The organism is Salinisphaera sp., assembly GCF_035690525.1.
In the GTDB taxonomy this organism is placed as follows: domain Bacteria; phylum Pseudomonadota; class Gammaproteobacteria; order Nevskiales; family Salinisphaeraceae; genus Salinisphaera.
This window is the reverse complement of the sequence record NZ_DASSKM010000044.1, coordinates 1-43,358: the sequence shown is the minus strand read 5'-3', so window position 1 is coordinate 43,358 and position 43,358 is coordinate 1. Positions and strand designations below refer to the sequence as shown.

At 62.8% G+C, this 43,358-nt stretch carries 35 protein-coding genes and 1 pseudogene; 26 read left to right on the top strand and 10 right to left on the bottom strand.

Annotated features, from left to right (window positions below):
- The 3 genes and pseudogenes from VFJ08_RS03440 to VFJ08_RS03430 all read left to right on the top strand — a co-directional run.
- Positions 1–633: pseudogene (locus VFJ08_RS03440) on the top strand (methyl-accepting chemotaxis protein); the annotation flags it as partial.
- Between the two features lie 287 nt (positions 634–920).
- Positions 921–2,024 carry a GGDEF domain-containing protein gene (locus VFJ08_RS03435; protein WP_324995189.1) on the top strand — a complete coding sequence of 368 codons (1,104 nt, stop codon included), beginning with the start codon at positions 921–923 and terminating at the stop codon, positions 2,022–2,024.
- Positions 2,025–2,373: 349 nt separating this feature from the next.
- Positions 2,374–3,870, top strand: coding sequence for an MFS transporter (locus VFJ08_RS03430; protein WP_324995187.1), 1,497 nt, complete (start codon positions 2,374–2,376; stop codon positions 3,868–3,870).
- Between the two features lie 284 nt (positions 3,871–4,154).
- Here VFJ08_RS03430 and VFJ08_RS03425 read toward each other — a convergent pair whose 3' ends face one another.
- Positions 4,155–4,949 (bottom strand): PEP-CTERM sorting domain-containing protein, encoded by a 795-nt coding sequence (locus VFJ08_RS03425; protein ID WP_324995185.1) that lies wholly within the window; start codon positions 4,947–4,949, stop codon positions 4,155–4,157.
- 684 nt (positions 4,950–5,633) lie between these two features.
- Here VFJ08_RS03425 and VFJ08_RS03420 point away from each other — a divergent pair.
- Together VFJ08_RS03420 and VFJ08_RS03415 are read left to right on the top strand one after the other, a co-directional pair.
- A complete protein-coding gene (locus VFJ08_RS03420) occupies positions 5,634–6,395 on the top strand; it encodes a PEP-CTERM/exosortase system-associated acyltransferase (RefSeq protein WP_324995183.1) in 762 nt (253 codons plus the stop codon).
- Between the two features lie 171 nt (positions 6,396–6,566).
- Entirely contained in the window at positions 6,567–6,953 is a 387-nt protein-coding gene (locus tag VFJ08_RS03415) for a DUF2267 domain-containing protein (RefSeq protein WP_324995181.1), read from the top strand.
- A 10-nt stretch (positions 6,954–6,963) separates the two neighbouring features.
- Here VFJ08_RS03415 and VFJ08_RS03410 read toward each other — a convergent pair whose 3' ends face one another.
- The gene (locus VFJ08_RS03410) at positions 6,964–8,046 is read right to left on the bottom strand and encodes a low specificity L-threonine aldolase (protein WP_324995179.1); all 1,083 of its coding nucleotides are present in this window, start codon (positions 8,044–8,046) and stop codon (positions 6,964–6,966) included.
- 391 nt (positions 8,047–8,437) lie between these two features.
- Here VFJ08_RS03410 and VFJ08_RS03405 point away from each other — a divergent pair, with 391 nt between their 5' ends.
- Positions 8,438–8,998, top strand: a complete 561-nt coding sequence (locus VFJ08_RS03405; RefSeq protein ID WP_324995177.1) for a hypothetical protein — start codon at positions 8,438–8,440, stop codon at positions 8,996–8,998.
- 377 nt (positions 8,999–9,375) lie between these two features.
- On the opposite strand, the gene VFJ08_RS03400 is transcribed toward VFJ08_RS03405, so the two are convergent.
- Both VFJ08_RS03400 and asd read right to left on the bottom strand, forming a co-directional pair.
- Positions 9,376–10,113, bottom strand: coding sequence for a formate/nitrite transporter family protein (locus VFJ08_RS03400; protein WP_324995176.1), 738 nt, complete (start codon positions 10,111–10,113; stop codon positions 9,376–9,378).
- 163 nt (positions 10,114–10,276) lie between these two features.
- Positions 10,277–11,395 carry an aspartate-semialdehyde dehydrogenase gene (gene asd, locus VFJ08_RS03395; protein ID WP_324995174.1) on the bottom strand — a complete coding sequence of 373 codons (1,119 nt, stop codon included), beginning with the start codon at positions 11,393–11,395 and terminating at the stop codon, positions 10,277–10,279.
- Between the two features lie 114 nt (positions 11,396–11,509).
- On the opposite strand from asd, the gene VFJ08_RS03390 reads away from it, so the two are divergent.
- The 4 genes from VFJ08_RS03390 to VFJ08_RS03375 all read left to right on the top strand — a co-directional run bounded on the left by VFJ08_RS03390 (position 11,510) and on the right by VFJ08_RS03375 (position 16,288).
- Positions 11,510–12,388: a glycine betaine ABC transporter substrate-binding protein gene (locus VFJ08_RS03390; protein WP_324995172.1), complete on the top strand. Its 879-nt coding sequence runs from the start codon at positions 11,510–11,512 to the stop codon at positions 12,386–12,388.
- Between the two features lie 157 nt (positions 12,389–12,545).
- Positions 12,546–12,797 carry a hypothetical protein gene (locus VFJ08_RS03385; RefSeq protein ID WP_324995170.1) on the top strand — a complete coding sequence of 84 codons (252 nt, stop codon included), beginning with the start codon at positions 12,546–12,548 and terminating at the stop codon, positions 12,795–12,797.
- 123 nt (positions 12,798–12,920) lie between these two features.
- The gene (locus VFJ08_RS03380; RefSeq protein ID WP_324995168.1) at positions 12,921–14,873 is read left to right on the top strand and encodes an OPT family oligopeptide transporter; all 1,953 of its coding nucleotides are present in this window, start codon (positions 12,921–12,923) and stop codon (positions 14,871–14,873) included.
- Between the two features lie 110 nt (positions 14,874–14,983).
- Entirely contained in the window at positions 14,984–16,288 is a 1,305-nt protein-coding gene (locus VFJ08_RS03375) for an NAD(P)/FAD-dependent oxidoreductase (protein WP_324995166.1), read from the top strand.
- A 30-nt stretch (positions 16,289–16,318) separates the two neighbouring features.
- Here VFJ08_RS03375 and VFJ08_RS03370 read toward each other — a convergent pair whose 3' ends face one another.
- Positions 16,319–17,353: an NAD(P)/FAD-dependent oxidoreductase gene (locus VFJ08_RS03370; RefSeq protein ID WP_324995165.1), complete on the bottom strand. Its 1,035-nt coding sequence runs from the start codon at positions 17,351–17,353 to the stop codon at positions 16,319–16,321.
- 82 nt (positions 17,354–17,435) lie between these two features.
- Between VFJ08_RS03370 and VFJ08_RS03365 the strand changes: the two genes are divergently transcribed.
- Both VFJ08_RS03365 and VFJ08_RS03360 read left to right on the top strand, forming a co-directional pair.
- Complete coding sequence (locus tag VFJ08_RS03365) at positions 17,436–18,794, top strand: hypothetical protein (protein WP_324995163.1); 1,359 nt, start codon at positions 17,436–17,438, stop codon at positions 18,792–18,794.
- Positions 18,791–19,555: an MlaA family lipoprotein gene (locus VFJ08_RS03360; protein ID WP_324995161.1), complete on the top strand. Its 765-nt coding sequence runs from the start codon at positions 18,791–18,793 to the stop codon at positions 19,553–19,555. The genes VFJ08_RS03365 and VFJ08_RS03360 overlap by 4 nt, the downstream gene beginning before the upstream one ends.
- 6 nt (positions 19,556–19,561) lie before the next feature.
- Here the strand turns inward: VFJ08_RS03360 and corA are convergent, their stop codons facing one another.
- The gene (corA, locus tag VFJ08_RS03355) at positions 19,562–20,515 is read right to left on the bottom strand and encodes a magnesium/cobalt transporter CorA (protein ID WP_324995159.1); all 954 of its coding nucleotides are present in this window, start codon (positions 20,513–20,515) and stop codon (positions 19,562–19,564) included.
- Positions 20,516–20,599: 84 nt separating this feature from the next.
- A complete protein-coding gene (locus VFJ08_RS03350; protein ID WP_324995157.1) occupies positions 20,600–21,724 on the bottom strand; it encodes a glycerate kinase in 1,125 nt (374 codons plus the stop codon).
- Between the two features lie 94 nt (positions 21,725–21,818).
- Between VFJ08_RS03350 and VFJ08_RS03345 the strand changes: the two genes are divergently transcribed.
- The gene (locus tag VFJ08_RS03345) at positions 21,819–22,340 is read left to right on the top strand and encodes a gamma-glutamylcyclotransferase family protein (RefSeq protein WP_324995155.1); all 522 of its coding nucleotides are present in this window, start codon (positions 21,819–21,821) and stop codon (positions 22,338–22,340) included.
- Here VFJ08_RS03345 and VFJ08_RS03340 read toward each other — a convergent pair.
- The 3 genes from VFJ08_RS03340 to VFJ08_RS03330 form a co-directional block, all read right to left on the bottom strand.
- A complete protein-coding gene (locus VFJ08_RS03340; protein WP_324995152.1) occupies positions 22,321–23,337 on the bottom strand; it encodes a glycosyltransferase family 9 protein in 1,017 nt (338 codons plus the stop codon). The genes VFJ08_RS03345 and VFJ08_RS03340 overlap by 20 nt on opposite strands.
- Before the next feature lie 241 nt (positions 23,338–23,578).
- Positions 23,579–24,892: a HAMP domain-containing sensor histidine kinase gene (locus VFJ08_RS03335; RefSeq protein ID WP_324995150.1), complete on the bottom strand. Its 1,314-nt coding sequence runs from the start codon at positions 24,890–24,892 to the stop codon at positions 23,579–23,581.
- Positions 24,882–25,562 (bottom strand): response regulator transcription factor, encoded by a 681-nt coding sequence (locus VFJ08_RS03330; RefSeq protein WP_324995148.1) that lies wholly within the window; start codon positions 25,560–25,562, stop codon positions 24,882–24,884. The genes VFJ08_RS03335 and VFJ08_RS03330 overlap by 11 nt, the downstream gene beginning before the upstream one ends.
- 222 nt (positions 25,563–25,784) lie before the next feature.
- Between VFJ08_RS03330 and VFJ08_RS03325 the strand changes: the two genes are divergently transcribed.
- The 13 genes from VFJ08_RS03325 to VFJ08_RS03265 all read left to right on the top strand — a co-directional run bounded on the left by VFJ08_RS03325 (position 25,785) and on the right by VFJ08_RS03265 (position 43,255).
- The gene (locus VFJ08_RS03325; protein ID WP_324995146.1) at positions 25,785–27,170 is read left to right on the top strand and encodes a DUF945 family protein; all 1,386 of its coding nucleotides are present in this window, start codon (positions 25,785–25,787) and stop codon (positions 27,168–27,170) included.
- A 139-nt stretch (positions 27,171–27,309) separates the two neighbouring features.
- On the top strand, positions 27,310–29,226 hold the full coding sequence (gene mnmG / locus VFJ08_RS03320) for a tRNA uridine-5-carboxymethylaminomethyl(34) synthesis enzyme MnmG (RefSeq protein WP_324995144.1): 1,917 nt from the start codon (positions 27,310–27,312) through the stop codon (positions 29,224–29,226).
- A 106-nt stretch (positions 29,227–29,332) separates the two neighbouring features.
- Positions 29,333–30,979, top strand: a complete 1,647-nt coding sequence (locus VFJ08_RS03315) for a peptide ABC transporter substrate-binding protein (protein ID WP_324995143.1) — start codon at positions 29,333–29,335, stop codon at positions 30,977–30,979.
- On the top strand, positions 30,980–31,894 hold the full coding sequence (locus VFJ08_RS03310; protein ID WP_324995141.1) for an ABC transporter permease subunit: 915 nt from the start codon (positions 30,980–30,982) through the stop codon (positions 31,892–31,894). It abuts the gene before it with no gap.
- Positions 31,894–32,841, top strand: a complete 948-nt coding sequence (locus VFJ08_RS03305) for an ABC transporter permease subunit (RefSeq protein WP_324995138.1) — start codon at positions 31,894–31,896, stop codon at positions 32,839–32,841. Before VFJ08_RS03310 ends, VFJ08_RS03305 begins: the two co-directional genes overlap by 1 nt.
- Entirely contained in the window at positions 32,841–33,692 is an 852-nt protein-coding gene (locus tag VFJ08_RS03300) for an ABC transporter ATP-binding protein (protein WP_324995136.1), read from the top strand. The genes VFJ08_RS03305 and VFJ08_RS03300 overlap by 1 nt, the downstream gene beginning before the upstream one ends.
- A gap of 130 nt (positions 33,693–33,822) precedes the next feature.
- The gene (locus VFJ08_RS03295; RefSeq protein WP_324995134.1) at positions 33,823–35,271 is read left to right on the top strand and encodes a phospholipase D-like domain-containing protein; all 1,449 of its coding nucleotides are present in this window, start codon (positions 33,823–33,825) and stop codon (positions 35,269–35,271) included.
- A 151-nt stretch (positions 35,272–35,422) separates the two neighbouring features.
- Positions 35,423–36,445 (top strand): glycosyltransferase family 2 protein, encoded by a 1,023-nt coding sequence (locus tag VFJ08_RS03290; protein ID WP_324995132.1) that lies wholly within the window; start codon positions 35,423–35,425, stop codon positions 36,443–36,445.
- A gap of 107 nt (positions 36,446–36,552) precedes the next feature.
- Positions 36,553–37,563 (top strand): UDP-glucuronic acid decarboxylase family protein, encoded by a 1,011-nt coding sequence (locus VFJ08_RS03285; protein WP_324995130.1) that lies wholly within the window; start codon positions 36,553–36,555, stop codon positions 37,561–37,563.
- A 4-nt stretch (positions 37,564–37,567) separates the two neighbouring features.
- A complete protein-coding gene (locus VFJ08_RS03280) occupies positions 37,568–38,557 on the top strand; it encodes a glycosyltransferase family 2 protein (RefSeq protein ID WP_324995128.1) in 990 nt (329 codons plus the stop codon).
- A 4-nt stretch (positions 38,558–38,561) separates the two neighbouring features.
- Positions 38,562–39,605: a glycosyltransferase gene (locus tag VFJ08_RS03275; RefSeq protein WP_324995126.1), complete on the top strand. Its 1,044-nt coding sequence runs from the start codon at positions 38,562–38,564 to the stop codon at positions 39,603–39,605.
- 130 nt (positions 39,606–39,735) lie between these two features.
- The gene (locus VFJ08_RS03270) at positions 39,736–41,646 is read left to right on the top strand and encodes a hypothetical protein (RefSeq protein ID WP_324995124.1); all 1,911 of its coding nucleotides are present in this window, start codon (positions 39,736–39,738) and stop codon (positions 41,644–41,646) included.
- 76 nt (positions 41,647–41,722) lie between these two features.
- A complete protein-coding gene (locus VFJ08_RS03265) occupies positions 41,723–43,255 on the top strand; it encodes a DUF1593 domain-containing protein (RefSeq protein ID WP_324995122.1) in 1,533 nt (510 codons plus the stop codon).
- Positions 43,256–43,358: the final 103 nt, after the last annotated feature.

Below are 43,358 nucleotides of genomic sequence, written 5' to 3'. Positions count from 1 at the left end.
CATGGAGACCACCAGTCCGGATTATTCCAGCGCGTCGGAAAGAGCGGCCGCGAGGTCTGGATTCAGGCATCCTACAACCCGATTTACGATAAGAGTGGACGTCTCTTCAAAATCGTCAAGTACGCCACGGACGTCACCGAGCGCACGCGCGCCACCCATATGCTTCATCAATCGCTTGCATCGCTTTCGGATACGGTTCCGGCCATTGCCGGACAGGCCAAGGATGCCAACCAGCTTTCTCGCAATGCCAGCGGCAGCGCCAGTTCGGGAAGCGATCTGGTTGCTCAGCTCGTGGAAAACATAGCGGCCATCAATGACCGCTCACGCAGCATGGCCGAGGTTGTCGGGCTGATGAATTCCATCGCTTTTCAGACCAATATTCTGGCGCTTAACGCGTCTGTCGAGGCAGCGCGTGCCGGTGAACAGGGCAGGGGTTTTGCCGTGGTTGCGCAGGAAGTACGGGCGCTGGCACAGCGAAGCGCCAAATCCGCCCAGGATATTGCAGACCTGATCGGCGAGGTGAATGAATCCCTAGGCCAGTGCACGGAGCGGGCCGATGCGGCAGGCAGCGCCATGCGTGCGATTGTCGATGCAACCGCGCAGGTCAACGAACGTATCCGTCAGATAGCGGAAGCCGCCGATTCACAGGCGGATGGCGTCGAACAGCTCACCCACACCATCCAGAACATGCACGAAGAGGGCACGACGCACCGAGCCGCTGCGTAATATTAACCTGTAAAATCGATGATTAAAAAACAAGACTAAAACAGTTCGCAAATGAACGAGAGGTTCCAAGGCTCAAGCGCAAAAAGTTTTCCTAATGGGCCGTTCACACTTTTAGACGTATCCAACGGCGCGTAGGCCGTGGCCGGGCGCCGGCGGCCCGCCAAACTGCGCCGGGGGATTTGATCAGATCACTTGTGACGCCCTCTTCAAAAACGACCGAGACCGTTGCAGCGGCCAGCGAGCGGCGTTTCTGGCAGGGCCAGCTATACGCCGCGCTGGCCGGGTACGCGACCGTGATCGCCACCGCGCTCGGCTACATCACGTTGACTTGGTCGCAGCCGCACCGGCCCGGGATTCTGGCGCTTACCGTCGCCGCCGGGGTAGTCGGCCTGGGCTGCTACGGCGCCCGGAAGCCCATTGTCGCGTCGCGCCGGCGCGTGCTGTTCTTCGCCGCCTGGAACATCATGTCGTTCTTGATGACCGAGGTGATCTGCGTGTTGGACGGGGGCGTGTCCAGCCCGCTGGTCTATCTGCTGGTGCTGCCGATGGTGTATCTGGCGGTCGGTTATCCGATGTGGGCCGCCGTGGCTTGCGGCGCCGCTGGGTTGATCGGCTTTGGTGGGCTGGTGCTTTTCACGTCACACGACATCGACGCGCCGGTCGTGCTGATCCAGGGCATGGTCCTGGTGATCGGCTGGCTGCTGGCGTTGCTCGGCGCCGCAATTCGAGAGCGCCAAGCCGAGGCGCTGGCCGCGCTCCATCGACAGTTGGAAACAGATGCGGCCACCGACGCGCTGACCGGCTGTCTGAATCAGCGCGCATTTACTGAAGCAATCGGAGAGATGCTCGAGCACTGCGCGCGCTATCGGCGGCCGCTGGCGCTGCTGTTGATCGATATCGACCACTTCAAGCATATCAACGACATGCACGGCCATTTGATGGGCGATGCCGTGCTGCGTCATCTGGGCACGAAACTCCGAGCGACCGCGCGGGTAGCCGATCATGTCGGTCGGCCGGGCGGCGACGAATTTGCGCTGCTGGCGCCGGAAACGGATATCGACGCCGCCCGGGCTCTAGCCGAGCGCCTGCGCGCCGCGATGGCCCCGCGCGCGCTGCCGGTCGACATCACGCTGAGCATCGGTGTGTGCGCGATCGTGCCGAACGGCGAATCGTCGGCCACGCTGTTTCGGCGCGCCGATCAGGCGCTCTACGCCGCCAAGCGCGGCGGCCGCGACCGCGTGGCGGCCTGCGCCGACGAAGTCGATGAGCCCCCGATCGCCGCCGCGCACAATATTTAATACAGCAGGGCGGTGTTGCGCCATCGCAGCCGAATATCGCCTACATAGGCGAACGCTTACGGCCGGGGCGCGCCGCATCGGCCATGCTGGCTTTCTCTATCGATAGCCGTAACGGTTCCGGCCTCTCCAAATGCGGGGTTTTCTCAGGGGTATTGCCGATGGCACCCACAATACAACCCAGCCAGGCTAGCCCCTCGACATTGTTTTCGCCGCCTGCGTCCCCTGAAATGACCGCCTCTTTCAATGGTCGAAACGGCGGCCGGCGGTTTCGCCGTACCCAGTTCCGCATGCTCGGAGCTTGTGACGCCGACACTTCGACCGAGTCGGTCATCTACAGGATTCGGATGCCATGGATGTCGTCGGCAGCACCCGCCTCGCCCAATGGATTGGTGGCCGCCAGCGGCTGCAAGTCATTGTTTTACTGGCTAGCGTACTCGCGTTGGACGGCGCCGACAAGGCAACAGTCGGTGCGATCGCGGCGCCGCTCAAAAGCGCGCTGCATATCGGCAATATTCAGATCGGTCTGTTGGTGACCGCCTCGACCGCGGTGGGCGCCGTCACCACGCTGCCACTCGGTGCGCTGGTCGACCGCGCGCATCGGGTACGGCTGCTGACCGTGGCCATGCTGCTATGGTCGGCCGCGATGGTGGCGAGCGGTTTTGCCGAATCGTACACGATGCTGCTGGTCACACGTCTGCTGCTCGGCGGTGTCGTCGCCGCGGCCGCGCCGGCGATCTCTTCGCTGACCGGCGATTTCTTCCCGGCCTTCGAGCGCGGCCGGATCTGGGGCTATCTGCTGGCCGGCGAACTGGTGGGATCGGCGCTCGGGCTGGCGATGTCCGGCACGATCGCGGGCTGGCTGTCCTGGCGCGCCGCCTTCTGGCTGATGGGCGCGCTCGGCTTCGTTCTGGCCGTGTTGTTCGGCCGTTGTCTGGCCGAACCCGAGCGCGGTGGTATGGCCCGCCTGACGCCGGATGAATCAGTTGCCGGCGCCCACGACGGCGTCTCGATTATCGAAGCCGTGGACCAGGCCGGCCACATCCAGCCGTCGCCGGCGGCCCGGCGGCAGCCGGACCCCGGCCGGCTGTCTTTTGGCCCGGCGCTGCGCTATATCCTCTCGATCCGTACCAACGTGATCCTGATTCTGGCTTCGGCGCTGGGTTATTTCTTCTTTACCGGGCTGCGTTCGTTCGGCGTGGTGCTCATGAGCGGCAAGTTCGGGTTCGAGCAGTCGGCCGCGAGCCTGATTACGGTCGGTCTGGGTATGGGGTCGATCATCGGCACGCTTATCGCCGGCCGGCTCGCCGACCGGCTGATCGCCAACGGCTATCTGAGCGCCCGTATCCTGGTGCCGGCGGTCGCGTTCTTGTTGTGCGCGGCATTCCTGATCCCGGGTGTGCTGGCGACTAGCCTCTGGATCACCGGGCCGGTATTTTTCATATCCGCGGCGTCGTTGGGCGCGACCAATCCCGCGCTCGATGCGGCGCGGCTGGATATCATGCATTCACAGGTTTGGGGGCGCGGCGAAAGCGTACGCACGGCGCTGCGCTATGTGTTCGAAGCCATAGCCCCTTTGGCGTTCGGCTATTTGTCTACGCTGCTGGGCGACGCCTCCGGTTCGCCGGCCGCGCGCCATACCGCGCAACAGGGTGTCGGGGGGCTGGTCTGGACTTTTGTCGCCATGTCCGGCGCGCTCGTCATGGCGGGCGTCATTCTGTTTTTCGCCCGGCGCTCGTATCCGCGCGACGTTGCCAACGCGTTGGCCGCCGAGCGGGCATCGGAATCCGATCGAAGAGCGCCGGGCGAAGCCGGCGTAGCCTCGGCCGGGACAAGCCCACGGCCATGACTTGTTTGAAGTAATACTAACTCTCATAAAGATTGATCGATCTTCATGAAGCCATAATTCGTCCGCAAATGAACGCCAATAAACGCGAATGAAAGCGAGAAAAGCGCATAAGCGCGTCTTATTCGCGTGCATTTGCGTTTATTAGCGGACTGTTTTGACCGGTAGGTCATTGCTTTTGCAGGTTGGTATAAAGGCGGCCGGCTACGGTATGGGATGGATTCAGTGCGCAAAAAAAAGCGCCACCCCGAAGGGCGGCGCTTTTCGGTTTCGATCAGACGACCGATCTAGCCCAGGTTGCCGAAGCGGCGGCGGCGATAGTTCACGCCGAAGCCGACCAGAACCAGGCCCAGGCCCAGCATGGCCAGCGCGCCCGGCTCGGGTACGTTGGACACATAGTGGGCATCGGCCGAACCGCTGAACATGCCTTGGCCCGAGGGCGAGAGGCTGGTATTGAACAGCAGGTCGCTCAAGCCGCCGTCCCCATTGTTATAGCTGTTGTTGTCGAAAAACGAGGCTGCCGTGCCGCCCACCACGCTCAGGAGGCCAACCGCCGTGTTTTGGGACTGCTGGCCCTCGCCGAAGAGACGGCCTTCCAGCGTATATTCCGAGTTGATTTCGGTGTCGGCTTCCAGCGCCAAAAACGGATCGCTCGAGCCGTTCGCATAGAAGTTGACATAGCCGCCCGAGAAATTCGCTTGCGTATCCGTGATGTTTTCAAGGATGTAGCCACCGAATTCATAGGTCAGGGAGCAGCTTCCCGTGCCACAGAAATTGCTGTTGCCGTCGATCGTGTTGACAGTGCCGGACCCGGTCAACTCCGCGCCGGGGGTGGTCACCGTGTTTTCGTTAATCGTGCCGGCGAAAACGTGCTGGCCGGCCGTGTCGGGGAAAGTGATGTTGTCAATCGTGGTCGCCAGCGCAGGCGCTGCGAGAGCCAGCATGCCCGCACCGGTAATCGCCGAGACGATGCTTCTGGAAGTTTTCATATGCTTACACCTAATCTGAACGTTGAAAACACACTGCTTGTGCTTGGTGTAGATAAAACAAGATACGTTCCAGTTGGGCCCGTACTGCTTCAATATTTTTTCAAACCTTTGTTTTTAAATTAAATTTTTAATTTAAACAGGCTTGCCGCCGACGCATGGCGCACAACGGAGTGCCAGTTTGCCCCGGCATCTTGTAATGTTTTGCGACACCTTCTCGGGTTGCTATCCGCCTCTCCTGCACGACGTCGAGCATCGCAAGCTATTGATTCATTGCATTCAAACTGGGTTGAACGAAGCCCAACCAAGGCGGATCGGTGCTTCGCGCGTGCGAGCCATCGCGCCCACTAGCGATAACGCCCACTGTTACCGGCCGTCACTCGCGGTCCCGGTGGCCACGGTCGCAACAGGCACAGGTGTCAGTGTGTCCGACACTTGCAATACTAGGTAATATTACCTAGGATCATCAGGTGCTTAGAGTGCCGGAATGCTTTTCGGTTCTTAGTCGCTCTTGAGCTTCGAAGCGTATTGGTCGGCCTGGATAGCGGCGTACTGCACGGTTAAGTGCCGGTCCGAACGCGGAAGATACGGGCAATGAAAGCATAGCTAGGCTTACGCGCAGCACCGACTCGGACAAACGAACTCGAATCGAAAGGTGTGAAGCGTACGGTTATGGAGGCGAATCGCACCTAAAGGGCAAGTGATCTATTGTCGGCGGGGACAATAAGGCAAGCAATAACACTGCACGCGTTTATTTTCAGATAAAAGCGGACAGCGTAAATGACTGATTTTTCTATTTTTTTTAACCGCCATTTTGAAATAAAAACAGATCCAGAAGACATTATTCGAGAGGAGGCGTTCCGGCTACGTTATCAAGTTTATTGCCTGGAGCGAGGTTTTGCGGACGTAGGTGGGCATGTCGATCGCCGTGAATCCGATCGCTATGACCGGCACTCGCTTCACGGTATCGTGCGGCATCGTGAATCCGGGCAATCCATAGCAACGGTCCGGCTTGTTCCCGGCGGTGGCGACGGACACGATTACCGGACGTTTCCAATCGAGCAAGCCTATCCGAATCTGTTGAGCGATTATGGCCTTGGCGACTCTATATTGCCTCGTGCCACGACCGCGGAAATATCCCGTTTTGCCGTATCGAGAGCATCGCACCGCCGGCTACCGCAGCTTATCGGGACCGAACAATCCCATACGCTGGCGCGCGGCGGCTGGACGTTCAACGGCCGCTGCTATCCGTTAGTCACGTTCGGCTTATTCATTGCCCTGATGCGGTTGAGTATCCGTAACGGCATCACGCACTGGATCGCCGTGATGGAGCCGTCTCTCCTACGGCTGCTTGGCCGCTTCGGTATCCGCTTCCACACCATCGGCGGTCTGCTCGACTATCACGGATCCCGACAACCCTGTTATGGGCGCGTGCAGGATATCCGCCTTGGCGTCAGGACCCGTGAGCAGCATCTGTTCGATCTGGCCGAACATGATCGGTGGGCCGCTTCGGTGAATACGATGCCCGGCGTGGCTCTGTGATTCGAGCTTCAATCCGGCTTCAGGCTGATGCGCGTGCTGCGTTCACCTGCGGGAAACGCTTGTATCGTTTCTACAGGATAACCCCAGCTCCGTAGGCTTGCGGATGGACGGTCGAGGCTCGGGCTCCGAGACTCAGCCGCTCCAGTTCATCCGAAACGACGGCCACGCTTTATGCAGACCGAAGAATTTGTCAACGAAGTTGCCCGTGCCGCCGATCTGTCCGATCACGACGCCGCGCTGGCCATTTCCCGCGCGACGGTCGAGACGATCTGCGCCCACCTGCCGGCCGAACAGGTTCGCAAGCTGTCCTCGCAGTTGCCGCAGGAGCTGACCCGGGCGGCCGAGGCGGGTCGGACGCAGACGACGGAAAAGCCGGCCGAGATCTCGTTGGACGCGTTCTTCGAGCAAGTCGCGGTCCGTGCCGAACGCGAGCGCAGCGAGGTCGAGCCGGCCGCGCGCGCCGCGATCACGGTGTTCAAACGCGCGCTGACCCGCGGCGAAACCACCGATGTTGTGCTCGATGCGCCGCGCGAACTCGATGCGCTACTGACGGGCTAGGTCGACGCCGTCAGGCCACGGTTACGGCTTGGCGGATATCGGCGATCAGCGAATCGATCAGCTCGGGCGTGGTGTTCCAACTGCAGACAAACCGCACGCCGCCTTCGCCGATGAAGGTGTAGAACGCCCACCGACGGGCGCGCAGCGCGTCCTGGATTGCGCTCGACATCTCCAGAAACACGCTATTGGCCTGTACGTCGAACATCGGGTTCACGCCGGGCAGGCTGGCCACGCCGTCGGCCAGGCGCCGAGCCATCGCGTTGGCGTGGCGCGCGTTGGAAAGCCAGGCGCCGGTCTCCAGCAGCCCAAGCCACGGCGCGGCCAGATAGCGCATTTTGGAGGCGAGTTGGCCGGCCTGCTTGCAACGGTATTCGAAATCCAGCGCCAAGCGCTTATCGAAGAAGATCACGGCTTCGCCGAACGCCAGCCCGTTCTTGGTGCCGGAAAAGCACAGGACGTCGACGCCGGCGCGCCAAGTCAGTTCGGCGGGCGAGACCTCTAGGCCGGCGCAAGCGTTGGCAAAACGGGCGCCGTCCAGGTGCACGCGCAGATCGTAGCGATCGGCGACGTCGCGGATCGCGTGCAGCTGGGCCAGATCATAGACGGTACCGACTTCGGTGGCCTGGGTCAGCGATATCGCGTGGGGTTTCGGATAATGGATGTCGCCGCGCCGGGTGACCGTCGTGGCGATGCCTTCCGGCGTGACCCGGCCGGCATCGCCGGCTACTGTCAGCAGTTTGGAGCCATTGGAAAAGAACTCCGGGCCGCCGCATTCGTCGGTTTCGATGTGCGCCAACTCGTGGCAGATCACGCTGTGATACGAACGACAAAGCGACGCCAGCGCCAGCGAATTAGCGGCTGTGCCGTTGAACACGAAAAACACCTCGCAGTCGGTCTCGAACAGCGCCCGAAACGCATCGCTGGCGCGCGCTGTCCAGCGGTCGTCGCCGTAGGCCAGGTCATCGGTCGCGTTGGCGCGATGGAGATAATCCAGCGCCTCGGGGCAAACACCGGAGGTATTGTCGCTGGCCAGAAAGCGCGGCTCGGGGGTTGATGGCGTGGCCGTATCGGCGGCGGGCGAAGCAGTGGGCATGGAACACTCTCGATGTATATGCGGAATGTCGGAAATTTATGCATGCAAGCCGCGAGCACGCTTCATCGCACGTTGTCTGCGGGCGTCGATTACCTCGCGATCGCCGCCTCCGGACTCCTGCTATTTCCAATCACGAAATGCATGTTACACCCGCCCTGCAAGCCAGGTGGCGAGGCTCGCCGCGCCCGGCCTTGCCGGATCAACGCATTGCGCACAATAAATCGTAATGATCGGCAAGACATCGAGGCGGCTGGGGCGCACGTTGCATTGATTTCGCTGCAGGACGACTACGACCAGTGCTGGCAAGGTCTGAAAAGCATTTCAGACCGGCTTGAGTCGACATCACCGAAACAAGGAGCACGACATGACAACGATACGCGTATGGCTGGCGATGCTGGCCATTTTGGCGCTCGGCGCTTGCGGAGCATCGCCGCCTGGATCGGCGCCCGACACGGCTGCCTCAACCGCTGCGCCAGCATCCATGATGACCACGGCACAGGCGCCGACGATGGCGCGCTACGACGGTTACGGCGACATGCGTTTCGGCATGGACGAGGCGTCATTCCGCGCGGCTTGGAAAGGTCAATTACAAGGTCAATTACAAGGTCAAGACAGTCGAGTGTGTTTTTACCTGTGGCCGAAATCGGTGAAGGTGCCGGCTGATTTCGCCTTCATGTTCGAGCACGGCGAATTCGTGCGCTACGATGTCGCCACGACGAAACAGACGGCGCCGGGCGGTGGCAAAGTCGGCATGAGCGCTGCGCGGATACACGCGCTGTATCCGGACGTTACCGAGCAGCCGCATAAATACGAAACCGGCGGCAAGTACCTGCGCGTCGAGAACCCGGACGGCACGGGCGTGCTGGTGTTCGAAGTCGGCGCCAACGGTAAAGTCAGCCGCTGGCGCGCCGGCGTACAGCCGCAGGTCGATTATGTCGAAGGTTGTAGCTAGGAAAGAGGAACTCCGAAGGGCGACCCAACAACCTCAACTAACGCGGCATTGAATGGGCTCTGTTGCCGTGGCTGCAGGACAAGGGCATCGGGATGATGGCTTATTCGCCGTTCGATCGGCCGGCGGTGATCGACAACGACGGCCTGGTGGCGTTAGCCCGCGAGCGGGATATGACGCTCGCCCGGCGGCGCTGGCCTGGTTGCTCGCGCGCGATCACGTCACCCCGATTCTTAAGGCTTCGCACCCGGAGCGGGTGGCGGACAACGCCGACGCCCTAGAAGTGACGCTATCGGCCGAGATCACCGCGAACTTGACCGCCTGTTTCCGCCGCCCGACGGACCGCGGTCGCTGTAGATTTATTGAGCGGGCCTCGTGGCTTAGTGGATTTCGCGGCGCACCTGGCCGTAGGCCAGCAGCGAAAACAGCACCGACCCGCCGAGCACGTTGCCGATGAAGGCAGGGATCAGGAATACGAAAATCGAATTGAACAGGCTCATTTGTCCGGCGAAAAAGAGCATCGACACTTCAACCGAGCCGACCACGACATGGGTATAGCCGCCGACCGCGATGATATAGGTCGCCATCACGATCACCCAGATCTCGAAACCGCGGGAATTGGGCGTCATCCAGACGATCGAAGCAATCAGAAAACCGGCCGGAATGCCCTTGAGCATCATTTGCAGCCAGCCGGTATGGGCCAGCGGCTCGGCGACCGCGATCGCCGAATGCATTTGCGACACCGTGAAATAGCCGTAATAGGCCAGCAGAGCCGAGAGGACCGCGCCCACCACGTTGGCCGAAAATACGATCAGCCAGAGACGCACGGTCTTGAAAAACAGCTTGCTGCTGGGCGCCGCCATCAGCGGCAGGATGGGGGTGATGGTGTTTTCGGTGAACAGCTGGATGCGGCCGATAATGACGATGACGAAGCCGACGCTGTAGCCAAAACTTTCGATGAACGGCCGCCAGCCGCTGTCGGGCAGCTTGTCGTGCAGGGCGGTCTCGGCGACCACCGATGCGGCCACCGCGAAGCCCGCGCCTACGCCGGACCACCACAGCGAGGCGTTGGGCCGCGCCAGCTCCTCTTCGCCTTCGGCGCGGATTTTTTGATACACCTCAGGCGCGGATAGGCGCGCGCGGCTCTCGGCTTGGGGCTCTTTCCTGGATGCCATGCAAAACAACGAGCGGGCCAAACCGTGATGGTCGGCTATTCCTTGTTCCATTGCGAGCCCGTATTGCTACGGACCGCGGGTCTAGACTTTACGCCGCGGTGGCAGGCTAGAGCTGGCCGCGGATAATCGCCAGCATGCGCTTGAGCGGCTCGGCGGCGCCCCAGAGCAACTGATCGCCCACGGTGTAGGCGGTCAGATACTCGGGGCCCATCGTCAGCTTGCGGATGCGCCCGACCGGCACGGCCAGCGTGCCCGACACGGCCGCCGCCGTGAGCTGCTCGAGCGTATCGTCCTTGTTGTTCGGCACCACCTTCACCCACTCGTTGTGGGCCGCCAGCATCTGCTCGATCTCGTCGGTCGGCACATCCTTTTTCAGCTTGATGGTGAACGCCTGGGCGTGGCAGCGCATGGAGCCGATGCGCACGCACAGGCCATCCATGGGGATCGGGGCCTCGCTACGCCCCAGGATCTTGTTGGACTCGGCGCCGGCCTTCCATTCCTCTTTGGACTGGCCGGTCTCGTCGATCAGCGAATCGATCCACGGCAGAGCCGAGCCGGCCAACGGATAACCGAAGTGTTCGACCGGAAACGCGGCGTCGCGCATGGCCGCGGTCACATCGCGATCGATATCCAGGATCGCCGAGGCGGGCGTGTCGAGCTGGGACTTCACCGACGTATGCAGCGCGCCCATCTGGTTGATCAGTTCGCGCATGTGCTGAGCACCGGAGCCGGAAGCGGCCTGATAGGTCATCGCCGACATCCATTCGATCAGGTCGTGCTCGAACAGCGCGCCCAGGCCCATGAGCATGAGGCTGACCGTGCAGTTGCCGCCGCAAAAGGTCTTGGTGCCACGCTCCAATTCGGCGTCGATGACGTGGCGATTGACCGGATCGAGCACGATGGTGGTATCGGCGGCCATGCGCAGCTTGCTGGCGGCGTCGATCCAGTAGCCGTCCCAGCCGGCATCGCGCAGGGGCTGATAGACCTCGGCGGTGTAATCGCCGCCCTGGCAGGTCACGATCACGTCCATCGCGGCCAGCGCGTCGATGTCCTTGGCATCCGCCAAGGCCGGTACGTCGCGGCCGATATCCGGGCCGGGTTGCCCGGCCTGGGAGGTGGAAAAGAAGACCGGTTCCAGCCCTTCGTAGTCGTTGTCGGCCAGCATGCGCTGCATGAGCACCGAGCCCACCATGCCGCGCCAGCCCACGAAACCGACTTTCAACATAACATTACCTCGAGCGTCGTCGGGTTGGTTCATGGCCGCTTATTTTAGCGCATTGCATCCGGCGCCGGGGCTGGCCATGCTACCCGTTCGCTTGTACTCAAGGATCACAACATTATGAAGATTCTATCGCGCGGCGCACGGGGGTTCGCCGCGACTCTGCTGGTTGCGTTTTGCGCCACCGGCACCGCCCTGGCGGCAAATGCGCCGATCACCATCTATACCGACAACTACGCCGGCGACGAAGCCTTCAGCCGCGTCGCCCGCGATTTGATCGAGCAGCACTACGACACCCAAGTCGAGCTTAAAACGGTATCGGTCGGGGTCTCCTTCCTCGGCACGGCGCACAACGACAACAGCCTGTTCCTGGCGGCTTGGCTGCCCAAGACCCATGCCGATTACATGGAACGGGTCAAAGATAAGGTGGACACCCTGGGCACGATATACAACGGCGCCCGCCTGGGCTGGGCGGTACCGAGCTATGTACCCAAGGATAAGCTCAATAGCATCACGGATCTGAAAAAGCCGGAGGTGGTGGACAAGCTCGACGGCCGGATTCAGGGTATTTCGGCCGGCGCCGGTGAAATGCAGCTATCGCACAAGGCGATGAAGAGCTACGGCCTGGACGATCTCCGTCTGATCACCGCCAGCGGGCCGGCGATGACCGCCGCGCTCAAGCGCGCGATCGATAACCACGAATGGATCGTGGTCACGGCCTGGAGCCCGCACTGGATATGGGAACGCTTCGATCTGCGCTATCTCAAGGACCCGCAGAAGGCGCTGGGCGGCGAGGAACACGTCAATATTATTGCCAACCCGTCGATCAAGAAGAACCGGCCGAAGATCGCGGCGTTCTTCTCGCGTATGCATTTCACGCTGGACCAAGTCAACGCCATGCTGGCCGAGGCCAACAAGACGTCGTACGACATCGCGGCCAAGCACTTCATCGAGCAGCATCCCAAGCTCGTGAAATCGTGGCTGGGCGGTAACGCCTAAGAGGCGCGCGTCCGGCCGTGTCCGGTCGGGCGCGCTACCGGCGCGGTGCGTAGCGGTGATAATGCATTATTGAAGCATATCCCAACGGCGGATTGAGCATTGCAACGATGGATCGTTGCCCCGCATGACAAAGTCTGGTTAGTTGCTCATCCGGTTCATGGTTGAGGAACTGTCCTTGGGATTGCTGTTTTTATCGACGCTCGCTTATTTACCGCTGATCGTCGCCATATTCCTTAATTTAATCATGCCGGCACGGCGCGAGTTGGCCGTTGACGCCGGTCCGGCGCCGCTCGATGCCGAAATCAGCCGGCGGGCGCAGCGGCAAATATGTCTCGGGGTCGGTTTGATCGTGTGTTTGACCATCGGGCAGTGCACCGTGCTTTTTTATTTTCTGCACGGCTCGATCTGATCGGCGGCCGCAGCGTCGACGGCGCGACGCTTAAGCCGCGCTAGCATAGCGCGGGGGTAAGCGCGCTACACTGTCGCCCGTCGCGCCGTCACGGCGCATGGAACAACGATTCCGGGGGGGCAAGTGAGTCGTCGCGTCAATCAGGGTGGGACCGAGCTGAGCGTACGGGGCATTATTCTCGGCGGCCTTATCACCTTTTTCTTCACCACCGCCAACGTCTATCTCGGGCTCAAGGTCGGGCTGACGTTCGCGACCTCGATCCCGGCCGCGGTGATCTCCATGGCCGTGCTGCGTGTCTTTTCCGACTCGACGATCCTGGAGAACAACATCGTGCAGACGGTGGCCTCGGCCGCCGGCACGCTGTCCGCGATCATCTTCGTGCTGCCCGGTCTGGTCATGATCGGCTGGTGGCAGGGTTTCGATTTCGTCACCACGGCGGTGATCTGTGCGACCGGCGGCGTGCTCGGCGTGATGTTTTCGGTGCCGCTGCGCCGGGCGCTGGTGGTGGATGCCGATCTGCCGTATCCGGAAGGCCGGGCGGCGGCCGAAGTGCTCAAGGTCGGCGCCGGCTCGCGCGAAGGCGCGGCCGAGAGCGCCGCCGGCCTCGCCGTGATCGTGGTCAACGGCCTGGCTTCGGCGGCGTTCGCGCTGGCGGTCCAGATGAAGCTGGTCGTGGGTACGGTCGCGCTATGGTTTCGTACCGGCGCCGGCGGCGTGACCGGGATCTCGGGCAGCCTGTCGTTCGCGCTTCTCGGCGCCGGGCATCTGGTGGGGCTGTCGGTCGGCATGGCGATGTTGGTGGGGCTGGCGATCGGCTGGTGGATCGCGTTGCCGATCCTGAGCGCGATCAGCGTCGTGCCCGGCTCGGCCGAACAGGCGGCCCACGCGGTGTTTTCCGCCGACGTGCGTTTTCTCGGCGCCGGGGTGATCGGCGTGGCCGCGATCTGGACGCTGCTGCGCATCATCGGGCCGGTGATCGCCGGCATCCGGTCGGCGCTGGCGGCTTCCGCCGCACGAGCCGGCGACGCGCGCCCGGTGCAAGAACGCGATATGCCGATCGGCATCGTCGGCGCGGTCGCGCTGGCCACGCTGGTGCCGATCGGCATCCTGTTCGGCGCGCTGATCGCCGGTGGCGCGCTGGCCTCGTCGGCCGCGATCCTGATCGCCGGCTCGCTGATTTTCGTGGTGGTGGCGGGGCTGATCATCGCCGCCGTGTCGGGTTATATGGCCGGGTTGATCGGCTCGTCGAACAGCCCGATCTCGGGCATCGGCATTCTGTCGATCGTGGCGGCCTCGCTGCTGCTGGTGGCCCTGTTCGGCCGCGATCAGCCGCCGGCGACCACCCAGGCGCTGGTGGCCTACGCCCTGATCGTGACCGGCGTCGTATTCGGCGTGGCGGCCATCTCCAACGACAATCTGCAGGATCTCAAGACCGGTCAGCTGGTGGGGGCGACCCCCTGGAAGCAGCAGGTCGCGCTGGTGTTCGGCGTGGCTTTCGGTTCGTTGGTGATCCCGCCGGTGATGGAACTGCTCAACGCCGCTTTCGGCTTCGCCGGCGCGGCCAACGCGACCGCCAACGCATTGCCGGCGCCGCAGGCCGCGCTCATTTCCTCGCTGGCCGAGGGCGTGCTCGGCGGCGATCTCAACTGGGGCATGATCGGGCCGGGCGCGGTTATCGGCGCGCTCGCCGTGATCGTCGATGAAATATTGGCCTATACCGGTCGTATGCGCCTGCCGCCGCTGGCGATCGGCATCGGCGTGTATCTGCCCATGGCGGTCACACTGGCGGTGGTGCTCGGCGCGGTGATCGGGCGTTGCTACGACGGCTGGGCGGCCCGTCGCACGAATACGGAGTTCGCCAAGCGGCTGGGCGTGCTCACCGCGACCGGCATGATCGTCGGCGAAAGTCTGTTCGGTGTCGTTTTTGCCGGTATCGTGGCGGGCAGCGGCGCCGATTCGCCGCTGGCGGTGGTCGGGCCGGGCTTCGCTCCGATCGCGCTGATTCTCGGCATGATCGTGTTCTTCGCCGTCACCGCGCTGTTGTACCGGGCCACCATGCGGCGCGTACGCGACTAGCGCATAATACTAAAGTATGATGCGCATGGGCTGCCGGTCACTGGAAAGTAATCGGGGCTTGGTTCTGCCGGCGCGCGCGTCGCGGCCGGCCATCAGGAAACGACATCGATATGTCCGATACACCGCGCATCGTGGTCGTCGGCGGCGGCGCCGGCGGTCTGGAACTGGTCACGCGGCTGGGGCGCAAGCTCGGCCGCCGTGGCAAGGCCCGCGTCACGCTGGTCGACGCCAACCCGACCCACATCTGGAAGCCGTTGTTGCACGAAGTCGCCACCGGCGCGCTGGATCAGAGTCTGGATGAAGTGTCTTATCCGGCGCATGCGCGTACCCACGGTTATCGTTACCAACTCGGCGCGATGGCGGGTCTCGATCGCGAGGCGCGCACGATCCGGCTGGCCCCGATCCATGATGAGAACGGCGAACAGATTCTGGCCGAGCGCACGCTGACCTACGATTATCTGGTGCTGGCGATCGGCAGCGTCTCCAACGATTTCGGCACGCCGGGCGTGGCCGATCATTGTTATTTTCTCGACAGCACGCGCCAAGCCGAGACGTTCCGGCGCGCGCTGCTCAATACCTTCCTGCGCCACAGCGACGGCGGGCCGGGCCATGCGCCGAAGCTGTCGATCGCGATCGTGGGCGGCGGCGCGACCGGGGTGGAGTTGTCGGCCGAGCTGTTGTCGGCCACCGAGATGCTGTCCTCCTACGGCTACTCGAAGATCGATCGCGAGCAACTCGACGTGCATCTGATCGAGGCCGCCCCCGGGCTTCTGCCGGCGCTACCCGAGCGCATCGGCACGTCGGTGTTCGGGCAGTTGAACAAGCTCGGCGTGACGATTCATACCGAGACCATGATCACCCAGGCCGACGGTGCCGGTTTTCTGACCAAGGCCGGCGATCGTATCGACGCCGACCTGACCGTCTGGGCGGCCGGCGTGCGCGGCGCGTCGCTGCTCTCGGCGCTGGGCCTGACCACGCGGCCCAATCATCAGATCCAGGTCGGCAATACGCTGGCCAGCATCGACGACGAACGCATTTTCGCCATCGGCGACTGCGCGGCCTGCCCGATGGGCGAGGACAAGTGGGTGCCCCCTCGGGCCCAGTCGGCGCATCAGATGGCGACTACCGTCTACCGCAACCTGATCGCGACGATCGAGGGCAAGTCGCTAAAGCCCTTCAAGTACCGCGATTTCGGCTCGCTGATCTCGCTGGCGCACTTCGACGCCGTAGGCAATTTAATGCGCGGGCGCACGGCCGGCCGCGGCCTGTTCATCGAGGGCAAGCTGGCCAAGATGTTCTATGTCTCGCTGTACCGCATGCACCAGCGCGCCATCCACGGCGTGTTCAAGACCGCGCTCAAGGCGATCGTGGACGGCATCAACAATGTACTGCGGCCGCGGCTGAAGCTGCACTGAGCGGCTGGCGGATCGATCGGCGGCGCGTATTCAGTCGAGCGCGTGCGCCGCGATCAAGCGCCGGACCACTGCGCGCCCGGACAGCCAGGCGCCCTCGACGCGCCCGCCGGCCAGCCAGTCGCCGGCTATGGCAAGCCCGGCCCGGGTGTCGATCCAGCACAGATCGTCGGCATCGGGCGCGCCCGCGCCCGGCCGGGCATAGCGCCAGCGGTGGGTGCCCACGATCTCCATCCGGTCGCTGCGCTGGGCTGTGGCGGCCGCGAACTCGGCGATCAGCGCATCGGCTAGCTCGGCGGTCGGAGTTTCGACGTGGGCTTGGCTGAAATTGGCGTCCGAGTGCAGCGTCCACAGATGCATCTCGCCGCGCCCGCCGGCCTTATGGGTGTTGTCGGCCGCCCAGGACAGCCGGCCGGACTTGAAAAAGATCGCCTGGCATTCGGCCAGCGCGGGCGCGCGCACCACGACCGAGTGACAGGCCGAGAGCGCGGTGTCGGCGTTGGTCAGCGCGTCGATACGGCGCGCGTGATCGCCCAGTAGCGCCGCGGCCTGGGCCGCCGGCGGTGTCAGCACAACCATATCGGCGTGTTCGACGGCGCCGTGCTCGGACTCGACTTGCCAGCGATTGCCATCATGGCCGTCGCGGCTGATGCGCTGAACGCGGCGTCCGGTGTCGAACCGCAGACCGGCCGCCTGCAAGCGCTGGCGCACCCAGAGGTTGAGGCCCCGGGGGCCGATCAGGCGTTCGCGATCGTCCGGCGAGGGCGTGAGCAGCCAAGTTCCCGCCGCTTGCTCGGCGCTGGCGATCTCCGGCGACCAGCGAATCAGCCGGCCGGCGTCGAGATCGGAATCGATGAGCGCCCGAAAGCCGTCGTCGCGCGCGGTGAAATACTGGGCGCCGTAGTCGAACCAGGCGGCTTCGCGATCGGCGGCGACGCGTCGCGTGGCACAGCGGCCGCCCGGGCCGTCGGCCTTGTCGATCAGGCGGGGCCGGTAGCCGGCCGCGGCGAGATGCTCGGCGGCGGCCATGCCGGCCACGCCGGCGCCGATGATTAGAATATCGATCATGAACGCGACTCCAGCGGCGCATACCCCGGTAGGCGGATTATCGGTATGATGAAGCAAATTTGCAGATCGTTCAGGGGCACTCGTGCTGCCAGTCTCATGCCGGCGTTTCGCGGCCGGTCTGCTGCTGTCGTTCGCCTTGGCCGGATGCGCCACCCAGGGTGGGCCGTCGGCGGCGGATGCCGGTTCGAACACATCCGCGGGCCCGGATAAGGCCGTCGCCCATGATTCGAGTGTCAAGCCTTACCCGTTTCATAATCCGCTGATCGCGACCGTGCTCGGCACGCCCGCGCCGCTCGCGGCCAAGTTTCCGAAACAAGCGAACTTATCGATTCGTACGCTGGAGCCGCTGGTCGAGCGCGATACGCCGCCGACGCTGCGCTATGCGCGGCCGCTACAGTATCTGCTGGCGGCCCAGGAACACCCGGCGCCGCTGGCGTTCGTGATCGCCGGCACCGGCGATTCGGCGCTCTCGAGCAACTGCGTGCTGTTGTCGCGCGCGCTCTATCGGGTCGGCTACAGCGTCGCCTGTCTGCCGTCGCCCACCAGCGTGACTTTCATGCTCGGCGCGGCCGAACATCCGGTGCCCGGGCGCATGAAAACCGATGTCGCCGATCTGTATCGGATGATGCAGGCGGTGCGAGACGATCTGGCGGACGATCTCGACATCACCGGCTACTCGCTGACCGGCTGGAGCCTGGGCGCGACCGAGGCCGCCTTCCTGGCCAAGCTCGACCGCGAGCGCCAGGTTTTCGGTTTCCAGCACGTGTTGCTGATCAACCCGGCGGTCAACGTCTGGGCCTCGGTCGAGCGCATGGACGATCTGCTCGAGCGCACTCTGCCGGGCGGCTTCGACGCCCTGCCGCGGTTTCTGGCGCAGGTGCTCGGCAACATCCAGCAGAGCGCGCAAAACAGCGGCCAACCGCTGCGCTTCAACGAAGACGCGTTGTACCAGGCCTACAAAGCCGGTGTTTTCAATCAACGCCAGGTCGGCGCTATCATCGGCCTGGCTTTTCGGCTGTCGCTGGCCAATATGGCCTTCGCGGCCGACGTGCTCACGCATTCCGACGTGATCGTGCCGAAGAACGTCGAGCTTGGGGCCTACGATTCCCTCGGGTTGTATTTCCGCCGTTCGTTCCGGATGTCGTTTTCCGAATACATCGACCAACTGTTGGTGCCGTATTGGAACCGCCACGGGCGTCATGTCAGCAAGGCCGCTCTGATTTCGGAAGCCGATCTGCACCGCATCGCGCCGTTTCTGGCCCATGACGACGACATCGCGGTGTTCACCAACGCCGACGATCCGATCCTGGCGGCCGACGAAGTCGATTTTCTGAAAACGACGTTCGGCGATCGCGCCCGGATTCGACCGAACGGCGGTCATCTAGGCAATCTGGCATACAAGAAAACGATCCACGCGCTGCAGGATTACTTCAGGCCATGAATATCTCGCGACACGCAGGCCCGGGCCGGCGGTTTCCGGCGCTCGTTGCGCTGTGCCTCGCGCTTGGCGCCTGTGCCTCGACGCCGCCGCCGAAAACCATCGACAACTCGACGCCGGCCAGTACGCCGGTGAGCCAGACCACCGCCAACCCGCTGGCGATCGCGGACCCGCTCGAGGGCTTCAATCAGCGGGTCTATCGGTTCAACGCGCTGGCCGATCAGTATGTGCTGCTGCCGGTGGTTCACGTCTACGACCGCTACACGCCGGGTTTCGTGCGCGCCGGCGTCGCCAATTTCTTTTCCAATCTGGGCGAGATCACGACGTTCGCCAACAGCGTGCTGCAGCTCAAGCCCGAGAGTTCGGCAGTCACCGCGTCGCGCTTCGTGATCAATTCCACGGTCGGTATCGGCGGGCTGTTCGATCCGGCGAGCGCGCTTGGGCTCGAGCAGCGCGACGAGGATTTCGGCCAGACGCTCGGCCACTACGGCGTGGGCGCCGGGCCTTATCTGGTGCTGCCGTTTTTTGGGCCGTCCGATCTGCGCGACGCCGGCGGCCTGGCGGCGGACCAGGGCCTGTTCTATGCGCTCGATCCGCTGCAGATCAACGGCAACATGCCGGCCAGCGTCGCGTATAACCTGATGTATGTGCTCAACAAACGCGATACCACCAACTTTCGCTATTACCAGACCGGCTCGCCGTTCGAGTACACGCTCGTGCGGCTGGTCTACTTGAACTACCGGGCCCTGCAGGTGGCCCAGTGATCGTGCCTATAGCCAGTTCCGGTACTTGAAATACAGGTACGGCGCGATGCCGGCGGCGATCATCAGCCCGATCGCCAGCGGATAACCGTACTGCCACGACAACTCCGGCATATGTTGGAAGTTCATGCCGTAGATGCTGGCCACCAGCGTCGGCGGCAGAAAGACCACCGCCGCGATCGAGAAGATCTTGATGATCTTGCTCTGTTCGAGATTGATGAAGCTGACCGTGGAGTCCATCAGAAAGTTGATCTTGTCGAATAAAAACGTGATGTGACTCATCAGCGTTTCCACATCGGACAGGATCTCGCGCGCGGTCTCGCGCTCGGGGGCGCGGGCCGGCAGATGGCGCAGCACGAACGAGATCGAGCGCTGGGTGTCCATCAGGCACAGCCTGATCTTGCCACAGGAGTCCTCGAGCTTGGCCAGCGCGTCGATGGCCGCCTCGTAGTCGGCATCCTCGTCTTCCAGCACGCTGTGGCTGACCTCTTGCAGGTCGAGATGGATGTCTTCGACCGTATCGGCGAGATTCTCGACCTTCTGATCGAAAATGGTCACCAGCAGTGATTCCGGGGAGTCGGCTTCCACCTGGCCGGCCCGCGCCCGCATCCGCAGCAGTCGGAAATCGGCCAGATCCTCGTCGCGCAGCGTGATCAGCCGCTCGGGCTGTAGGATGAACGCCACCGTTTCGGTATCGTGCCGGCCCTCGCTCTGCGACAGAAACAGCGAATGCACGTGGATGCCGTCGGCGTCGACGAAAGAGCGCGCCGAGGCTTCGATCTCCTCGACGTCTTCGTCCTCGGGCAGTTCGTCGGTGAGAAAACGCGCCAGTTCGGCGCGCTCGGCATCGTCGGCCTCCAGCGCATCGATCCAGCCGGCCCGGGCCAGCCGCTCGGCCGTAGCCGTGTCCGGCGCGCGATTTTCGACAATACGGCCGTGGTCGATGGCAAAGCTGCGCAGCATGGCCAAGTCTCCGATCGGTGGGGCGAGCGCGGCCAATGATAGGCCAGCGCCGGCGCGCTGTCGCCCGCAAGGTGCGGCCGACGGTCACAGCCGGGCGATCACCGTGTTCAACTCGCGTCCGATCTCGAACAGCCAGCGCGCCGGTTCGGCGATCGCGGCCTCGACGCTGCCGGCGCGTTCGACGAGCGTGTACGTGCCGGCGAAATGCCGCGCCAGATCGGCGCGGGCATCGTCGGCGATGGCGCCGCAGACCAGCAGCGTCGGGGTCGGTGCCGCGGCTTTCGCGACCGCCAGCGGCAGCTTACCGGACAGCGTCTGACGATCCGAGCGCCCCTCGCCGGTAATCACGCAGGCCGCGCTGCTCATGCGCCGGGCAAGGCCGGTCATTTCGAGCGCGGCTTCGGCCCCGGATTCCAGCCGGCCGCCGACCAGCGCCAGCGCAAAACCCAGGCCGCCGGCCGCGCCGCTGCCGGGCCATAGGGTCTTGGCGCGCGCGCCGGTGGCCTCGGCCAGGTGTTCGAAGGCGGCTTCGACTGCGGCGATATCGTCCTCGGTCAGGCCCTTCTGCGGGCCGTAGATCCGGCTGGCGCCGGATTCGCCGAGCAGGGGATTATCCACGTCGCAGAGCACGCGGATATGCGCCCCGGCCAGCCTGGAATCCAGCCCCGACAGGTCGAGCCGGGCCAACGACAACAGCCCGTTCATGCTCGGCGTGAGCCGGTTGCCGGGGTTATCGTAAGCCACGGCGCCGAGCGCCACCAGCATGCCCAAACCGGCGTCGTTGCAGGCGCTGCCGCCCAGGCCGACCGCGATCTCGGTGGCGCCGGAATCCAGGGCGTCGGCGATCAGCGTACCCAGCGCATAGCTGCTGCGCTCGGCCAGCGGCGGCGCGCCGCCCATCGCCTCGATCAGCGGCAGGCCGAGCACGGCGGCCGATTCGAGCACCGCCGGGCCATCGGCCATCGCGTACCAAGGCGCATCGAGGCAACGGCCGTGAACGCCGACCAGCGTGACGTTTTGCCAGTGCCCGTCGCAGGTGGTGGCCACCGCGTCGAGCAGCCCTTCGCCGCCGTCGGCCATCGGCGCGATCTCGGTCGTCGGCGGATGGTCGTGCTCGGCCAGCCCGTGCGCGATCGCCCGGGCGACGTCGACCGCCGACAGGCTGCCCTTGAAACTGTCCGGGGCGATCACGACGCTGTGCTCGGCCATGCCTCGTCCTTTCGCCGCTGTTCGGCCGTTGGTGTAGGGTTTGCGGCCATGTTACGGCATCGGCCGGCCGTCGGCTCGGCCCGAGTTCCTTGTTATGTACTACTTCGCTTACGGTTCCAACATGTGCACCGCGCGCCTGGCCCGGCGCGTGCCGAGCGTGGCCCCGATCGGGCCGGCCTGGCTCGACGGCCATCGGCTGCGCTGGCATTTGATCGGCAACGACGGCTCGGGGAAATGCAACGTCGTCGAGACCGGCAATCCGGAAGACCGGGTGCACGGCGTGCTGTTCGAACTGGATGCGGCGCGTCTGGAGGCGCTGCACGCGGCCGAGGGCCCGGCCTACGATTTTCTTGAACTCGCCACCGGCCACGCCGAGGGTCCGCTGCCCGCGGCGATCTACCGCGGGCGCCCCGCATGGCTGGACGACACGCTGATGCCGTTCGACTGGTATCGCGATTTCGTGGTCGGCGGCGCCGCCGAGCATGGTTTGCCCGAGGATTGGATCGCCGGCTTGGCCGAAGTCGCGGTAGCGGCCGATCCGGACCGTCGCCGGGCGGCCGAAAACCGCCTGATCCTGGATGGGGCTCCCGTCAACGTCACGATCTCAACCCGCTGATCTTATTATTTTTTTCGGCGCGGGGCGACAAGCGCCGGGCCAGCCGGGCGGCCACGTCCTCCGGGGTCAGCGCATCGCCTTCGACGGTTTCGCAGTCCTGGCCGAGCGGGGCATAGTCGCTGGGCAGGGTGGTGCGGAACAGACCGATCACCGGCGTACCGGAAGCGGCCGCGAGATGCATGGGCCCGCTGTCGGCGGCCACGAACTGATCCAGGCGCGACATCAGCGCGGCCAGTTCGGTAAGCGGTTCGATCGCGACATGCGCGATTTCCGGCACCACCGGCTCGGCGTCGGCGCCGGGCAGGATTTCCAGCAGCACCGCTTGTGGCACGGCCCGCCGCACCTCGAGGATCCAGGCCTGCCACCAATGTCGCGGCAGCGCCTTGCGCCCGGTGGCCCGGCTGAAGAAACCGATGACTGGCGCCGTGGTGGCGTGTTCGCCCAGCGTCGCGCGCCAGTGCCGGTCGGCGGCGGCGCGGTCGTTCTCGTCGGGGAATACGGCGAGCGTGTCGAAAGTTTCCACCGGCGGTTCGGCAATGGCGCCGGCCAGCAGTTCGACCGCCTGCAGCGCTTGATGCCGGCTTTTCGGCTTGCCGGCGGCGTGGGTCAGCGGCAGCCACTGGTCGGTCTTGGCGAAGCCCATGCGCTGGCGCGCGGCGATCAGGGCGACGCCGATCCGGTTGCTCGCGGAGTTGCCGGTGGGGTCGATCGCCAGATCGTAGCGCTCGGCGCGTAGCGCGTGCAGCGTGCGCAGCGTGGCCAGCAGGCGGTTCTCCTGGATCCAGATCCGGCCGATGCCGGGCAGACTCTGCAACAGCTTCGCCTGAGCCGGGCTCTGGATGAGCACGTCGATGCGCGCCTCCGGCAGGGTCGCGGCGAGACTGCGCAGCATCGGGGTCAGAAACAGGATGTTGCCGAGACGCTTGTTCAGGCGCACCACGAGAATCCGGCGGGTGTCCGGCGCGAGCGGGCGGCGGTGCGCTTTGGGTGTGCCCATGAGCCGCGCCAGCAGCCGGTTGAAACGACGTCGGTTGTTTCGACGCCACCGTTTTGCGGCGGCGCCAAAGTCCCGGGATTGTGCTGGGCGCTTTTTACTCACGGCGGGTTTCGGCTTGCGAAAGACGTAGCATGCCGAGCGCCATCTGCACACGCTGTCAGCAATACATCAAGCCGAGGTTAAACCGGAACGCGCCGGCCGTCGATCACGGCCGGCGCCTAGCCGGGAGCCGGGCATTCTCTCAAATCAACTGCAGCTCGATGCGCGTGCCTTCCTCGGGCCGGCTGGCCAGGCGTATCCGCCAGCGATAGCGATCGGCCACGCGCTTGACCAGATACAGGCCGAGCCCGAGGCCGGCGCCGGGCCCGGATCGGTAGCCGCGCACGAAGGCATGCTGGAGTGCGTCGGTGGTCATGCCGTCGCCGTTGTCGGCGACCGTCAAACGCCCATCGGCCAGCGTGACGCGGATCTCGTTACCGCCGTGGCGCAGGGCGTTGCGCAACAGGTTGCCGAAGGCGATGACGAGCGCGATCCGCGGCGCGCCGATCTCGCAGGCATCGAGCGTGCTGATCTCGACCGTCTTGCGGGCCATCAGCGGCCGGTAGGCGTCGACGATTTCGGCGATCACCCGGTCGGCCCGGCAGCGCGGCGCGGCGCCGTCGGCCTCGGCCTGTTCATCGCGGGCCAGGAACAGCAGCGCCTCGATCAGTTCGGCCATTTGGTGCGAGGCGCGGTCGATCCGGGTCAGCGGCCCGCTACCGGCAAGCTGCGGGTTCTGTTGCAGAACTTCGACCGCGCCCTGGATCACGGCCAGCGGCGTGCGCAATTCGTGGCTGGCGTCGGCGGTGAAGCTGCGTTCGCGTTCGACGAATTCCTCCAGCCGGCTCATGAAACGGTCGAAGGCATGGGCGATGACGCCGACTTCGTAATGCTCGAACTGCTCGGCCAGCCGGGTCGAGCGGCCGCCGGGCTCCAGGCCGGCCACGTGCTCGGCCAGGGCATTGACGGGTCTGAGGCTGATACGGGCGATCCAGGCGCCCAGCGGCACCGCCAGCGCGAGCACCAGCAGGGCGGCCACGATGGCAATCCACTTGAACAGCGACTCGCGCGCTTCGATCGCGGTGATGTCGTAGGCTAGATAAGCCTGTTTATCGCGCCCGATGCGGTGCGTGCCGACACGATAGGTGTGGCCGTGAAAATTGACCGTAAGGCCCTCGACATCGGGGCCGAGCCCGCGCAGCGGGGCGGGCAGCTCGTCGCGCTGGCCGGGGCCGATGACATAGCCGGTGAGGTTGGCCGAATGCGGGATGGCGCGCGTGCCCTGAACCGGGTAGTCGTTCACCAGTTCGCCCATCTCGTTGGCCAGGATCGCATCCAGCAGGTCGGCCTTGAGCCGGCCGTTGATGGTGAACAAGGCCAGCATGACGGTGCTGACCACGATCGCGACGAATAGCGCAAGCGCGGCCGCGACCCGGAACTGAAGGCTGTCCCGGGGGGCGCGTACGATCCGTCCGAGGCGCTGTAGGGCTAGGCCCTGGTATTTTCTATGTCGCATCCGGATCGATCAGGCGATAGCCCATTGTGGGCACCGTCTGCAGCATGGCGCTGGCGAAGGGCTTGTCGATCGCCGCGCGCAGCGCGTGGATGTGCGTGCGCAGCGCCTCGGAATCCGGTGGATGATCGCCCCAGATCGCGGCTTCGAGCTCGGCGCGCCGCACCAGCTTGGGCGAGGCCCGCAGCAGCACCTCCAGCAGACGCAGCGCGGTCGGGGTGAGGGTGAGCAGCTGGTCTTCGCGCTCGGCCTGCCAGGTATCGAGGTTGAGGCTGAGCTGGCCGATCGTGATCTGGTGCGTGCTGCGCCGCGGCCCGCGATTGCCGAGCGCGGCCAGCCGCGCTTCCAGTTCGAGTAGCGAGAACGGCTTGATCAGATAATCGTCGGCCCCGGAAGCGAAGCCGGCGAGCTTGTCGTCGATCGTGTCGCGCGCGGTGAGCATGAGGATCGGCGTCTGCTTGTCCGCTTCGCCGCGCAGGCGTTCGCACAGCGCCAGCCCGTCGATGCCCGGCAGCATCAGATCGAGCACAATCGCATCGAAGCTTTCCACCACCGCCAGATGCAGCCCGGTCACGCCGTCGCTGGCGCTATCCACGACATGCCCCCGGGCCGAGAGGAATTCGATGATATTGGCCGCTAGGTCTTCGTTGTCCTCAATGACAAGTATGCGCATGGGCGGGTTCCAACGTGGTTGCGCTGATTCTAGGAGACTGTCGGACTCAAGGCCAATCTATGGCGCCGGCCGGCAAAGGCGCCGTGCCGGGCCGTTCGATGGTTGCCGGCACGCGTCGTGTGAAACGCCGACAAGCTCTAATAATATGACAGGCATGATCGATTCACGGCCACGATATCGAATCCGGCGGGCGGGGCGTGCGAACGCCGCCGTGGGGCTGTCGTGCGGTTTCTGATCAAGACGCTGATCTGGGGCGTGGTGGTGCTCGCGCTGCTCTGCGTGGCGGCGCCCTACGGCGTGGGCTGGCTGGTGGCCGCGCGCTTCGATCGCGTGGTGGCGCACTTGTCGGTGCCCGGTTATCTGCAGGTCGTAAGCCGCGATTTCGATCGCGGCTGGTTCGTCTCCAGGGCCACGGTCGTGCTGCGCCCGAGCGGTCCGCTTTGTCGTACCCGACCCTGTCCGGTGATCACGCTCGACAGCCGTATCGATCACGGACCGCTGGCCTGGGGCGCCGCCGACGCTTCGCTCGTGCCGGTGCTCGCGGTGGTCACGACCCATGCCGATCTCACTTCGCTCTGGCCGCGCTACGTGTTTTCGCCCGCGCCCGATCCATTGACCATCACCTCGCGCATCCGGCTGAACAGCCGTGGCCAGGCGTGGCTGAGGCTCGACGGCGCGAGCTTCGACGTATCCCGCCAACACCCGGTGGCGCACGTAAAAACGGCGGCCGTGACGGGCGCTCTGCAATCCGGGCTGCTGGCGCGCCGAATCGACGGCCTGCGGCTGGACTGGCCCTCGTTCTCGCTCGTGCGCCAGTCGGGCGGCCATCTGGCCTGGCGCAATGTTCATTTCCGGGCCCAGTCGGCGGCCGGCGGCGCGCTCGCGAACCGACACTTCAGCGCCGACTCGATCACGCTCGATAACGGCAGCGGCCACGCCACCCGACTGACCCATGTCGATCTCACCATGCGGCGCCCGCAACCGAAAACCACAGCGGTTGCGCTCAATATCGAAAAACTGGTGCTGCCCGACAACAGCCAGGGCACTTTCATCCTTGAGGCGCGTCAGCGCGGCATGAACCCGCTGGCCTGGGCGACGTTGCCCGGGCGCTGGAGCGCGCTCGGCGGCCGGCCGGGCGGCGCGCTCAACGCGCCCAAGCTGTATCGCGATATCGTGCCCGAACTGCTGCCGGGCGGTTCGCGCATACAAATCGATCGTTTCGAGCTGGCCATGCGCGACGGCGCCATCCGGGCCCGCGGGCATATCCAGGCGCCGCCGCATTATCGGCGCACGGATACGGCGGTCGGCCTGCTGTCGCAGTTGCAGGGCCGGCTGCGGTTGTCGCTGCCGCGTCCGATTCTGCGCCGGTTGACCGCCTATATGCTCGGCGTGGCCGATACGGGCGATCCGCAAGCGGCCATCGATGCGCGTATCGATGCAGGGGTTCGCGAACTCGTGGCCCGTGACTTGATTGCGCCGGTGGATGACGGTAAGCGCTATCGTATACAGATCGTGCTCGAGGACGGCCGGATGCGCATCAACGGCCGCGATCGGCCCGGGTGGAAAGTGTTGGTCGATCAATTACAGGCGGCTGCCCAGGGTCTTTAAGAAATGTTCAAGGGTCCTGGTACCAGGCGTTATAATTGTGCGTCTTTTTTCGCCCGGCGCCGATTGTTTTAAATAACGACAGCCGGCGGCCCATTCGATCAGCAATGCCCGCGCAGGGCACGAATCGTTGAGACAGGTTATGTCCCAGAGCCAGACCCAGTTCGACGTCATCGTGGTCGGCGGCGGCCATGCCGGCACCGAGGCGGCGACCGCGGCCGCGCGGGCCGGATCGCGCACGCTGCTGCTGACCGACAACATCGAGACCATCGGCCAGATGTCCTGCAATCCGGCGATCGGCGGTATCGGCAAGGGCCATTTGGTGCGCGAGATCGACGCGCTCGGCGGCGTGATGGCGCACGCGGCCGATCGCGGCGGTATTCAATTTCGTCGCTTGAACGCCCGCAAGGGCCCGGCCGTTCGGGCCACGCGGGCCCAGGCCGATCGCGCGCTGTACAAGGCCGCGGTACGGGCAATGGTCGAAAACCAGCCGAACCTGCATCTGTTCCAGCAGTCGGTGGCCGATCTGGTCGTCGAGGGCGGCCGGGTCGTGGGCGTGACGACCGCCATGGGGCTGGCATTTCGTGCGCCGGCCGTGGTGCTGACCGTCGGCACCTTTCTGGGCGGCACGATCCATATCGGCGAGAAGCGCTTCGGCGGCGGCCGGGCCGGCGACGCGCCGTCCAACGCGCTGGCTGCGCGCCTGCGCGCGCTCGATCTGCCGGTCGGCCGCCTCAAGACCGGCACGCCGCCCAGAATCGACGCCAAGTCGATCGACTATGCGCGGCTGGCCGAGCAGCCGGGCGACGACCCGGCGCCGGTGTTTTCATTCATGGGCAGCCAAGCCGAGCACCCGCGCCAGATTCCCTGCCATATCACCTACACCAACACGCGCACGCACGACATCATCCGTGAGCGCCTGCACGAATCGGCGATCTATTCCGGCGCGATCGACTCGGCCGGACCGCGCTACTGTCCGTCGATCGAGGACAAGATCGTGCGCTTCGCCGACAAGGAGGCCCACCAGATATTCATCGAGCCCGAAGGATTGGCCACGGCCGAGGTCTACCCCAACGGCATCTCGACCAGCTTGTCGTTCGAAACCCAGCTCGCGCTGGTGCGCAGCATCGAGGGTTTCGAGAGCGCGCACATCACGCGTCCGGGTTATGCCATCGAATACGATTACTTCGATCCCCGGGCGCTGAATTACAGCCTGGAAACGAAAGCGATACCGGGGCTGTATTTCGCCGGCCAGATCAACGGCACCACCGGCTACGAGGAAGCCGCGGCCCAGGGGCTGCTGGCCGGCATCAACGCCGCGCGCGCCGCGGCCGGCGAGCCCGCCTGGTGGCCGGGCCGCCACGAGGCCTACATCGGCGTGCTGGTCGACGATCTGATCACGCGCGGCACGATCGAGCCCTATCGTATGTTTACCTCTAGGGCCGAACATCGTCTGCTGCTGCGCGAGGACAACGCCGACGCGCGCCTGACGCCGGCCGGCCGCGATCTCGGCCTGGTCGACGATGCGCGATGGTCGGCCTTTACGGCCAAACGCGACGCGATTGTCGCCGAACAGTCGCGTCTGGCGGCGATCACCATCAAGCCGTGTGATCTCGGCGGAGATCGAGGCGAGGCGCTGCTGGGCAGCGCGCTCGGCCAAGCCACGCCGGCCCGCGATCTGCTCAAGCGCCCGGGCATCGGGCACGCCGATTTGGCCGCGCTGGCCGCGATCGGGCCCGCAAACACCGGCGCGCTGTCGGCCGAGGCATCGGCCGCGGTCGGCGAACAGGTCGAGATCCAGGCCAAGTACGCCGGCTATATCGCCCGTCAGGCCGACGAGATCAAGCGCGCGGCGGCGCACGAGGCTACGGCGCTGCCGGCGGATATCGATTACGCCGCAGTCAGTGGCTTGTCCAACGAGTTGACCGACAAGCTCGAGGCCGCCCGCCCGGCGACCATCGGCCAGGCCGCGCGTATCCCGGGCATGACGCCGGCGGCGATATCCTTATTGCTGGTTCACCTCAAGAAAACCGGCGCTAAACTTGCCAAGAGCGCTTAGCCGTACGTAAGACGGCGTTTGGTCCGTGGTCTACGGTATTCGTTTTCTGCGGTAGTCTGGTTGGCTTCGGGGATCAGAGTAGGCTCTTAGGGTTCAAAGGGGTTTCATGCGCCGAGTCCGCGTTATCTGCGTGCTGTTGCCGGTCTGCCTCTGGCTGGCCGGCTGCGGTGGCGACCCGGGCTTTCCCAACCGTATCCAACCCGCGATCGGCCCCGACGGCATTACCACGCTGCGCAAGGGTAACGGCGCCGAGCCCCAGACCCTGGACCCGGCCAAGGCGACCGGGGTGCCGGCGGCCAATATCCTGCGCGATCTGTACGAGGGCCTGGTGATCTACGCGCCGGACGGGCACGTGATCCCCGGTGACGCCAAGTCGTGGCGGATCAGCGCCGACGGCAAGACTTACACCTTTCATCTGCGCAAAAACGCCAAGTGGTCCAACGGCGCGCCGGTGACCGCGCAAGACTACGTCTTCAGCCTACGCCGGGCGGTGGCCCCTAGCACGGCTTCGCCGTATGCCGATATTCATGCGCCGATCGTCAACGCCACGGCCATCATCGACGGCAAAAAGCCCCCGGCCAGCCTGGGGGTCGCGGCGCTCGATGCGCATACGCTGCAAATCAAGCTGCACGCGCCGACGCCGTTTTTTCTCAAGACGCTGGCCCATTCCAGCAGCGATCCGGTGTATCCGCCGGCGGTGAAAAAATGGGGCGATGCGTTCACCCAGCCGCAGCACGCGGTGACCAACGGCGCCTACGAGCTGGTGAGCTGGCGGGTCAACGACAAGATCGTGCTGAGGCGCAATCCTCATTATTGGGACAACGAGGATACGGCAATCGACCGCGTCGAGTACTATCCAATCACCGATGCCAACTCCGAGCTGGCACGCTATCAGGCCGGGGGGCTGGATTGGACTTCCGGCGTTCCCACGGCCAAGCTCGATACGGTCAAAAAGCATATTCCGGGGCAATACCATGCCGTGCCCACGTTGTCGGTGTTTTATTTCGGCCTCAACGTGACCCGGCCGCCGTTCCAGGGCAGGCGCAAGCTGCGCATGGCGCTGTCGATGGCGCTTGACCGCGAGATTATTACCGACAAGATTCTGCGCGGCAACGAGATTCCGGCCTATAGCTGGGTGCCGACCGCCCTTCAAGGCTACCGGAGCGTGCGCTACGCATGGGCCGGCCTGTCGGATAAGGCGCGCAAGGCAAGGGCCCGTAAGCTTTATCATGAAGCGGGCTATTCCGAAGAGCATCCGCTCAAGGCCAACCTGTTATATGTTTCCGGCGAAGGCGGCAAGCGCATGGCGATCGTGGCCGCGGCGATGTGGCGCAAGGTGCTCGGCGCCGAGATCAACACCCGCAGCCAGGAGTGGAAGGTGTACCTGCAGACCATCCATAGCCGGCGCAACACCCAGATCTTTTACGTCGGTTGGATCGGCGACTACGAGGACCCGAACACCTTTTTCTCGATCATGAAGACCCACTCGGCCCAGAACGAGTCGGGCTATCACAGCGCCGTTTACGACCGCGCGGTCTCGGCGTCCCAGCACATGCCCAGCGGACCCAAACGCACCCGGCTGATGCACGTTGCCGAAGCGACACTGCTGCACGACAGTCCGATCATCCCGCTGTATTTCGGTAGCGCCCACCATTTGATCAAGCCGTATGTGAAGGGTTTTGTCGGCAACCCGCTGGGGGCCTACTACAGCAAGGATATGAATATCGTGCCGGCGAGTGCGGGCGGGCGCTGAATGTTGGTTTATATCGCCCGTCGTCTGCTGGGCGCGATCCCCACGCTGTTCATCCTGTTGACCCTGTCGTTCGTGCTCGTGCATTCGGCGCCGGGCAGCCCGTTTTCCAACGCGCGGCGGATACCGCCGCAGGTCCGCGCCGAGTTGGAGGCGAAATATCACCTCGACGAGCCGTTGATCGAGCAGTACGGCCGTTATTTGTACAACATCGCGCATTTCGATTTCGGGCCGTCGTATCGCTACCAGGACACGAGCGTCAACGAGCTGATCGCCACCGGCTTTCCGGTCTCCGCGACCATCGGCGGCTTCGCGCTGGTCATCGCGCTACTCATCGGCGTGCCGCTGGGCCTGTTCGCGGCCGTGCGCCAGAATAGGGTGGCCGATTACGCGACCACCAGCGGCGCCTTGCTGGGGATATCCGTCCCCAGCTTCGTGCTTGCGCCGTTGATGATCCTGGCCTTTGCAGTCTACCGCGATTGGCTGCCGGCCGGCGGCCTGGGCGGTTGGCAAAGCTACGTCATGCCGGTGGCCGCACTGGCGCTGGCGTTCATCGCCTATGTCGTGCGCCTGACCCGGGCATCGACGATCGAGGTTCTGCGCTCGGACTATATTCGCACCGCCTGGGCCAAGGGCCTGTCGGCGCCACGGGTGTTTTTCGTGCACGTATTGCCGGCGGCGATCCTGCCGATCGTGTCGTTTCTGGGGCCCGCAGCGGCGGCGATTCTGACCGGCTCGGTGGTCATCGAGCAGATCTTCGGCATCCCGGGGTTGGGGCGGTTTTTCGTCAACGGCGCGCTGAATCGTGACTACACGCTGGTGCTCGGTATCGTCATTTTCTACGGCATCATCATCATCGGCTTCAATCTGGTCGTGGATATCCTCTACGGCTGGCTCGACCCGCGGGTGAGTTACTGATGGCGGCCAAAAAGCAAGGCAGGCTGGCGGCTGCGGTAGCCGATCACAGCCGTGGCTGGTCATTATTTGCCCGCAAGCGAGACAAGTTGGAGGCGGCCGCCGGCCGCAGCCTCGGCCGCGACGCTTGGCGGCGATTGCAGGCCAACAAGGCGGCGATGGCCTCGATCGCGGTGCTGGTGCTGATCGTGATCGCGGTGATCATCGGCCCGTGGCTGTCCCCGAACAACTATTTCAGCCAGGACTACAACCAGATCTGGACGCCGCCCACGCTCGCCCACGGTCATATTTTCGGCACCGACAGCGTCGGCCGCGACCTGTTCGTGCGCACCATGATCGGCGGGCGGATTTCGCTGCTGGTCGGGATCGTGGCGACCATCGTCAGCCTGTTGATCGGCGTGGCCTATGGCGCGACCGCCGGCTTTGCCGGCGGGCGGGTGGACGGCTTGATGATGCGCACCGTCGATATCCTCTATGCCTTGCCGTTCATGTTTTTCGTCATCCTGCTGGTGGTGTTCTTCGGCCAGAATCTGTTTTTGATGTTCGCGGCGATCGGCGCGGTGAGCTGGCTGGACATGGCGCGCATCGTGCGCGGCCAGACGCTGACCATCAAGCAGCAACCCTATATCGAGGCCGCGCGCATGGCCGGCGCTTCCGGGCCGGCGATCGTCATCCGCCACGTGGTGCCCAATCTGCTGGGGCTGGTGATCGTCTACGTCACGCTGACCATCCCGCAGGTGATCCTGTTCGGGTCGTTTTTGAGCTATCTGGGGCTGGGCGTGCAGGAGCCGTTGACCTCCTGGGGCGCGCTGATCAACGACGGCACCGGCGAAATGGGCCGTGCGCCGTGGCTGTTGTTCATCCCGTCGCTGTTTCTGGCGGTGACGCTGTTCTGCTTCAACTTCATCGGCGACGGGCTGCGCGACGCGCTGGACCCCAAAGACCGCTAATGTTGCTTGAAATCAAGAATTTAAACGTTGGCTTCAGCACCCCGGACGGCGAAATTAAAGCCGTGCGCGGGCTGGACTTGGCGCTGGAGCGTGGCGAGGCGCTGGGGATCGTCGGCGAATCCGGCTCGGGCAAGAGCCAGAGCGTGCTCGCACTGATGGGCCTGCTCGCGGCCAACGCCCGGGTGTCCGGCAGCGCGAAGCTCGCCGGTCAAGGTAGCCAGAAAGACGGCCAAAAAGATGGCCAGAAAGATGGCCAGAAAGATGGCCAGAACGGCGCCATCGAGCTGATCGGCGCCGACGCACGGACCTTGCGCCGCGTGCGCGGGGCGCGGATCGCCATGATCTTCCAGGACCCGATGACCGCGCTGAACCCGCATCTCAGGGTCGCCACCCAGATGGTCGAGACCCTACGCGCGCACCGCGGCCTGCGCCGGCGCGCGGCGATGAAAACCGCGATCGAGATGCTGGAGGCGGTCCGTATTCCCGATGCGTCCCGCCGCATCAAGTATTACCCGCACCAGTTTTCCGGCGGTATGCGCCAGCGCGTGATGATCGCCATGGCGCTGTCCTGCGAGCCCGAACTGCTGATCGCCGACGAGCCCACCACCGCGCTGGACGTCACCGTGCAGGACGAAATACTGGAGTTGATCGCCGAACTGCGACGACGCACGCATACGGCCCTGCTGCTGATCACCCACGATCTCGGCGTGGTCGCCGGCACCTGCGACCGCGCGCTGGTCATGCGCGACGGCGGATGCGTCGAACGCGGCCCGGTCGAGCGCATCTTCGAGGCCCCGGAGACCGATTACACCCGCACCCTGCTCGCCGCCGTGCCGCGACTGGACGGGTAGGGCATTAAAGCCTTGTTACACTCCCGGTCAGGCCGCGGCGTGGCGGTGAGCGCAGGGCGAGCGGTGATGCGATGATCTGTGGACAGTCGACGGCGATGCGCCGGCCGCCGGTTCGGCCGGTGGGTTTTTCATGAGTCCGGCGCACGCGCTGTTCGCCGTGATCGAGTTTTGGCTGCCGATCGCAATCATCGCCGGCAGCGGTATCGCGGCCGCGGCGCACGCATTGTTGACCCGCGAGACGCCGAGCAGCGCTTTCGGCTGGATCGGTGTTTCGCTGCTGTTCCCGCCGCTCGGCCCGCTGTTGTACTACATGTTCGGCGTCAATCGCGTGCGGATTCGCGCCCAGAGGCTGGATCGGGCGTCGCGCCACGGCCTGGGCGCGCATCGGCCGGGGGCGGATGCGGTGCTGCGCGACTACCGCGCCTTCATCAGTCAGCGTCGGCTGGGGCTTGCCGCCGCCGGCGACCGGCTGTCGGCCTGGCCAGTGGTCGGCGGCAACCGCATCGCGGTACTCAACAACGGCGACGAGGCGTATCCGCCGATGATCGAGGCGATCGAGGCGGCCATCGGTTTCGTCTATCTCACCACGTATATCTTCGAGACCAACCGGGTCGGCCGGCGCTTTATCGATGCACTGGCGCGGGCGGCCGATCGCGGTGTGGACGTGCGCGTGCTGATCGACGGCGTCGGCGAGTGGTATGCCTGGCCCGGCAAGCGGCCGGTGGGCGAACTCGAAGCCGCCGGCGTGGGGGTGGCGCGCTTTCTGCCGCCGCGGCTATGGCCGCCGTCACTGCGGCTGAATCTGCGCAATCACCGTAAGATTCTGGTTACCGATGCCGGCGTGGCGTTTACCGGCGGCATGAATATCGGCGACCGGCATTTCGTCTCCGGCACCGCCGGCATGGCGGATATGCATTTCCGGCTGGACGGGCCGATCGTGCGCCAGATCGAGGCCGTGTTCCTGTCGGACTGGGCGTTTGCCACCGGCGAGCAGACGGCCGTCAGCGCGTCCGAATTGCCGGAGTTCGGCCATGCGGCGTGTCGCACGATAGAGAACGGGCCGACCCACGACATCGAGCGTCTGAGCACGCTGCTGATGACCGCGGTCTCCAGTGCCTATGAGCGGGTACTCATCGTCACGCCGTATTTTCTGCCGGGGCCGGCGCTGGTCGGCGCCCTGCAGGCGGCCGCGCTGCGCGGCGTGGAAGTTTCGATCGTGCTGCCCGAGTACAACAATTTGCCGCCGGTGGCCTGGGCGGCGCGCCACGATCTCGGCGAGCTGGTCGGGCGCGGCGTCGACATTTATTTCCAGCCGCGGCCGTTCGCGCACACCAAGCTGTTCGTCATCGATCAGGGTTACGCGCTGGTCGGTTCGCCGAATATCGACCCGCGCAGCCTACGGCTGAACTTCGAGCTCGCGATCGAGCTGTTCCATGTCGAAACCGTGGCCACGCTGACCGCGCAGGTCATGGAAACCATCCGCCGCAGCCGGCGCTACACGCGACAGGAGTTCAAATCGCGGCGGCTGCCGACGCGGTTGCGCGATTCCTTCTTTTGGCTGTTTTCGCCTTATCTTTAGTGTGTCGGAATTCTTTACATAAATAGTAACCCTAAGATACAAATATATCGTAACTGTATATATTAGAAAGATAATAAATATCGGAATAGTAATTGCTTGCTATTTTTATAACCGTTGCCTTCGATGATCGGTATACGAGCGGGGTTATAAAATGACCACTGATCTAAATCGTGACTATCGAGTAGCTGTTCTAATTGTCACCCATGGACGTTCCGAGCGCCTGTCCTTGACGCTGCAAGCTCTGAAGTCGAGCGATTTAGGCGATATCCATGAGATTCTGGTGGTGGAAAACGGGGCCACCGAGGCGCAATCCGAGAGCGAGTGCCTGGGTTGGGGCGGCCCCATGCCGATCGATTACTGCGCGATCCGCGACTCTCGTAAGACACGCGCGCTCAACGTCGGCCTGGAACGAACCAAAGCCGATTTCGTCTGTTTTCTGGACGACGACGTGCGTGTCTATGAACACACGCTGGCGACTTATGTCGATGCGGCGAGACGCTACGGGCGCGGGTTTTTTTTCGGCGGACCCCACGATCCTGAAGGCGGCGCGCCGCCGCCGAACTGGCTGCGCCCGTTTCTGCCGGCCTCGGCGGTCGGGTTATCCGCGGGTGCGAGCGAGTATGTAGGCGACGATACGTTTCTTCTGGGTTTCAACTGGGCCGCATTCAAATCCGATATCCAGGCATGCGGCGGGTTTCCCGAATACCTTGGGCCGAACGCGCTTTATCCTTGCATGGGCGACGAGACGGCCATGCAAGAGCGGATGGTCGCCAAAGGCATGCATAGCGTCTATCTACCCAAGGCGCGATCGCGACATTACGTGCCCTCCGAACGCTGCTCCTACGCGTTCGCTGTAAAACGAGCCTATATCGGTGGCGTTACCAAAACGCTGGTAGACGAGCTGGAGGGCCATAAAAGCCGGCAAAAGCTACCGTCCAAATGGCGTTTCAATATATTGGCTCGGCTTTGGTTTAAAACGACCGTCGCGAAGCTTTCGGGGTATGACAAAAGCGAGCGCATAGCGGACGAATTGCAGAAGAACCATCAGTTGGGCGCTATTGTGGGCTACTGGGTTATTTTTCGGCATAGGCTGCGCTTTCACCACCAGGAGTCGCGGGCCTGTCAATATACGCTGACGCCAACCCATAACTTGGATTCAAGAAATTCGCAATAAAAAGACCGCAACGATGTTCCACATCGCGTTCGTTCCATCGGTGATGCTTATGAGCGTTTTGCTCGACACCATCGCCGCGTTCACGAACGCCCGGCCACAGATGCGATATGACAAGTCAACGTCACACTGGTTCAGGCAGAATTAACGAGGTTCTGCGCAAGCGAATCTTGGTTACCGGCGGCGCCGGGTTTATTGGATCTCACTTGTGCGAAAGGTTGCTGGCCGAGGGGCACGACGTGCTCTGCCTCGATAATTTCTATACCGGCCGGAAAGCCAATATCGCGCATCTCGTCGCCGATCCGTACTTTGAAATACTGCGGCATGACATCTGTTTCCCGCTTTATGTGGAGGTGGATGAAATATACAACTTGGCCTGCCCGGCTTCGCCGGTGCACTATCAACGAGATCCGGTTCAGACAACCAAAACGAGCGTGCACGGCGCTATCAACATGCTGGGTCTGGCCAAACGCACCGGCGCCAGAATATTGCAAGCCTCGACCAGCGAGGTATACGGCGACCCGGAGCGACACCCGCAAACCGAGGGTTACTGGGGGCATGTGAACCCGATCGGGAAGCGCTCTTGTTATGACGAGGGCAAGCGCTGCGCCGAAACTCTATTTCTCGATTATCGCCGCCAATACGGGCTGCCTATAAAAGTAGCCCGAATATTCAATACATATGGTCCACGCATGCACCCGTTCGATGGTCGCGTGGTTTCGAATTTCATCATGCAGGCGCTTCAAGGCCGGGACATCACGTTGTATGGCAGCGGCCAACAAACGCGCTCGTTTTGTTATGTCGACGATCTCGTGGACGGCCTGATGCGCCTGATGGCCGCGGCCGACGATGTCACCGGCCCAGTCAACCTGGGTAATCCCGCGGAGTTCACGATCGCGGAGCTCGCCGGTCAAGTGATCGACCATACCGGGAGCGCATCCAGATGCGTCACCGGGCCGCTGCCTGAGAATGATCCCAGGCGACGGTGCCCGGATATCTCGTTGGCCCGGAAGACGCTTGGCTGGGTTCCGCAAACCGATTTGGCTGTCGGACTGCCGCGTACCGTGGATTATTTTCGTTCGTTGATTCAGCAAGCGGCTGTCAACGACACGGCGGGCTAAAACCGTGGTAGCCGATCAAGCCACCCGAGTCGAGCTGTCTGTCATCGTGCCTTTGCATGAGGAAGAGGACAATGTCCATCCGTTATACGAGGCACTCACCCGTGCGGCTCGTGATCTTGCTCTCGACTACGAATTGTTATTCGTGGATGACGGTAGCCGCGATCGAACGTTCGAGTTGGCCGCCGATCTGGCCGCGTCCGACCGTCGCCTGCGGATCGTGAAGCTGAGAAGAAATTACGGTCAAACGCCGGCCATGGTGGCTGGTATAGAGCATGCTCGCGGTAGAGTTTTGGTCACGATGGACGGCGATCTTCAAAACGACCCGGATGATATCAAGTTTCTGATCGACAAGCTCGATGAAGGTTACGACATTGTCGTCGGCTGGCGGCACCAACGCCACGATCGGTTATGGACAAGAAAGCTCCCGTCCCGGCTCGCCAACTGGCTTATCGGCAAGGTGACGGGTGTGCCCATCAAGGATAACGGTTGTTCACTCAAGGCATACCGTAGCGAGGTAATCAAGCATGTGCCGTTGTATTCCGACATGCACCGGTTTATTCCGGCGATGGCATCGGTTACCGGGGCGCGCATAGCGCAGTTGAAGGTCCGTCATCATGCGCGTCGGTTTGGCGTATCCAAGTACGGTCTCTTGCGAACGTATAGGGTTTTGCTCGATCTCTTTGCGGTGAAAACCGTGATGTCTTTCGCGGAAAGGCCGCTGTGGTGGTTCAGCATGCTGGCTTGGCCGGCGCTGGTGATCAGCCTGGTCGCGACGATCGCGTTCGTTCGGGGGATCTTTCTCGAGTTGGAGTCGACCGTGGTTATGGCGGGTATCGCTTTGTTGTTTGGATGCACGGCAATATTCGCCGTGCTCGGCGGCATTATGGGCGAAATGATTTATAAAACCGGCAATCTAAGACTGGATAAGCTTGCATTGATTACCGCCACCCGGCCGCAGGCTCATGGCAATGACCGACGCAAGCCGAGGAGCTGACCCCATGTCGGAAACACTTGTAAACGACGAGCGTCGAAATCGATTCAGTCAGCGCCGGACCATGCGGCAGACAGAAGCAGTCGCCGGAGAGCATCCCGAGGAAAGAAGGTCCAAGCCCGCCGTCGACGTCTCGGTCATCATTCCTGTGAGCGAACGCTACGACAACGTCCGTGAGGTCTATAACGCCTACAAGGCCGACCTGGATCGGACGAGCTACGCTTACGAGATCATCTACGTTCTGGATGGTGCGTATGCCGACGTGTTGGCCGAGTTGCGGCAACTATTGAGCGAAGGTGAGCCGCTTAAAATAATTCGCTTTACCCGTGCATTCGGCGAGTCCACGGCCCTGACCGCCGGATTCGCCAATTCCGATGGGCCGATACTCGTAACGTTGCCCGCCTACCATCAGGTCGAACCGGGGTCTGTCGCCCGGCTCTTGAATGCGCTGGCCGATAACGACATGGTCGTCGGGCGAAGATGGCCACGCACGGATTCGGGCTTCAACCGTTTTCAGACGCGGCTGTTTTATCGGGTGCAGAAAATGATAACCGGCCACGAGCTGCACGATTTGGGCTGCGGCGTCCGTGGCTTCAAGCGGCAGGTTGCCGATGAAGTATCGATATACGGCGACCAGCACCGCTTCCTGCCGATCATTGCCCAGCGCTGGGGGTTCAAGGTCAAGGAGCTGGATTTGCCCCAGTCGCCGAAGGACGCCTATCGCCGGGTGTATCGGCCCGGGGTCTATCTGCGACGGTTGCTTGATTTGCTCACGGTGTTTTTCTTAAGCAAGTTCACCAAGAAACCGCTACGATTCTTTGGCCTTATCGGTAGCGGGATTGCATTTATCGGCGCGATCATCCTGGTATGGCTGACGATCGAACGGCTGTTCCTGAGCGTGGCGCTGGCCGATCGTCCGGCCTTGCTGGCGGGCTCCTTGCTCGTGGTCGTCGGCATCCAGATTTTTGGTCTGGGTCTGCTGGCCGAATTGATTATTTTCACCCACGCCAAGGACCTCAAGGAATATACCGTCGAGGAAGTTATCAACTGACCGCCCAAAGGTATGTTCGTGGTTCGCGTCGAAAACAGCCGATCTTTCGGCTGTTTTGTTGCCACATTAATAGCGCGCGAGGGGAAATGAGTTGCACGCTGTGAACTACCATCGGACGCTCATTGGCTGCATGTGGATCGCCGTAGCTTTTGGAGCGTACGCCAGGCTTCGTGGGTTGGGCACTTGGCCATGGGCCGAGGATGAGTATTTTGTTGCTCAGTCGGTCGAGAATATTCTTCGGCACGGCATCCCTGCTTTTGACTGCGGCGGCTACTACATGCGGGGCTTGACTCTGCAGTATCTTATTGCTCCGCTCTTCGCGCTGGGTATAAAGCCGGAGTTTGCGGCGCGGCTGGTACCGGTGGCGTTCAGCTTTGCGTTGCTTCCAGCCGTTTATCTCCTCGGTAAACGGCTGTCGGGTGTGACGGTTGCCTGCGTTAGCGTCGGACTATTAAGCATCTCGCTCTGGGAAATTGAATTCGCGCGTTTTGCGCGTATGTACGTTCCGTTCCAGGCAGTTTTTCTCTGGTATTTGCTGGCGTTGCACCGCGTGGTTGTCGATGGCAGAAGCACCGCCTATGGTTGGCTGTGGCTGCTGTCCGTGCTCGGCGTTTTCACGTGGGCGGGTGGGTTTTTCTTGCTGGTGGTGAATTTCCTGCCGAGCCTAATCGAGCGCGCGCCAGGACGAGTTCGCCATCTGGCTGTAAGCGCGGGCCTATTGCTGCTCGGATACTGGTATAGCAGCTTAAACTTTCGGTTCATGGGAGACCAGCCGCCCTTGCCTCCCGATGTGCCGGTAGAAGTCGACGGATCATCGTTTATCATTCCGCCGCTGCTCGCGCCTACTCTGCCATCCCACCCGGCATGGATAATAGGCGCCTTGGCGATACTCTTGGTTTCTCTAGCTGCGGCCTTTCAGCTAGCGCGCATATCCCCTACCGCGCGCAATGGCTTTGCGTGGCTCGTTTTGATCGCTTTATCGCTGCTCAATTTGTTCGGCTGTGTATTGATTGGCTTGATCCTGGCCGTTTTGCTCGGGTGGATCGACATACGCCGTATTTCGCGCCGGGTTATGCTGATTGCTCTGCCGCCAATCGCCGTAAATTTTTTATTCTGGTTAGCTTACGCGTTTTTTACCGATGACTGGTATAGGTTGTTTCCCGGCTTCGGGCCGGGCGGCGAGCTGAGCAAGTTGGCGGTCGTATTGTTCAAATATCCGAACGTGTTCGATCAGATACTTGATCCATGGCTTACCGCGATTCCAGCGCTGACGGTCGCGCTGGCTGGGTTAATTGCGCTCGCCGGCTGTCGGGCGGTTTGGTGTAGAGATGAAAGCCAGTACATGATTAGCTTGCGGCTGATGCTGACAGTCGCCTTGATCATGATGGCACTGGTGGGTGTCGTGGAAACTAAATATGTTGAAACGCGCTACACTTTTTTTCTTCTGCCGTTATTTTATCTAGTCGCGATCACGGCCGTTTATACGCTATTGGCTCGTTCGATCCGAAGTCGTCCGAAGCGTGGTTTGGCGTTGGGCGCCGCTCTGCTCGCGCTGGTCGTAACGACCGAGGATTTTGGCTGGGCGCATTTGATACATATCGACACAGCAAACTGGAATTATCGTTTGTCCTTAAATCAAGCGCTGTCGGACCACTATTACCCAAGATGGGATTATCGTTCGCCGGCCCAATATGTGAATCAGCGAGCCCACGCTAACGATGTAATTATTGTCGCCTCTCAAGCTGTTGCATATTACTTAAAGCGGACGGACTATGTGTACTGGGATTTCCGGTGGGGGGAATTCGCGTCGTTTTCATGTAATAAAGGTCAGCAAGAGCGATGGTCGGGCAGCCGTCTCTTGTATCGGCTTAAAGACTTGTCAAAAGTTATTCGGCAAGCGCAGGGAAATGTATGGTTAATTGTTAAACTAAGCTGGGCTTATCCTAAGACAAAGGAGTTTAGCCGCCAATATTCGGAGCAACTGGTTTATCGTGGCCGCGCCGGGCATCTCGGAGTCTATAAAATTAGCGGCTCACGCTGAACTCCATGACGTCGCCGGTGGCTGGGACGCTGCTGTTGCGGGATCCGCTAGACATCACGAACGTATCGAGGATGTCGTGAAACGTTATTGGAAACAGCCCATGGTCTGTCGTGAGTTTTTAATTCGTAGCCTAGTTGTCCTGGCCGTCGTTATCGCGGGCGTGTTGACGAGCAGTGTTTCAGCTAAAGCAATGGATAAGGTCGGGCTCGACCCAGGCTCGAAACCGCGGCTCATGGTGCTGACCGATATCAGCAGTATCAAAGCCGGCGTGCGCGAGGCGGACGACGCGCAGTCGATGATACGGCTTATGTTGTACTCGAACGAGTTCGATATTGAAGGGCTTATTGCTTCATCGTCGCTACAACACGGTCATGTCGTCAGGCCGGGCAACATTCGCGCGATCGTGGATGCCTACGGAAAAGATTGGCCGAATCTCGTGCAGAATAATGAAAACTATCCCAACCCCGATCAGCTACGACAGGTGATCAAGAGCGGCCAGCCGAACGCCGACGAAGACATGCCGGTGTATCAAAGCATCGGCCGGGGAAAAAGCACGCCGGCCTCGAAGTGGATCATCCGCATGGTGGACAAGCCGGACGCCCGCCCGCTGTGGATCACGATCTGGGGCGGTTCGGCCGATCTTGCCCAAGCTCTCTGGAAGGTCAGAAACACACGAAGCCGCGACGAAGTGGAAAACTTCGTCAGCAAGATACGAGTCATAGCGAGCGGCGATCAGGATTCGACCGGGCCCTGGATCAAATCGCATTTCCCCGACTTGTTTTATGCGACGCGAAGCGAAGGCGGGCGAGGAATATACCGCGGCGGTAATCAGCGACTGGTCAGTTCCGCGTGGGGGCAAAATAATATCAAAGGGCACGGGGCGCTAGGCGCCATCTATCCGGATTATAGGGGGGGGGATATCTGGTCGTACAAACTCGGTAAGGTCCGGGGGATCAAGAGCGGCGATTCAGCCACTTTCATGGGGCTGATCCGTAACGGGCTCAATATACGGGGTCATCTGAACTGGGAAAACTGGGGCGGGCGTTTGATGCAGGATGCGAATAATCCGCATCGTTATCATGACGCCATCGATGCGGTGGGCGACTATAAAACAGATGTTTCGCCCTATTTGGCCGCGGTTTATCGCTGGCGACCGGCTTTTCAAGCGGACTACGCGGCACGCTTCGACTGGTGTATCAAGTCATATGCTGAGGCCAATCATGCGCCCATCGGCAACAACAGCGTAACTTATATTCAAGACATAACATCCGGCCAGACCATAAAACTACGGAGTGGAGACTGGCGCGATCCGGATGGCAACAGGCTAATCTTTCGTTGGCAGGTGCTCGAGGAAGAAAGCACTTATCCCGGAGATATAGCGATTTTTACACAGTATCCGCAGCCCGGACAGCGTTTCCCCAACTGGCGAAATACAGCGCGCGACGTCAAGCAGGCGAAGACGGAAAAGCAATATTCGCGAACAGCTCACTTGAATGCGCCCGTCGTCGATCGTCGACGATCCGTGCACGTGCTTTTAACGGTAACGGATACCGGGTATCCCGCGCTGTCTTCTTATAAACGATTTAATTTAATAATTCATCCGAAGTAGGCCTTTACTAGCCGTTATAATGATGTAACGATAGCCAATAAGAAAAAGAGAAAGTCCGCAAATAAACGAGCTATGCTCAATCGTGGTGTATAAGCGAATTTGA

Excerpts from the sequence above, each read along its gene's own strand:
- VFJ08_RS03360 (WP_324995161.1), top strand. The coding sequence starts at position 18,791 with ATGAATATCTCGCGACACGCAGGCCCGGGCCGGCGGTTTCCGGCGCTC.
- VFJ08_RS03295 (WP_324995134.1), top strand. The coding sequence starts at position 33,823 with ATGAGTCCGGCGCACGCGCTGTTCGCCGTGATCGAGTTTTGGCTGCCG.
- VFJ08_RS03310 (WP_324995141.1), top strand. The coding sequence starts at position 30,980 with ATGTTGGTTTATATCGCCCGTCGTCTGCTGGGCGCGATCCCCACGCTG.
- VFJ08_RS03420 (WP_324995183.1), top strand. The coding sequence starts at position 5,634 with ATGACTGATTTTTCTATTTTTTTTAACCGCCATTTTGAAATAAAAACA.
- mnmG (WP_324995144.1), top strand. The coding sequence starts at position 27,310 with ATGTCCCAGAGCCAGACCCAGTTCGACGTCATCGTGGTCGGCGGCGGC.
- VFJ08_RS03270 (WP_324995124.1), top strand. The coding sequence starts at position 39,736 with ATGTGGATCGCCGTAGCTTTTGGAGCGTACGCCAGGCTTCGTGGGTTG.
- VFJ08_RS03345 (WP_324995155.1), top strand. The coding sequence starts at position 21,819 with ATGTACTACTTCGCTTACGGTTCCAACATGTGCACCGCGCGCCTGGCC.
- VFJ08_RS03430 (WP_324995187.1), top strand. The coding sequence starts at position 2,374 with ATGGATGTCGTCGGCAGCACCCGCCTCGCCCAATGGATTGGTGGCCGC.
- VFJ08_RS03370 (WP_324995165.1), bottom strand. The coding sequence starts at position 17,353 with ATGATCGATATTCTAATCATCGGCGCCGGCGTGGCCGGCATGGCCGCC.
- VFJ08_RS03330 (WP_324995148.1), bottom strand. The coding sequence starts at position 25,562 with ATGCGCATACTTGTCATTGAGGACAACGAAGACCTAGCGGCCAATATC.
- VFJ08_RS03415 (WP_324995181.1), top strand. The coding sequence starts at position 6,567 with ATGCAGACCGAAGAATTTGTCAACGAAGTTGCCCGTGCCGCCGATCTG.
- VFJ08_RS03315 (WP_324995143.1), top strand. The coding sequence starts at position 29,333 with ATGCGCCGAGTCCGCGTTATCTGCGTGCTGTTGCCGGTCTGCCTCTGG.
- corA (WP_324995159.1), bottom strand. The coding sequence starts at position 20,515 with ATGCTGCGCAGCTTTGCCATCGACCACGGCCGTATTGTCGAAAATCGC.
- VFJ08_RS03275 (WP_324995126.1), top strand. The coding sequence starts at position 38,562 with ATGTCGGAAACACTTGTAAACGACGAGCGTCGAAATCGATTCAGTCAG.
- VFJ08_RS03385 (WP_324995170.1), top strand. The coding sequence starts at position 12,546 with ATGGTTGAGGAACTGTCCTTGGGATTGCTGTTTTTATCGACGCTCGCT.
- VFJ08_RS03305 (WP_324995138.1), top strand. The coding sequence starts at position 31,894 with ATGGCGGCCAAAAAGCAAGGCAGGCTGGCGGCTGCGGTAGCCGATCAC.
- VFJ08_RS03350 (WP_324995157.1), bottom strand. The coding sequence starts at position 21,724 with ATGGCCGAGCACAGCGTCGTGATCGCCCCGGACAGTTTCAAGGGCAGC.
- VFJ08_RS03335 (WP_324995150.1), bottom strand. The coding sequence starts at position 24,892 with ATGCGACATAGAAAATACCAGGGCCTAGCCCTACAGCGCCTCGGACGG.
- VFJ08_RS03300 (WP_324995136.1), top strand. The coding sequence starts at position 32,841 with ATGTTGCTTGAAATCAAGAATTTAAACGTTGGCTTCAGCACCCCGGAC.
- VFJ08_RS03290 (WP_324995132.1), top strand. The coding sequence starts at position 35,423 with ATGACCACTGATCTAAATCGTGACTATCGAGTAGCTGTTCTAATTGTC.
- asd (WP_324995174.1), bottom strand. The coding sequence starts at position 11,395 with ATGTTGAAAGTCGGTTTCGTGGGCTGGCGCGGCATGGTGGGCTCGGTG.
- VFJ08_RS03410 (WP_324995179.1), bottom strand. The coding sequence starts at position 8,046 with ATGCCCACTGCTTCGCCCGCCGCCGATACGGCCACGCCATCAACCCCC.
- VFJ08_RS03285 (WP_324995130.1), top strand. The coding sequence starts at position 36,553 with ATGACAAGTCAACGTCACACTGGTTCAGGCAGAATTAACGAGGTTCTG.
- VFJ08_RS03340 (WP_324995152.1), bottom strand. The coding sequence starts at position 23,337 with ATGGGCACACCCAAAGCGCACCGCCGCCCGCTCGCGCCGGACACCCGC.
- VFJ08_RS03390 (WP_324995172.1), top strand. The coding sequence starts at position 11,510 with ATGAAGATTCTATCGCGCGGCGCACGGGGGTTCGCCGCGACTCTGCTG.
- VFJ08_RS03375 (WP_324995166.1), top strand. The coding sequence starts at position 14,984 with ATGTCCGATACACCGCGCATCGTGGTCGTCGGCGGCGGCGCCGGCGGT.
- VFJ08_RS03405 (WP_324995177.1), top strand. The coding sequence starts at position 8,438 with ATGCTGGCCATTTTGGCGCTCGGCGCTTGCGGAGCATCGCCGCCTGGA.